Here is a 56,345-nt window from a genome sequence, read left to right as displayed (position 1 = left end):
CTCCGCCGAACTGCCCGGGATCGACGAGGCGGCCGTGGCCGAGGCCATGCTGGAAGCCCAGGTCACCCGGGAGCCCGTGACCCTGCCCGGCGACGACTGGCTGGCCTCGGCCACCGCGAGCACCGAGCGGCTGGGCGCCATGCTGTGGCACCCCACCGCGCCGCCCACGGAGGACCATCTGCGGCTCCTGCAGTTCGCGGCGGACACGACCGGCGTGTTCCTGATGATGCAGCGGAACACCGCGGTCGCCGAGAGCCAGGTGCGCGACGAGTTCTTCGACGCCCTGCTCAGCGGCCCGCACCGACCTCTTCCGCAACTGCGCGAGCGTGCCCGCAAGTTGGGCATCGACATGGAGCGCCCTCACGCGGTCGTGGTGATCCGCCCCGAGGGCGGCTCCCAGGGACGCGCGGTGATCTGGGCCTCCTCGTACGCCCTGCGCCTCAGCGGCCTGTCGATCGTGCGCGGTGACGGTATCGCGCTGCTGCTGCCCTCGGACGACCCCGGGGCCACCGCCCGCCAGGTCTCGCAGGAACTGTCCCGGCTGCTCGGCCACCCGGTGACGGTCGGCGTGGCCGGACCGACCACACGGATCGAGGACATCGAGCCCACCTACACCGAGGCCGAGCGGTGCCTCGGCGTCCTGACCGCGCTCGGCAGCAGCGGCACCACGGCCTCCGCGAAGGAACTCGGCTTCCTGGGCCTGCTGTTGGGCGAACACCGCAGCGTGATCCAGTACGTCACCGACACCATCGGCCCCGTCATCGACTACGACACCCAGCGGTTCACCAACCTCGTCCAGACCCTGGAGGCGTACTTCTCCTCCGGCAGCAGTCCCACGTACGCCGCGGAGTCCCTGCACGTCCATGCCAACACCGTCTCCCGCCGCCTGGAACGCATCACCTCCCTCCTCGGCGAAGACTGGCAGGAACCGGCCCGCGCTCTCGAGGTCCAACTCGCCCTGCGCCTCCACCGCACCCGCAACTCCCTGATCACCGAGGAGATCCAGGACCCGCCGACACCGGCATCGGCCCAGTGACCCACGCCGGGCCGTGATGCCGCGCCTGCTCGACCAGGCCGCCCCATCGCCCCGTGGGACCGTGTCCCCGTCCACCGCCCGCGAGCCTGTCAGCCCATCGGCTGCCTTCCGTCTTCTCACGTCAAGCAGTCCGCTGAGCCGGTACGAGGTATCGGCGCCCGTCGAGGCCGAGGGCAGTGGCGGTGGCGGTGGCGGTGGCGGTGGCGGTGAGGGCCATGGTGGCGTGGGCCGCGGACGCCAGGGTCACGTGACGGTGCCAGCCCTTGAAGGAGCGCCCCTCGAAGTCCCGCATGCCGACGCGGTCCGACATGCCCACGGCGTCGGTCTCGACCGAGTGCGACAGCCGAGCGAGCCGCATCAGCAGCGCGAGCGGAGCCGTCGTCAGGTCGGTCAGCCAGTACCGCTCGGGCCTGCGCCGCGGATCCGTCCACTGGCCGATCAGCAGCAGCGGCCGTCGCGCCACACCCGACCGCCAGGATCCGGGTGCCTCTGCGGCGAGCGCCGGCTCCACCTGGAGTGCGGCGACGAACCCCAGCTGCGTCGAGCCGTCCGCACGGTCCTCGTACCGCACCGGCCGGCACAGCGTCCGGGCCGCCTCCATGGCCCCGCGAGCGGTCATCCGCTCGGCGGCACAGCGAAACTGAGGGTCCGAGACCCGCAGCAGGGTGTCGGAAGGCACCTCCATCACGAAGGGCACGCCCGCAGCGGTGAGCGACTCCACGGCGAATTCCGTGCCGCCGTCAACCGCGTCCACCACCACCGGCAGCCGGCGCAGCGTCCGGGTCCGCGTGATGCCGAGCACCGCGCGGATCGCGCAGTCCGCGAAGGTGGTCTCGCCCGGCAGGTGCAGCGCCCAGTTCACCGGCACGCTCGCGTGCTCCGATACGGCCCACGCGGCGAACGCCTGCTGCGCGTTGACCATCTGCCCGAGCCGCGGGTCGAACCTGCGCTCCACCCCCACGGTGTGGACCCCGGACTTGGGGATCAGCATCGGCTTGACCACCCACGCCTGGAGGTTCAGCGCGTTGTCCAGGCAGAGGGCGAGCGCGTTCCGCACGGGCTGCCAGTCCCAGGTCGAGCAGCTGATGAAGTGGTGCAGACTCTGCTCGCCGGCCGGCACACCCGCCTGCACCGCGATGTTCCGCATGGTCTTGCGCCCACGGACCGTCAGCAGGCCGCGCACATACAGCTCCGCCTTGCGCCGCTGATCGGCCCGCGGCAGCGAGTCGAACAGCGGCCGGCACACCCGCTCGACCGGGTCCTGAACCGACCGGCCGCACGACGGACGCTCGAACTGCACGAGATTCGGGCTCATGAGACTTCGCTCTCCCCGCTTGGCCGGTGGCTTCGTGCAAGAGCCTCTCCCGCCCGCCCGCACCTGCACGAGGGTGGACCGGCACACTTCTCCCCACCCCGAATGGTGGTCCGGCCACCACCCCACCCCCACCTCTCACCTTTGATCCACCCCTCCGCCCGTTTCGAGTGGTGCTCCCACCACACCTCCTCAGCCGTCGGCGTCCGTCGCGCCCCGTGCGTGGACGGCCGTCGGTCCACAAACCCGTCGAGCGGGCTGAGCCGGAGATCGTTTCGCCAACCACTCCAGACCGGCGGCACATCCGCCCGCGGGAAAAGCAAAGGGCCCGACCCCGAAGAGTCGGACCCTCTCTGACCTGTGAGTTTTCGAGATCAGCGACGTGGTGCCAGGTCACCCGCTACACGTTGAAGCGGAACTCCACCGCAAGGCTCTGACCTGCGGAAATGCGGGCGCATCCCAGCACCATCCCAGCACGGGATCTGCGACAAAGTACAAGAAGATCCCACCTTACCCGGCAGTGCCCGCCCGTGCCTGAAGTCTGCGGAACTTCTACGCACCTCCGCTCAGTCGAACTTCCTGATGCACCCGTGCTTCTTGGCGAGGAGCCCGCCGATCCGCTTCCGTCGCATCGCCGCCCGCAACACCGAAGGCGTCGAGCAGAGTGGTGCGGTGATCGACGGAGGCGTGTGCTTCTCGCCGTTGATGTTCAGGGTGATGGCGCTGTACGTCGAGGGGGTAGCTGGGGGCATGACCAGCCTTCCTTCGCGGTTCCGGGGTATGTCAGCCGGCGTTCAGAAGCTCCCGACCCGAGTTGCGGACCCGGATCGGTGCGCTTCGGTGTGGTGGTGGATCGGTGTGTGCGAACCGCTCAGGGGCATGCCTGTTCCGCCGTGGCGGGTGGCGACGATCTCAGCGGCGATGGACAGGGCGGTCTCCTCGGGCGTGCGGGCGCCGAGATCGAGACCGATCGGTGAGTGCAGGCGGGTCAGTTCGGCTTCGGTGAGGCCGGTTTCGCGGAGCCTGCGGTCGCGGTCCTCGTGGGTGCGGCGTGAGCCCATCGCGCCGATGTAGGCGGCCGGCCGTCGCAGGGCCGTCTCCAGGAGGGGTACGTCAAACTTGGCGTCGTGGGTGAGGATGCACACCACCGTGCGTTCGTCGATCTGGGTTCGGTTCAGGTAGCGGTGCGGCCAGTCGACCACTATGTCGTCGGCCTCGGGAAAGCGTATCCGGGTGGCGAAGACGGGGCGGGCGTCGCACACCGTTACGTGGTAGCCGAGGAACTTGCCCACGCGCACGAGCGCCGCGGCGAAGTCGATCGCCCCGAAGACAAGCATGCGCGGCGGCGGCACGCTCGACTCGACGAACACGCTCAGGTCCGGCTCGCAGTGGGATCCTCCCCCAGACTCCGTCCGGGGGGACCCCCATCTCGCTCCGCTCGCCGCGATGTCGAAGGTGCCGGTGCGGCCGGCGCCCAGCAGGGATCGGGTTTCGTCGGCGACGGCGCGGGCCAGGTCCGGGTGTCCGCCGAGTTCGCCTTCGTACGATCCGTCCTGACGGACTGCCAGCGCCCGCCCCAGGAGCCCTGCCGGGCCACGGACCACGCGGGCGAGTGCCACCGGCTCGCCCCGGGCGGCGGCAGACAGCACCACCTGGAACGCCTTCCTGCCCGGTCCGTCGGCGGGCACCGGCGTGACCAGGATGTCAAGGACACCGCCGCAGGTCAGGCCCACGGCGAAGGCGTCCTCGTCGCTGTAGCCGAACCGCTCGCGCACCGCTTGGCCGTGCTTGAGGGCCTGGGCGCACAGGTCGTAGACCGCGCCTTCGACACAGCCGCCGGAGACCGATCCGATGGCCGTGCCGTCGGCGTCGACAGCGAGCGCGGCGCCCGGCCCGCGCGGCGCGCTGCCGCTGACGGCCACGACCGTGGCCACGGCGAAGTCGCGGCCCTCCTCGAGCCACCGGTTCAGCTCGCCGGCGATGTCCAGCACATGCATGCCTTTCTGGTGGTGGGACGGATTGAGCCGCTGTCGCCTCAGAGCAGCTTGTCCAGCGTGATCGGCAGGTCCCGCACCCGCTTGCCGGTCGCGTGATACACGGCGTTCGCCACGGCCGCGCCGACACCCGTGACACCGACCTCGCCCGCGCCGAGGATGCCGAGGGGCGTGTTCGGGTCCGGGTGGTCGAGGAAGGACACGTCGATCGGCGGGATGTCGGCGTGCACGGGGACGTGGTACTCGGCCAGGCTCGGGTTCATGATCCGTCCGTTGCGCGGGTCGACGAGGGTCTCCTCGGCCATCGCCAGACCCAGGCCCATCACGATGCCGCCGCGCACCTGGCTGGCCGCCGTCTTCGCGTTGATCACCCTGCCGACGTCGAACACGCCGACCCAACGCGACACCCGCGTCTCACCGGTCTCGGCATCCACGCGCACCTCGCAGAACTGCACACCGGACGCGGCCTTGATCAACCGCTGGCCATCGCGCATGAATTTCGGGAGGAACCGCGCCCGCCCGGCGATTCGGCCGAGCCGCGTCTCGGATCCGATGACGGCTTCGACGTGCGGCACGTTGGCGCGCCGGAGGATCTCCTCGTAGCTGTCGCCGCCGGTCTTGCGGGCCATGGACGTCAGCGTCTGCTTCAGCTCCTCGCACGCCTGCAGCACACTGGCGGCGGTGCTCGCGGTCTGGACAGAGGCAGCGGCAGCCGGCCCCATCGGCAGATCGGAATCGCCGTACTCCACGCGGACGGCGTCGAACGGCACACCCAGTGTGTCGGCCGTGATCTGGGCCTGGGCCGTGGCCGCGCCCATGCCCATCTCCTGGAAGGCGCAGCGCACCAGGACGCCGCCGTCGACCGACAGACGGACCGTGACGTTGACCGGCATCGACAGTGCCGGGTGGAACGCCGTGGCCATGCCCGTCCCGACCAGCCACCGGCCCTCGCGCGTCGAGCGCGGTTCGGGGTTGCGCTCATGCCAGCCGAACCGCTCCGCACCCAGCGCGTACAGCTCCGGCAGCTTGCGGTGGGAGAACTCCTTCTTGCCGTCGATCGGGTCGACGGCGGTCTCGTTGCGCAGGCGCAGCTCGATCGGGTCCATGCCCAGCTCATAGGCCAGTTCGTCGATCGCGGACTCCAGAGCGAAGGTGCCGATCGCCTCGCCCGGCGCGCGCATGAAGGCGCTGGGCAGCAGGTCGAGCTGGACCCGGTCGTGCCGCGCGAGGATGTTCTCGGCCGCGTACAGATGCTGGGACGCACCGGTGACCTGCTCGAAATTACCGCCGATCCCGCTGGCGCGGGTGATGCTGGTGTGCAGCAGCGAGGTCAGCCTGCCGTCGCGGTCCGCTCCCAGCGCGAACCGCTGGATGGACGGGGTGCGTCCGCCCACCGTGCGGTAGACCGCCTCCCGCGACAGCACCAGCCGCACCGGCCTGTTGGTCGCCCGCGCTGCCAGCACCGCGAGGATCGTGCCGGGCCACATCGCGAACTTGCCGCCGAAGGCGCCGCCGACGAAGGGCGCCAGCACCCGTACGTTCGTCCTGGGGACTCCGAACCGCAGCGCGAGGTGGGTGCGGAACCAGTCGATCGACTGCGTCGCGTCGTGGACGGTCAGCCGGTCGCCGTCCCAGACGGCGGTGGTGGCATGCAGCTCCAGCGCGTTGTGGCTGTGCGGCGGGGTGGTGTACCGCAGGTCCAGCGACACCTGCGCGGTGGCCAGCGCGGCCTCCGCGTCGCCCCTCTTCGCCCCCCGGGGGAAGAACGAGTTGTTCGTTTGCGGCTGTGCGTCCTGTTCGGACCCCTCGAAGTCCACCGAGGACTTGGCGACGGCGTACTCGGCGCGCACCAGCGCGGCGGCCTCCCTGGCGGCGGCGGAGGTCTCCGCGACGACCACCGCGATCGGCTGCCCCTCCCAGAGCACCTCGTCGCTCTGCAGGTAGTTCACCGACGTCCCGGAGAACAACATGGTGAAGTTGAACGTTCCGGCCTTCGGCGCCGGTTTCATGGGAGGCGCGTTGAGGTGGGTGATGACGGCGATCACGCCCGGCACCGCGCTCGCCTTGTCGGTGTGCAGGGCGGTGATGCGGCCGCGGCTGATGGTGGCGTGCACGAGTACGGCGTGCGTGAGGCCGGGATAGGAGTGCTCGGCGGCGAACTTCGCGGCGCCGGTCGTCTTGACTCCACCGTCGACGCGGTCGAGCGGTTGTCCGATCGTGGTCATGCCGCCCTGCCTTCTTCCTTACGGACCAGTCGTTCCTGACGCGGGAGTCTCCCGAGCCGGGCGGGGATGGTGTTCTTCACAAGGACTGCCCTTGAGTTCCGCATCAGGCGGCGCTCCCGTCGGTCAGGAGCCTTCGCAGGGTCGCCACGATCGTGCGCTGCGCGAGTTCGATCTTGAAGGCGTTCTGCGGCCCGCCTTCCGCGGCGGCGAGTTCAGCCTCCGCCGCCTGCCGGAAGGCTTCCTCGGTCGCCGGGCGTCCGAGGAGTGCGCGTTCGGCTTCGGTGGCGCGCCAGGGTTTGGTGCCGACTCCGCCCATCGCGAGCCGGGCCTCGGTGACCACGCCGTCCTCGACGGCGAGCGCGGCGGCGACGGAGACGAGGGCGAAGGCGTAGGACGCGCGGTCGCGGACCTTGCGGTAGCGCGAGTGCGCCGCGACCGGCACCGGGGGCAGCTCGACGGCCGTGATCAGCTCGTCGGCGGCGAGCACCGACTCGATGTGGGGTGTGTCGCCGGGCAGCCGGTGGAACTCGGCGACCGGGATGCGCCGGATGCCGCGCACGCTCTCCGCCTCGATGACCGCGTCGAGCATCACAAGCGCCACCGCCATGTCCGAGGGGTGCGTCGCATTGCAGTGCTCGGACGCCCCGAGGACCGCGCTGCCGCGGGAGAACCCGCCGATCGCGTCGCAACCACTGCCGGGTGCTCGTTTGTTGCAGGCGGAGGTCTCGTCGTAGAAGTACATGCAGCGGGTGCGCTGGAGGAGGTTGCCTCCGACGGTCGCCATGTTCCGCAACTGGGCGGAGGCCCCGAGCAGGATGGCCTGCGCCAGCACGGGATAGCGGGTGCGGATCAGTGGGTCCGCGGCGAGTTGGCTGTTGGTCACCAGCGCCCCGACGCGGATTCCTCCGTCGGGCAGCTCCTCGATCCCGGTCAGGGGCAGGCGGGTGATGTCCATGACCGTCGCCGGTTGTTCGATGCCCTCGCGCATGAGGTCGACGAGGTTCGTGCCGCCCGCGAGGAACTTCACGTCCTCGCCGCCGGCGATGGTGCGCAGCGCTGTGGCCGTGTCCGGGGCGCTGAGGTAGGAGAACGACTTCACTTCGCGACCTCCTTGATCGCCGAGACGATGCCGTTGTAGGCGCCGCAGCGGCACAGGTTGCCGCTCATCCGCTCCCGGATCTCCGCCTCGTCCAACTCCCCGCCACTGTCGGCGAGATGCTCGGTCGCCGCGCTGGGCGCGCCGTCCTTGTGCTCGGCGAGCATGCCGATCGCCGAGCAGATCTGGCCCGGCGTGCAGTAGCCGCACTGGAACCCGTCCGTGCGCACGAACGCCGCCTGCAACGGGTGGTCGACCCCTTCGATCGTCGTGATCTCACGGCCCTGGTACTGCACCGCCAACGCGAGGCACGCGTTGATCCGCCGCCCGTCGACCAGCACCGTGCACGCACCGCACGCACCCTGGTCGCAGCCCTTCTTCGTACCAGTCAGGCCCAGATACTCACGCAGCGCGTCGAGCAGGCTCACCTGCGGTGAGACGTCCATTCTTCGGGCGGATCCATTGATCCGCAGCTCTATCTCCACCGTGTCATTCCTCCGGTTCACCCGAGGGCTCGATCTCTTGAGGGGGGCGCCATCAGGCACAAAGGGCTGGATGAGAAGGACTCTGGCCCGCGGCCTGGAACACCACGTTCTGCCTGGCCACGCCCGCGAATGGTGATGGGTGAGGTGAGAGAGGCAGGCGGCAGCCCGGCGGGGCGCCGGTTCGCGACACCTCGGTCGCGATGTAACCTCACGGAGAGACTCTACATCCACTTGAGACTAAGTCTCTAGATGATTCGCTGTCCGATTGCGGCAGCATAGGCGAGGTGCAGTCTTGAATCGAGACTGAGTCTCAAATTGATTCGTGGCGGTAACATCCCTTGTGTGTCCGACTCCGCCAGCACCACCGACCACACCCCGCCGAAGCCGCCCGGACTGCGTGAACGCATGCGGGCAACGGTCCGGGCGGAAGTCACCGAAGTGGCACTCCGGCTCTTCACCGATCAGGGCTTCGAGCGGACGACCGCCGACCAGATCGCCACCGAAGCGGGAGTGTCACGCGCCAGCCTGTTCCGGTATTTCGGGACGAAGGAAGACATCGTGCTGGGCGGTCTGGAGGGCAATGGCCCGCAGGTCATGGAAGCGCTCGCTGCCCGCCCCGACGAGGAGCGGCCCTGGGTGGCGCTGCGCCGGGCCTTCGACATCCTGGTGCGGGTCAACGAGGAAGCCCCCGAACAGACGCTGATCTTTCTGCGCCTGCTGCACGACACGCCGTCACTGCGCGCCCGGCACTTCGAGAAGCAGTTGAAGTGGCAGGAGCGGATGGTGCCGGAGATCGCCAGGCGACTGGAAGCCGGTCCTGGCCGGCCGGAGGATCCCAGGCCGACCGCGCTGGTCGCAGCCGCCCTCGGCTGCCTGGACGCGGCCGCGAGAGGGTGGGTGGCCTGCGAGGGCACTGTTTCCCTCGCTGACCTGCTCGATCGGGCCATGGGCGCACTGACGGAGTAACCGCCCATCCGTGCTCGACGTCGGTCGGCAGCCGGGCCAGGGCGGCCGCAGGCCCCTCAGGGGCCCGGGGAACCGCGCGACCGGCTTTTCGCAGCGCGGCCGGGGAACCGTGGCGTTCCAGCAGCCAGGTCACGGCCTGGTGGTCCAGACGCGGCCCGAGCACGCGCTCCAGGCTGGGGTGGAACCGGGTGAGCAGGCCGCGTATCCGGTTGGAGGCGCGGGTGGCTTCGGCCGCGAGGTCCTGGTCGAAGCCGACCAGCACGGTCAGCTCAGCGGTGACCTCGTCGGTCGGCTGAAGGGCGCGCGGGGTGTGCGGCATGGTGCGGGCGGCGACCGCGATCACCGCGGCGTCCTTGGCGTCGGTCTTCGCTTCGCCCGGGTAGAGGTCGGCGATCCGGCGCATCGCGAGTCCGGGCAGGTAGGCGACCTGGCAGCCCGCGTCCCCGGCCACCGTCAGGGGCAGGGCTCCGATCGGGCTGGTCCACGATCACCAGCACGGTGCGGAATTTCGCGGCGGGCTTGTCGAAGACGGCCCGCAGCTCCTCATCAGTGGTCGAGTCGTCGTGCGGCCCCGGGCGGCCAGGTGTCACAGGAAGCATTGAAGGCAACCGCCCCCAAGCCATACCCGGGGCCACTGGATCCAACGGACCGTACGACAGCCCATGCGACCCAATCAACAACGTAGGACCACCCCCAGGTCATCTGTTCGACAGGGGGAACAGCCATGCCGGGCACGGGGGCCAGCGGCCCTCTTGCAGGACCGCGAAGAAGATAACGGGGGTGGGTTGGTGTGTTGGTTGGTTTTTTGGGGCTCAGGATCCAGTGCCGTAGCGGGCGAGCATGAGGGCGACGGCTTCGTCCACGATCGCGGCGTCGGTGGGGTCAGGCGGGACGAAGTCGGTCCGTACGAGTTGAGGCCACAGGAGCTGGCTGCAGATCATGCCGAGGAACTGTTCGGCCACTGCGGATGCCGAGTGTGGCTGTCCGTCGGCCGATCGGAAGTCGAGTGTGCCGGCCTGTGCTTCGGCGTCCAGGTAGTCGCGGAGCCGGTCGAAGAAGGGGCCGCGGTCGATGGCGAAGCCGGTGCCGACGATGTCGGCGAGTTCCGGCATCTGGGGAAGTTCGGTGATGATGAGCCGGCACAGCGCCGCCGTGCCGGACCGTGAGACCAGGCAGGCGTAGTCGCGGCCGATGTGGTCCAGACCGTACCGGGGGTCACCGGGCGGTGGCGGTGCGGCGTACTCCACATCCAGTTGCCACTGTTCGGAGGTGACGGCCGCGAACAGCGCGGCCTTGGACGGGTACCGCTTGAAAAGGGTGCCGGTGGAGACGCGGGCCTCTCTGGCGATCTGGGCGAGGGAGGTCTTGTCGTATCCCCGGGCGAGGAAGAGGTCGCGGGCGGCGCGGATAATGCGCGCTCGGTTCTCCGCCTTGATCTGCGCGTGATACCCGGCTTTGGTCTGCGCGTCATTCCCGGCCTGGCATGTATCGTCACCGGTTTCCGCCCGGTCCGCCACAGCCATAGCCACGCCCCTCGCCCGTCTCCCGGCCGCGTCCTCGCCGTCAGAGGACGGTCATACCTCCGTCCAGGATAAGGTCCTGGCCCACAGCGAACGCGGAGACGTCGGAGGCCAGGTACACCACGGCTTCCGCGACCTCCTCCGGCAGACCCATGCGACCCAGCGGGATGCCGGCGCTGATCCCCTCCAGGACCGCCGCCTGCACCTCGGGGTCCTCGATCCCGAGCTTGGAGTACAGCGGGGTGTCCACCGGGCCGGGGCTGACCGCGTTGAACCGGATGCCGTGCGACTTGAGCAGGTCCGCGTTCCACGACCGCATCAGGGAGCCGACAGCCGCCTTCGTCGCGGCGTAGGCGTTCGAATTCCCGTAGCCGCCGTGCGCGCTGTTGGACGCGTTCAGGATGACCGAGGACGGATTGGCCAGCACGGGCACCAGGGCCTGCGTGAGAAAGAAGACGCTCTTGACGTTGATGTCGAAGAGCCGGTCGAAACTGTCTTCCGTGTGGTCCTCGAACGGCCGCCAGTCCGAGACGCCGGCGTTCAGGAACGCCACGTCCAGCTCCCCGAAGTGCTCACGCACCCGCTTGGCCAGGCCGCGCTGCGCATCGAGATCGCGCGCGTCGGCCTGCACCACCGGCACCTTGTCCCCGAGGATCTGCCGCGCCCTGTCGATGCTGGCCGGGGTCACGCCCGTGACCAGCACGTCGGCCCCCTCCGCGACAAAACGCCGCGCGGTTTCCAGACCGATGCCGCTCGTGCCGCCGGTGATGAGGGCGCGCTTGCCCGCAAGACGAGTCATGTTCATGGTTCCTTGCCGAGACGTAAGGTAAGTCGATGGACTCACCTAACGAAGGTAACTCCCGCACCACGCTTAAGGCAAGTTAACCCACTTACCATCCTCGGCCTGGAGCGGTTCGGTCACGCCGCTGGGCGACCGTGCGGGCCCAGCAGCGGCGTCCACGGCCAGGAGATGGTCCTGTCCGACGACGTCTTCCAGCTTTGTGGGGCGCAGGCGGGCGGATGCGGACAGGGCGAGCCCTCGCATGGGACGCTGACGAGGCTCAGCCATTCACAGGGAAGCAGGCGGCGCTCATCGGGAGCCGGGGCGGTCGCGTCGCGGCGGCCGCCCGGCGACCAGGTCGTACGAATCCTCGACCGCGTCGGTGATCAGCCGCTCGGTGATGCCGGGTCCCGGCCCCAGCGAGATCCAGTGGCGTTTGTCGAGGTAGCGGCCCGGTGTGATGGAGGCGTAGCCGCGCTCCAGTGCCTGCGCGTGCTCGGGCTCGCACTTGACCGTGATGATCTGTTCGTCCGGGTCGTCGGTGACGATCAGGAACACCCTGCCCGCGACCTTGTACACGTCGAGTCCCGGAGTGAAGGGGTAGCCGTGGCTGACGTCGGGCAGGGCCAGGGCCGCCCGGCGGGCGGTGTCCTGAAGCCGGTCACCGGCCGCGCTCACCGGGCCGTCCGTGCGCCGATGCCGTAAGTGTGCGGGTCGACAGGCCGCTCAGCTTTGGGCAGATGGGCGACGACGAGCCGGTAGGAGTCGGTGACGAGCTCCCTGACGAGTTCCTTGTCGACGCCCTCTCCGCTCTCCAGGGTGATCCAGTGCTTCTTGTTCATGTGGTAGCCGGGCGTGATGTGGCTGTACTGCTCCCGCAGGGCACGGGCCTCACCGGGGTCCGCCTTGAGGATCACGACGGGCCGCCCCGGCACTTCGGTCAACAGCATGAACACCTTGCCGCGCACCTTGAAGACCTCCCAGTCGGGGCCGAACGGGTGCTCCAGCTGGGCCCCGGGGAGTTCCTCCGCGCAGTCGGCGGCGGTCTTGTGCAAGGTCGATGCGTTCATGGGTGGTGGGCCTTCTCAGGTGGTGGCGGACTGCGGTATCGAAGGAGACGGAGGGCGCACCGCGCGGGCGCGTTGGCACGTCCCATCCTTCCGCCGAAGCCGATAAAGAGGGCAGTAGACTGCGGACACGTGATGGTCGACAAGCGACACCCCGACCCGAGCGGAACCGCGACCGGTCCGAACGCGGTTCGGCTGTACGGATTCCAGCCCCCGGTCGGTACTCCCTACGGCCTTGAGGTGAGTACCGCCGAGGATTTCTTCGCCCAGCACGACGACTGGCCGTGGAATCCGCCCCGTCCGGGTCGTGCCACCTTCCACTACCTCATCGCGGTCACCGAGGGTGAGCTGCGGCACGACGTCGACCACGTCACGCGGACCGTCGCCCCCGGCCAGTGGCTGTGGGTGCGCCCCGGGCACGTGCAGTGCTGGCATCCGCCCGGCGCGGCGCGCGGCCCGTTCATCCTGTTCGAACCGGACGTGCTGCGGCCCGACCTAGCGCGCCTCCTGGCCCCGATCACCGCGCACGAGACCCCTGCCGTGCTCACCCCGCACCCCGACGACACCGCCTGGCTCCAGCAGACGGCACTCCAACTCCTGGACGAACACCGCGCACTGGGCCGCCGCCCCCTCGACATCCACCACGCCCTGCGGCGCAGCCTGCTCGAATCGCTGCTGCTGCGCCTGGCCAACTCCCCAGGTATCTCCCCCATCGGCACGGCCACGGCCGACACGGGCCGCGCCGACCGGTACAGACGCTTCCTGGACGCCTTGGAGCTGCACTTTCGCGAACTCCACCAGGCCGCGGACTACGCCGAGTTGCTCGGCTGCTCGGTCCGCACGCTCAGCCGTACCGCTCGGGACGCCACCGGCAAGGGAGTACGCGAACTCATCGACGAGCGGCGCCTCCTGGAAGCCCGGCGCCTGCTGGGAGCCGCCCGGTGGGACGCCCGGACTGTGGCCGTCCACCTCGGCTTCACCGACCCCGCGAACTTCGGCCGCTTCTTCCGCGACCGCGCCGGTCTCACCCCGGCCGCCTTCGCGGCCGGCGAGGCCCCGCCCCTCCCCTATCCTCTCCTTGGTTGACGATCTCGGTGGTTTCCGGCCGGGTCTCAGCCGAGGATGACGATGCCGGGGCCGGGTGACCAGTAGACGATGTTGCCGATCTCGTAACTGAACTGTGGCTTGCCTCCTGCGGTGGGAGACCGGGGCAGGTGACCGTACTTCTCGCGCTGGAGCAGGTCGTCCATCTGCAGCGTCAGCGGAAGTAGCGAGGCGAAGTCGCGTGCCGTCGCGTTGTCGTCGAGGGTTGCGTCGAGGACGGTCTCTCCGGCCCGTCGGTCGGATTCTCTGCACATCCGCATCGACATCAGCAAGACGCGGCGCGACCTCGGCCATGCCGCTCTTCGTCGTATGGAACAGCTTCAGGCCCGAACCTTCCCCTCCTCGGCCAGGAGAGCCGCCGGGCACCGCAACCCTCACTGCACCGCCCGAATTCGCAAAGTCTCCTGCGCCGACGGCAAAATGCGCCGTGCACCCCGTCCCCCAAGCCAGTTCACTCAGGACCCCATCAACGGCTCAGAACCCAAGCCGTTTCGCATCAACACCAGGAAGAACTGTTCTCGGCGCAAACGCACCCTCCGGTACCTCTCATTCGAACGAGGGATCCTTTCAGCAGCCCCGAATTCCCGCAGGGGCAACGGGCATTGTCTCCGGGGGCATCGCACCCAGGGAACGGCGGGAGGCTACATGGACCAGGCCCTCAACGAGCGGCAGCGGGCCGTGCTCGACTGGGTGGGCCAGGGATGTCCCGACAGAGTCTGGCCGGACAGCACGTACAAGACCAGCGGACAGGCCCTGCAGAACCGAGGGCTCATCAGAATCACCAAACGCCGCGGGCATTGGAGCGCCCACCTCACCGAGAAGGGGCGGCAGCATCTCACCGAACGCGGCATCCTCCCCGTGGAGCAGAGCACCCGACCACCGGAACGTCCCGCCCGAAAACCGGCACCGCCGCGCCCCAGAGCCGCACCGAAGGCCCTTAAGAACTATGCGGACCAACTACTCGAAGAACTGGCCGCGAACGATGGTTGTCTCATCAAGCCCATCGAATCCGGCCCGCACGCGGTGAATTGGACGTCACGGGTCAACGCCGCCCGCAAGTCCGGCAAGATCCCCCACACGCAGGAACTCTACGGATACCGCACCCACCGCGGCTACGAAATCAAGCTGGTCGACATCCCTGCCTGGCGCCTCGCGGAACTCACCCCGCTCCCCGTGCCGGCCAGACTCACCAAACCCCATGCCGTCGTGGCCGCCCTTCAAAAGCTGCCGCAGCCCATGGGCCTGACCAAACCCCTGCAGGGCCGAGCCCTGCGCATCGTCCAAGCCCTCATCACCGCCACCGAAGCACAAGGCCACAAGGCAGCGCTCGGAACCACACAAGGCGCTCCCCCACCCCATCGGCGCCGCAAGGCACCACCACACTTCACCATTACCGCCCAAGGCGAGAGTGTCGGATTCCTCGTCCTTCAAGAACAAGACCGCAGCGAACACGTCCCCACTGACAAGGAACTCGCCGACGCCAAGAAGCACTCATGGATGCGCATCCCCCGCTTCGACTACACCCCCTCTAGCCGCCTGCGTTTCATGCTCCGCGGCGGCAGCCCGCACCGCGCCAGCGAATGGACCGACCTCCCCGACCGGCCTCTGGAAGAACAACTCGCCGAGATCGTGCAAGAGGTCGGCCTCCGCGGCGAAGCCGCGGAACGTAAACGCCTTGCAGACCAGCAAGCCAGAGAGGCACAGCAGAGGCGCTGGGAAGCCGCCATACAGGAAGCCCGTGCCGCCTACGCCCACGCCTACCGCGTCAAACACCTCGGAGAACAGGCAGACGCCTGGTATCAGGCCAGCCGCCTGACCGAATACATCACAGCAGTACGCGACCACGCCACATCACTGCCGCCAGGGCAGGAGCGGACCGAGATCGAGGCGTGGCTCGCGTTCGCGGACACGCATCTCCAACACCTCACCGAATCGGTCTCAGCGCCGAAACTGCCCACGCCGCCGAAGCCCAGCGGCGACGACCTCAAGCCCTTTCTCGGCCACTGGAGCCCCTACGGGCCCCGCTCCTATTGAGCCTTGGCTCCGCCCGCGACCTACGGAACTTCACCAAGAAGCGGAAGAGCGGCAACATAGCGGCGGATCGCCGGTTACCGAAACCGGTGATCCGCCGAATACTGGTAGCCCCACCGCCACTCACTGACCAACCGCCGAAAGGCAGAAAACGGACCAGGGGAAATCACACCGCCACGAGCCGGACCCGATCGCCGCACAGCTTGGCCATGTCGTCAATATCGGAAGTCAGCATGACCACGGGGCGGTGCTGTCGCAGCGCGGCCTCGGCGACGGCCGCATCGATCGCGTACTTGTGTCCGTGCAACCCGGCATTCATCAGCAACTTCGAGGCCGCCCTCGCCTCCTCGTCACCGACCGGGACGATCCGCAGCCCGGAAAGCACCCAGTTCAGGCGGGACTTGTTCGTACGGACGTGGACGACTTCGATGATGGTGAGCGCACTGATCACGACCTCCATGCCGCGCGAGCGCGCCTCAGCGATCAGAGCCACCACCTGCTCGTCGTCGGCGAGCAGCTTCGAGAGTCCCTCACTGTCGAGGACCAGCGTCCCCTCGTGACTCAACCTGCGGCGGGCCACTCCGCCTCCTCGGCGAATACCTCGTCGAAGACCTGCCGCGCCCGCTGGCGAGCCGGCTCGGAAACCGGCCCCTTGCGGCTCTCGTAGTCCGCCAGGTACTCGTCCAGGACCTGACCACGCAGCTCACGCTCGACCGCTTCAGCGATGAACGCGGAGAACTCCCGCTTGCCCACCCGCGCCCGGATTGCCTCCGCGGTCCCCTCCGGCAGCGACAGACTCACCCGCGTCGCCGGGCCTTCCCCGATGCTGTACGTCGTCTCACCCATACGTCGAGTGTGTCAAACGAGTAGGAAAAGCGCCACGGGTCGAATCTGCACGGTCCCCGGAGTCGTAAAGAAGTCGTGCGGATGGAGCTCCACCCGCCCGCCTGTCGCATCGGGAGATCGCTGCCCGAAACCCAGCACGAGCTCCTCATCCCATCCCAGCACGATCCCAGCACGGGAAAAAACCAAGGGCCCGACCCCGAAGAGTCGGACCCTCTCTGACCTGTGAGTTTTCGAGATCAGCGACGTGGTGCCAGGTCACCCGCTACACGTTGAAGCGGAACTCCACGACATCCCCGTCCTGCATCACATACTCCTTACCCTCCATGCGCGCCTTGCCCTTCGCGCGGGCCTCCGCCACCGAGCCCGTCTCCATCAGGTCGTCGAAGGAGATGACCTCCGCCTTGATGAAGCCCTTCTGGAAGTCGGTGTGGATGACGCCGGCCGCCTCGGGGGCCGTGGCGCCCTTCTTGATGGTCCAGGCGCGAGATTCCTTGGGGCCGGCCGTGAGGTAGGTCTGGAGGCCGAGGGTGTTGAAGCCGACGTGGGCGAGGGTGGCGAGGCCGGGCTCGTCCTGGCCGACGGACTGGAGGAGTTCGAGGGCCTCGTCCTCCTCGAGCTCGGCGAGGTCCGCCTCCAGCTTGGCGTTGAGGAAGATCGCCTCGGCGGGGGCGACCAGGGCCCGCTGCTCGTTCTTGAAGTCCTCGTCGACCAGTTCGTCCTCGTCGACGTTGAAGACGTAGAGGAACGGCTTGGTGGTGAGCAGGTGCAGGTCGTGCAGCAGCTCGTTGCGCTCGCCGCCCTGGACGATCCCGTGGGCGAAGAGCGTGTCGCCCTTCTCCAGGATCTCCTTGGCCTCCTCGACGGCCTTGACCTTCGGGGCGATGTCCTTCTTGATGCGCGACTCCTTCTGGAGGCGCGGGAGGACCTTCTCGATGGTCTGGAGGTCCGCCAGGATCAGCTCGGTGTTGATCGTCTCGATGTCGTCCTTGGGCGAGACCTTGCCGTCCACGTGCACGACGTTCTCGTCCGCGAAGGCACGGATGACCTGGCAGATCGCGTCCGACTCACGGATGTTCGCCAGGAACTTGTTGCCCAGGCCCTCACCCTCGGACGCGCCCCGCACGATGCCCGCGATGTCGACGAAGTCGACCGTGGCCGGGAGGACCTTCTCCGACTTGAAGATCTCGGCCAGCTTGCCGAGCCGCGGGTCGGGGACGCCGACGACGCCCACATTCGGCTCGATGGTGGCGAACGGGTAGTTGGCCGCCAGCACGTCGTTCTTGGTCAGGGCGTTGAACAGGGTCGACTTGCCGACATTCGGCAGACCGACGATTCCGATCGTGAGCGACACGTTGCGACTTCCCGTGAGTGGAGAGGGCCAGGAGGCCAGGGGACCGGCCGATCCACCAGTCTACGGCGTACCCGCAACCGGCCCGGCGCCCTGTCGAACGCTTGGCCAAGCACCGGCCCACGGCGTGTCTGAGGGGCCATTCGGCATATTGAACGACCTACGTTGGTGCAGTGGAGCAATACAGGACGCGACCTGCCCGGTACGGACCGCGACGCGACCGGCCGGGATCGTCCCTGCCGCCCCAGGCGAAACGAGGAGCGGGGGGAGCCGGGGGTGAGGCGGCGGTACGGCGGCCCGCGTCCGCGTCGGCGGCACCCACCGCGGGACGGCTGCCGAATCCCCGGCTGACCGGGCTGGGCAGCGGATTGTTCTGCGGACTGGTGATGTTCCTGCTCGGCGTGCTGTGCTCGGTGCTGTTCGGGGCGTCGCTGACGGCGTACGGCGTGCTGTTCGTGCCGGTGTGCGTGCTGACCGCCGTCTGGGTCAGGCGGGGGGATCTGATGATCGCGCCCGTCGTGGTGCCGATCGCGTTCGCCGTGGGGCTGCTGCCGATGGCCGACGGCGACGGAGGGACCGGCGGCAGGCTGATGGGACTGGTGACAGCGCTCGCCACGCAGGCCGGGTGGCTGTACGGGGGGACACTCGTCGCCGGGCTCATCGTCATCGTCAGGCGGATCCGGCTGGTGCACCGGCGGCGGACGACGGCAGCCGGGCCCCGGCCGCCGGTATGACACCTGCCGGTGTGGTGCCCTCCGCTGTGACACCTACCGGCGTGCTGCCCGCCCGCGTGACACCTACCAGTGTGACGCCCGCCCCCGTGACGCCCACCGGGCCCTAGTGCCCGGCCGCCCGCATCGCCGCCCCCACGATCCCCGCGTTGTTCTGCAGCTGCGCCGGGACGATCTCCGCCTTGATGCCCTCGATGTGGGGCAGGAACTTGTGGGACTTGCGGCTGACGCCGCCGCCGATGATGAACAGCTCCGGCGAGAACAGCATCTCGACGTGGGCGAGGTACTTGCGCACGCGGTGCGACGCCCAGTGCTCCCACGTCATGTCGTGGTCCTCCCGGGCCTTGCTGGAGGCCCGCTTCTCCGCGTCGTGCCCGTCCAGCTCCAGATGGCCGAGCTCGGTGTTGGGGACGAGGACGCCGTCGACGAAGACCGCGCTGCCGATGCCCGTGCCGAGAGTGAGCACGATCACCGTGCCGTGGCGGCCGCGGCCGGCGCCGAAGTGCATCTCGGCGACGCCCGCCGCGTCCGCGTCGTTCACCACCGTCACCGGCAGGCCGCCCAGCCGCTCGCCGAGCAGTGCGCGGGCGTCGGTGTCGATCCAGCTGTCGTCGACGTTGGCCGCCGTACGGATCACGGCTCCGTCGGTGACCACGCCGGGGAAGGTGACCCCGATGGGCCCCGTCCAGCCGAAGTGGTCGACGACCTGCTTGACGCCGTCGGCCACTCCGTCGGGCGTGGCCGGGTGCGGGGTGAGGACCTTGTGGCGCTCCTGCGCCAGGTCACCCTTGTCCAGGTCCACCGGGGCGCCCTTGATCCCGGAACCGCCGATGTCCACACCGAAGATCTGCATGGCCTTACGTTACGACGAACGACTGACAGTCACAGGCCGGACGGCGGTCGCTGCCCGGCCCGTTCGCGATCACTCCCCGGAATTTTCACCGGCCCCGGCCCCGGCCCCGGTCCCGTTCTCGGTTCCGGCCCCGGTCCCGGTCTCGGTTCCGGTACCCGCCCCGCCGCGCTCGGCGACCAGCGTCGCCGCCTCCTCGCGCAGGTCGCGGCGCAGCTCCTTCGGCAGGGAGAACGTGATGGACTCCTCGGCCGCCTTGACGAGCTCCACGTCCTCGAACCCGCGCCGGGAGAGGAACTCCAGGACCTGCTCGACCAGGACCTCCGGGACGGAGGCACCCGAGGTGACGCCGACCGTGGAGACGCCGTCCAGCCAGGACTCGTCGATCTCGTCGGCGAAGTCCACGAGGTACGCCTCACGCGCACCCGCGAGCTTGGCGACCTCCACGAGCCGCACGGAGTTGGAGGAGTTGCGGGAGCCGACCACGATCACCAGCTCCGACTCGGCGCCCATCTGCTTCACGGCCAGCTGGCGGTTCTGCGTGGCGTAGCAGATGTCGTCGCTGGGCGGGGAGATGAGCTGCGGGAACTTCTCCTGCAGCGCGTCGACGGTCTCCATGGTCTCGTCGACGGACAGCGTGGTCTGGGAGAGCCAGACGACCTTGGACGGGTCGCGGACCTCGACCTTCGCGACATCGCTCGGCCCGTCGACGAGCTGGATGTGGTCGGGGGCCTCGCCGGAGGTGCCGATGACCTCCTCGTGGCCCTCGTGGCCGATCAGCAGGATGTCGTAGTCGTCGTTGGCGAAGCGGACGGCTTCCTTGTGGACCTTGGTGACCAGGGGGCAGGTGGCGTCGATGGTGGCGAGGCGGCCGCGCTCGGCCTCCTCGTGGACGACAGGGGCAACGCCGTGTGCGGAGAACATGACGATGTTCCCCGGGGGCACTTCCTCCGTCTGCTCGACGAAGATCGCGCCCTTCTTCTCCAGGGTCTGCACGACGTACTTGTTGTGGACGATCTCATGCCGGACGTAGACCGGAGCCCCGTACTGCTCCAGCGCTTTCTCGACGGCGATGACGGCGCGGTCCACACCCGCGCAGTAGCCACGGGGGGCGGCGAGCAGGACACGGCGGCCAGGCGAAGCAGACATGCCTCCCATCGTAAGGCCGCGTTCGGCGGGTCAAAGATCGCGTCCGTGCTCAGTCCCCGGGAAGACTGACAAGGCGCGAGGCGAGTGACGCGGGCGGAGGGGCCGACAGAGGGGACACGATGCCGGAGACCGGGACGGCGGCGGCCTCCGCTGCCGGCGGGGAGCACACGCTGCGGCGCAGTCTCGGCTTCCGGGACCTGGTCGTCTACGGGCTGCTGTTCATCGCGCCGATGGCCCCGGTCGGTGTCTTCGGCACGCTGGACGCCAAGTCGCACGGCGCGGTCGCGCTGGTCTATGTCGTCGCCACGGTCGCGATGGCGTTCACGGCCTTCAGCTACGCCCAGATGGTGCGGGTCGTCCCCCAGGCGGGCTCGGTGTTCGCCTACGCGCGCGTGGGGCTCGGGAACGGTGCCGGGTTCGTGGCCGGCTGGATGGCGATGCTGGACTACGCCCTGATCCCCGCGGTGGCGTACCTGTTCTCCGGGATCGCGATGAACGCGCTGGTCCCGGAGGTGTCGCGGTGGGTGTGGACGGCGCTCGCGGTCGTCGTGACGACGCTGCTCAACCTGTGGGGCGTACGGGCCGCCGCCCGGGTCGGTTTCCTGGTGCTGGCGATGGAGATCGTGGTCCTGGCCGTCTTCGTGGTGTCGGCGGTCGTGGTCCTGGCGCGGGACGGCGGCGAGCGGGGCTGGCTGTCGCCGCTGTCGGGGGACGGCACGCAGGGGGCGTTCGCGGTGTCGGCGGTGCTCGGGGCGGTGTCGGTCGCGGTGCTGTCGTACCTGGGGTTCGACGCGATCGCGAGCTTCGCGGAGGAGGTCACCTGCGGCTCGGCGAAGGTCGCGCGGGCGCTGCTGTTCTGCCTGGCGCTGGCGGGTGTGCTGTTCATGGCGCAGACGTACCTGGTGGCGCTGCTGGAGCCGGTGTCGTCGGCGCGGCTGGCCGCGGAGCCGGGGCGGCAGGGATCGGCGTTCTACGACGCCGTGGACGCCGCGGTCGGCACCTGGCTGCACGACCTGGTCGCGGTGAGCAAGGCGATCGGTGCCGCTTTCGCCGCGCTGGCCGGGCAGGCCGCGGCGGGCCGGCTGCTGTTCGCGATGGGGCGCGACCGGCGGCTGCCGCGGGTCCTGTCGCGGACCGACGCCGGGGTGCCCCGGGTGGCCCTGCTGTGCGCGGCCGTCGTCACGCTGGTGGCGGCGGTGTGGGCGGCACGGCGGGACGACGGCATGGACCACCTGGTGTCGGTGGTCGACGTCGGCGCGCTGACCGCGTTCACGCTGCTGCACGCGAGCGTGGTGGGCTGGTTCGCGGTGCGGCGCCGGGGAGGGCCCGTGAGCTGGTGGCGGCACGTCCTGGTGCCGGTGGCGGGAGCGGCGATCACCGTCGCCGTGATCGTGGAGGCGTCGGAGACCGCGCAGGCCGTAGGGGCGGTGTGGCTGGCGCTCGGGCTGGTGGTGCTGACGGTGCAGGGCGGCCGGCGGGACGCGCCTCCCTCGCCGGGAGCGTGAAGAACCCCTCACCGAGCGGTTGAGCGGCGTTGTCAGCGGCGCCCACTACTCTCGCGGGCATGGCTGTGAACACGTCCGCGGAATCCCCGCTGCCCGTCGGTGAGGTGTCGCGGCTCATCGGGGGATGGATCGACCGGCTCGGGGCGGTGTGGGTCGAGGGGCAGATCACTCAGTTGTCGCGGCGGCCGGGCGCCGGTGTGGTGTTCCTGACGCTGCGCGACCCGTCGTACGACATCTCCGTCGGCGTCACCTGCTACCGGCAGGTGTTCGACGCCGTCGCGGACGTGGTGAGCGAGGGCGCCCGGGTCGTCGTCCTCGCCAAGCCGGAGTGGTACGCCCCGCGGGGGCAGCTGTCGCTGCGGGCCGCCGAGATAAGGCCCGTCGGCGTCGGTGAGCTGCTGGCGCGGCTGGAGCAGCTGAAGAAGGCCCTCGGGCGCGAGGGGCTGTTCGCGCCGGAGCGGAAGAAGCCGCTGCCGTTCCTGCCGCAGCTCGTGGGGCTGGTCTGCGGACGGGCCTCGGCCGCCGAGCGCGACGTCCTGGAGAACGCCCGGCACCGCTGGCCCGCCGTCCGCTTCGAGGTGCGCAACGTCGCCGTGCAGGGCGTGCACGCCGTGCCGCAGGTCGTGCAGGCCGTGAAGGAGCTCGACGCGATCGAGGACGTGGACGTGATCATCGTCGCGCGGGGCGGCGGCAGTGTGGAGGACCTGCTGCCGTTCTCCGACGAACAGCTGATCCGGACGGTCTCCCAGTGCCGTACGCCCGTGGTGTCCGCGATCGGGCACGAGCCCGACAACCCGCTCCTCGACCACGTCGCCGACCTGCGCGCCTCCACCCCGACCGACGCCGCCAAGAAGGTCGTACCGGACGTCGGCGAGGAGTACGAGCGGGTGCGGCTGCTGCGGGACCGGGCGCGGCGGTGTGTGGCGGCGCTGGTCGAGCGGGAGGAGCGCGGGCTGGCCCATGCCCTCGCGCGGCCGTCGATAGAGGACCCGCACCGGATGATCGACGAGCGCGCCGACCATGTGGCGGACCTGCTCGACCGGGGCCGGCGCTGTCTGCGGCACCAGCTCGACCGGGCCGACTCGGAGCTGACGCACACGCACGCGCGCGTGGTGGCCCTCTCCCCCGCCGCGACCCTGAAGCGCGGGTACGCCGTGCTGCAGAGGGCGGACGGGCACGCCGTCCGTGATCCCGGCGAGGTGGAGGCCGGCGAGGCGCTGCGCGCCCGGGTCTCCGAGGGTGAGTTCTCCGTACGAGTGGACACATAGGGTGGGTGGATGACCAGCGAGGTTGATGAGACGCCGGGCACGTCCGAGGCGCTCGGGTACGAGCAGGCGCGGGACGAGCTGATCGAGGTCGTCCGGCGCCTGGAGGCGGGCGGTACGACGCTGGAGGAGTCCCTCGCGCTCTGGGAGCGCGGCGAGGAGCTGGCCAAGGTCTGCCGGCGCTGGCTGGACGGGGCGCGGGCGCGGCTGGACGCGGCGCTGGCCGAGGAGGCCGCGGAGGACGAGGACACCGAGTAGACCGGGCCGGTGGGTGTCGGGTGACACACGACACCCTCGGGTTAGTTGAACGTTGAACTTCACTCGCGTACGGTCGGAGACGTAAGCCGATCTTCCGGACCGACCGTCGCGAGAAAGTGCATCCATGTCCCTCGTTCTTGACCCCGCCGCCCAGGACCTGCTGTTCCGTGAGGCCCGCACCGCCAACGCCTTCACCGACGAGCCGGTGACCGACGAGCAGGTGCAGGCGATCTACGACCTGGTCAAGTACGGTCCGACGGCCTTCAACCAGACCCCGCTGCGCATCACGCTGGTCCGCTCCCCCGAGGCCCGCGAGCGCCTGGTGCCGCACCTGGCCGAGGGCAACCGCGCCAAGACGGCGAGCGCCCCGCTGGTCGCGATCCTCTCCGCGGACAACGAGTTCCACGAGGAGCTGCCGCACCTGTTCCCGGCCGCGCCGCAGATCAAGGACGTCTTCTTCACCGAGCGCCCGGTCCGCGAGAACGCCGCCGGGCTGAACGCCGCTCTCCAGGCCGCGTACTTCATCGTCGGCGTGCGCGCCGCCGGTCTCGCCGCCGGCCCGATGACCGGCTTCGACTTCGAGGGCGTGCGCAAGGAGTTCCTGGACGACGACCACACCCCGCTGATGGTCGTCAACATCGGCCGCCCGGGCCCGGACGCCTGGTACCCGCGCTCCCCGCGCCTGGAGTTCGACCAGGTCGTCACCACGGTCTGAGCCCCTCCCGGACACAGGAAGGCCCCCGGCATCACGCCGGGGGCCTTCTCCGTGCCTACGCGGGCACGCGGCTCACTCCGTCTTCAGCGCCTCCGCCATCTTCGTCAGCTGCGCGAACGACGCGGTACCCGTCACGATCGTCGTGGAGCCCTTGGCGCCTTCGAGGACCAGCGCGTCGTACCGGCCGCCCTCGTAGCGGGTCCACGTCCGGCCGGCGATCTTCTCGGTCTGCTCGGTCTCCCGCGCGCCCTGGGTCGCCTCGTCGAGGAAGACGGGGCGCCGCTGAGTGGACTGCTCGACCGCCACGTACTCCCCCTCGGGATCGTGGAAGCCGAGGTGCCAGGTGTCGAAGTCCTCGCCCCGGTAGCGGACGGAGGTGGCCTTCCACGCATCGGTCAGGCCCTCGGGCGCGGCCACGGGGTACGGGGCGGCGCGGCGTGCCGTCAGCAGTTCGACGCGGTAGTCGACCACCTTGGTGTCGGGCGGGGTGTCGTCGTGCGGGATGAAGAGGTACACGAAGCCCGCCACGAGGACTATGACGCCCATCGAGAGGATCATGTCCCGCGCCGTCTTCTGCTTGCCGTTCGTGCCTGCCACGCCCCCTATCGTCGCAGGTCTCCGGAGCGCTCATCCGTGGGGGCCCCTGCTCATTTTGCGAACTCGGAGATAGAGTCGGGCGACAAAGCCCTCATCCGGCCGTCGTCGTACAGAAAGGTGCGCTCCGATGACCGAGCATCATCACTTGCCGTCCGAACTTGATGTGCCCTCCGAGGCCCCCGACCGCAACCTCGCCCTGGAACTGGTCCGGGTGACCGAGGCTGCGGCGATGGCCGCGGGCCGTTGGGTGGGACGCGGAGACAAGAACGGCGCCGACGGCGCCGCGGTGCGCGCCATGCGGACCCTCGTCTCCACCGTCTCGATGAACGGCGTCGTCGTCATCGGCGAGGGCGAGAAGGACGAAGCCCCCATGCTGTTCAACGGGGAGCGCGTCGGGGACGGGACCGGGCCCGAGTGCGACATCGCCGTGGACCCGATCGACGGCACCACGCTGACCGCGAAGGGCATGACGAACGCGATCGCGGTGCTGGCCGCGGCCGAGCGCGGTTCCATGTTCGACCCGTCGGCGGTCTTCTACATGGACAAGCTCGTCACCGGCCCCGAGGCGGCCGACTTCGTCGACATCAACGCGCCGGTGTCGGTGAACATCCGCCGGGTCGCCAAGGCCAAGCGGTCCGCGCCCGAGGACGTGACGGTGGTGATCCTGGACCGGCCGCGGCACGAGGGCATCATCAAGGAGATCCGTGAGGCCGGTGCGCGGATCAGGCTGATCTCCGACGGCGACGTGGCCGGCTCGATCCTGGCCCTGCGCGAGGGGACCGGCGTCGACCTGCTGCTCGGCATCGGCGGTACGCCGGAGGGCATCATCTCGGCCTGCGCGGTGAAGTGCCTGGGCGGCACGATCCAGGGCAAGCTGTGGCCCAAGGACGACGAGGAGCGGCAGCGGGCGCTCGACGCCGGGCACGATCTGGACCGGGTGCTGACCACGGAGGATCTGGTCACCGGCGAGAACGTGTTCTTCGTCGCGACCGGGATCACGGACGGGGAGCTGCTGCGGGGCGTTCGCTACCGGGCGGAGACCGCCACGACCGACTCGATCGTGATGCGGTCGCGGTCCGGCACGGTCCGCAGAATCGATTCGGAGCACCGCCTGAGCAAGCTGCGGGCGTACAGCGCGATCGACTTCGACAAGGGGAAGTAGCGCCGCCTGAGGGGTGGGGACTGCGGGTCGCCGGCGCGCCGGTTGTGGTCGATCGCGCAGTTCCCCTCGCCCTTGGGGTACGCCCCCGGAAGGCCTGACAAAAGGGCGCCCCCGGTGCGGTGGGGGCGCCCTTTCCGCTGTCGCTCAGCCTGCCGCGGCTATGCGGTCCGACGAGCGGGCCGCCTTCTTCAGCTCCAGGTCGCGACGGCGCCGTCGGGCCAGGACCACGCGGCGTTCCGCGGCGGTGAGACCGCCCCAGACGCCGTACGGTTCGGGCTGGAGCAGGGCGTGTTCGCGGCATTCGACCATCACCGGACAGCGGGCGCAGACCCGCTTCGCCGCCTCCTCGCGGGAGAGCCGGGCCGCGGTGGGCTCCTTGGAGGGAGCGAAGAACAGGCCTGCTTCATCCCGCCGGCACACCGCCTCGGTGTGCCACGGGGCGTCTTGATCCCTGTCTCGCGCTGGCACCCGCGGGGCCGGAACGGCAGCTACCTGCAGGGACGAATGCGGCGGTTGCAGCACGGTCTACTCCTGACGACGGCTTCGCGAGCGAGAGACGATGCAGCAAGGCCTACCCGCTGTACGCGCGCCTATGCACTGAGTTCCGAACCGCTGGATTCGCCCCGTTCGCAAGGTCCGTGGGGCCGCGTCACCGGTGCACCGATTTGCTCCGAACCCGGGGCGGATTCGCGACTGTCAATGATCCAGGTGCTTGCGCAAACCCTTGTCGACCTTGCGCTGCACCCGGTCCAGGATGTCCGCGACGAACCTGCCGCGCTTGGGCCGGGCCTCGACGCTGCCCAGGACGGCCCAGCCGTCCACGTAGACGACCGGGGCCTCCGGTTCGCTCGAGTCGAGGGTGTCGACCTCGAAGCTGCCGAGCACGCCACCGCCCATGCCGCGCAGCGACACGTTCTCCGGCACACGGATGTCGACGCTGCCGAAGACCGCGAACGACTTGATCACGACCTGCTGGTGGTCGAAGAGGGCCTCGCTGAGGTCTATCTCGACACTGCCGAAGATCGCGTACGCGTGGATGCGGCGGCCCGCGCGCCGGCGGCCCTTGCGGACGGCGCCGCTGAAGACCGCGACCACGTTGTCGTCGGGGTCCATCGGAATGGCGCCCGCGGTGGGGCGGTAGGGGGCCGGGGCAGGCATCGCGGCCGGGCCCCGGCGGTGGGCGGCGGGCAGGTCCCGTATGAAGACCTCCAGCTCGCCGACCGTCTTGGCGCGCAGTACTCCGTCGACACGCTCGGCGTGCTCGTCCGCGGTGAGACGGCCCTCGGCGAGGGCGTCGTGCAGGATGTCGGCGATGCGGTCGCGCTCGGCGTCGGAGGCTCGGAACTCGGAACCGGCGGGCGCCCCTGGCGTCTGAAGGTCCTGCTTCTGAAGGTCCACGACAGCAGCGTACCGAAACACGATAGATCGCGACACCCCCCGCTCGCGTCCTTTGCGACCCTGACCCCGACCCCCGACCCCCGACCCCCGACTGCGACCCCGACCTCTCCCCCGACCGTGACGAACTGAGCCTTACCTCACAAGCTCGCCGTCAGAGGCAGGTTCTACGCTGGTGGGCGCTCGCCAAAGGAGGCGGGTCGCGTCTGTCGAGTGAGGAATGGGCGAGATGCCTGAGTTCGCGTACACCGATCTGCTCCCCCAAGGGGAGGACACCACGCCGTACCGGCTGGTGACCTCCGAGGGTGTCTCCACGGTCGAGGGGCCGGACGGGCGGACCTTCCTCAAGGTGGAGCCGGAGGCGCTGCGCAAGCTCGCCGAGGAGGCGATCCACGACATCCAGCACTACCTGCGCCCGGCCCACCTCACCCAGCTGCGCCGCATCATCGACGACCCCGAGGCGTCCGGCAACGACAAGTTCGTGGCGCTGGACCTGCTGAAGAACGCGAACATCGCGGCCGCGGGCGTCCTCCCCATGTGCCAGGACACCGGCACGGCGATCGTCATGGGCAAGCGTGGGCAGAACGTGCTCACGGAGGGCGGCGACGAGGCGGCCCTCTCGCGCGGCATCTACGACGCGTACCAGAACCTGAACCTGCGGTACTCGCAGATGGCCCCGCTGACCATGTGGGACGAGAAGAACACGGGCTCCAACCTCCCGGCGCAGATCGAGCTGTACGCGACCGACGGCGGCGCCTACAAGTTCCTCTTCATGGCCAAGGGCGGCGGTTCGGCCAACAAGTCGTTCCTGTACCAGGAGACGAAGGCCGTCCTGAACGAGGCCTCCATGATGAAGTTCCTGGAGGAGAAGATCCGCTCGCTCGGTACGGCCGCCTGCCCGCCGTACCACCTGGCGATCGTGGTCGGCGGTACGTCCGCCGAGTACGCGCTGAAGACGGCGAAGTACGCCTCCGCGCACTACCTGGACGAGATCCCGTCGGAGGGCTCGGAGCTCGGGCACGGCTTCCGGGACGAGGACCTGGAGCAGAAGGTCTTCGAGCTGACGCAGAAGATCGGGATCGGCGCGCAGTTCGGCGGCAAGTACTTCTGCCACGACGTGCGCGTGGTGCGGCTGCCCCGGCACGGGGCGTCCTGCCCGGTCGCCATCGCGGTGTCCTGCTCCGCCGACCGCCAGGCCGTCGCGAAGATCACGGCCGAGGGCGTCTTCCTGGAGCAGTTGGAGAAGGACCCGGCGCGGTTCCTGCCGGAGACGACGGACGAGCAGCTCGACGAGTCCTCCGACGTCGTCAAGATCGACCTGAACCAGCCGATGGACGAGATCCTGGCCGAGCTCACGAAGTACCCGGTCAAGACCCGGCTCTCGCTCACCGGGCCGCTGGTCGTGGCGCGTGACATCGCGCACGCCAAGATCAAGGAGCGACTCGACGCGGGCGAGGAGATGCCGCAGTACCTGAAGGACCACCCGGTGTACTACGCGGGTCCCGCGAAGACGCCTGAGGGGTACGCGTCCGGCTCCTTCGGCCCGACGACGGCTGGCCGTATGGACTCCTACGTGGAGCAGTTCCAGGCGGCGGGCGGCTCCAAGGTGATGCTGGCGAAGGGCAACCGCAGCAAGCAGGTGACGGACGCCTGCGGCAGCCACGGCGGTTTCTACCTCGGCTCCATCGGCGGCCCGGCCGCCCGTCTCGCCCAGGACTGCATCAAGAAGGTCGAGGTCGTCGAGTACGAGGAGCTCGGCATGGAGGCGGTCTGGAAGATCGAGGTCGAGGACTTCCCGGCGTTCATCGTCGTGGACGACAAGGGCAACGACTTCTTCCAGGACCCGGCGCCCGCGCCGACGTTCACGTCGATTCCGGTGCGGGGCCCCGGGCTGGCGTAGCGCCTCGGGTGCGGCGGGGGATGGATCTCGCCCCCGCCGCCCCTACCCGTCCCGTCCTCCAGGGGCTCCGCCCCTTCGACCCCGCCCCTTCGACCCGGACCCCGTTCGGTCCGAAGGGCCTCGTCCTCAAACGCCGGACGGGCTGCCGTCAGAGGGGTGACTATTCGCCTCTATGGGGAACAGTGGTCGCGTCGCGGACGCTGTGCCACGTGGAGGTGATCGTCGATGACCGACGAGCAGGACAGGACCGAGTACCGCATCGAGCACGACTCCATGGGCGAGGTGCGGGTGCCCGCCCACGCCAAGTGGCGTGCCCAGACCCAGCGGGCCGTGGAGAACTTCCCGGTCTCCGGGCAGCGCATCGAGCGGGCGCACATCGAGGCGCTGGCCCGGATCAAGGGCGCGGCGGCCAAGGTCAACGCCGAGCTGGGGGTCCTGGACAAGGAGATCTCCGACGCGATCCAGTCGGCCGCGGCGGAGGTCGCCGAGGGGAAGTGGGACGAGCACTTCCCGGTCGACGTGTTCCAGACCGGGTCCGGGACCTCGTCCAACATGAACACCAACGAGGTCATCGCCACCCTGGCCACCGAGCGGCTGGGCCGGAGTGTGCACCCCAATGACCATGTGAACGCCTCTCAGTCGTCCAACGACGTCTTCCCCTCGTCCATCCATATCGCCGCCACCGCCGCGGTCATCCGCGATCTGGTGCCCGCCCTTGAGCACCTTTCGGCCGCCCTCGGACGCAAGGCCGAGGAGTTCGCCGATGTCGTGAAGTCGGGGCGGACCCATCTGATGGACGCCACCCCCGTGACGCTGGGCCAGGAGTTCGGCGGGTACGCCGCCCAGGTGCGGTACGGCGTCGAGCGGCTCGAGGCCTCCCTCCCCCGGCTCGCCGAACTGCCCCTCGGCGGCACGGCCGTCGGCACCGGCATCAACACCCCGCCCGGTTTCTCCGCCGCCGTGATCGAGGAGGTCGCCCGGACGACCGGGCTGCCCCTGACCGAGGCCCGTGACCACTTCGAGGCGCAGGGCGCCCGGGACGGCGTCGTCGAGACCAGCGGGCAGCTGCGGACCATCGCGGTCGGGCTGACGAAGATCGCCAACGACCTGCGGTGGATGTCCTCGGGACCGCGCACCGGCCTCGCCGAGATCGCCCTGCCCGACCTCCAGCCCGGCTCCTCGATCATGCCGGGCAAGGTGAATCCGGTCATTCCGGAGGCCGTGCTGATGGTGGCAGCCCAGGTCGTCGGGAACGACGCGACCGTGGCCACCGCGGGTGCCGCCGGCAACTTCGAGCTCAACGTCATGCTGCCGGTCATCGCGAAGAACGTGCTGGAGTCGATCCGGCTGCTCACCAACGTCTCGCGGCTGCTCGCCGACCGGACCGTCGACGGCGTCACCGCCGACCGCGAGCGGGCGCGGGAGTACGCCGAGTCCTCCCCCTCCGTCGTCACACCGCTCAACAAGTACATCGGGTACGAGGAGGCCGCGAAGGTCGCCAAGAAGGCCCTGGCCGAGCGGAAGACCATCCGTCAGGTCGTCCTGGACGGCGGGTACGTGGAGCGCGGCGACCTGACCATGGAGCAGCTCGACGAGGCACTGGATGTCCTGCGGATGACGCACCCGTGACGATGCGTGGAGCGAACACGCCCGGCGCGTGAACCGTGACACGCGCCGCAGCGTCGTATGCCTATGGCACCTAATATCTGTGCATGGCAGAGGGCGGAGCGGTGAGACGCGTGGAAACGGGTGGTGCGGCAGGCTTCTGGGCGCCCGGGAGCCGGATCCTGTGGCGGTACCGGGAGAACGGCGGCCCGCATCTGCACATCGTGCGCCCCGTCACCGTCGTACGGGACGACGCGGAGCTGCTCGCCGTGTGGCTGGCGCCCGGCACCGAGTGCGTGAAACCCGTGCTCGCCGACGGTACCCCCGTGCATCTGGAGCCGCTGGAGTCCCGCTACACCAAGCCGCGCACCGTGCAGCGCGGCCGGTGGTTCGGCACGGGTGTCCTGAAGCTGGCCCGGCCCGGCGAGCCCTGGTCGGTGTGGCTGTTCTGGGATCCGGGCTGGCAGTTCAAGAACTGGTACGTGAACCTGGAGGAGCCGCTGACCCGTTGGGAGGGCGGTGTGGACTCCGTGGACCACTTCCTGGACATTTCCGTCCATCCCGACCGCAGTTGGCACTGGCGGGACGAGGACGAGTTCGCCCAGGCCCGGCGGGACGGGCTGATGGACGGCCAACAGGCGGAAAAGGTACGAACGGCGGGGCAGGCCGCGGTGGAGGTGATCCGCGCGTGGGGGCCTCCGTACTCGGAAGGCTGGCAGCAGTGGCGCCCGGATCCGTCCTGGGCGGTACCGTCACTGCCGGAGGACTGGGATCGTACGCCCGCGCATGTGTCCTCATGAGACCCTTGATGCGCCCCCGGGCAAGAAACGTAGGATCGTCCTCCGCAAGGGCGCGCGGCGGGTCGCACACCGCAACTACCGGAGCACGCGCTGGGCTTGACCGATCGTCACCGAGGGGCGGCAGGACGTGAGCGAGGGGTACGAGGGCAACACCGGCAGGGCCTGCGCCACGGGCCCCAGGGGCCGTCAGAAGGCCCCTGGGGGTCACAGACGCTCCGCCGGTGGCACAGAAACAACCTCTGACCACGCGGGAATTCCGTTCCTGGGGCACGTAATCCGGGTATCGGAGTTTCGGCGGGACCACCTGCACCTCTGGCGTGCAGCCCCGGACGGATGGATTCGACACGCGTGACGGAGCAGCCGACCTCCTTCGAACGCCCGCAGACGGGCATCGACCCCGCGGATCCCCGCGGGGCGCTCGTGCATACCTCGACACCGGCGCGCACGCCCGGCTCGGGCGCCTTACCGGTACAGGGCCGCTCAGGCGGCGACGTCACCGTTCCGGTCACGACGGCGCACACCACGCCGGGCACCTCGGAGCCGGGCACCTCCACGCCGTTCGGCAAGGGCAAGGACACCGTGAGCGACCCCGCCTCCGAGCACTCCCAGCCGGGTGCCGAGCAGACCGCCGAGCGCGAGACCCCGCGGCCGCGCCCCGCCCCCGACGGCATTCCGGTCCAGCCGGCCGACGAGCAGGACCGGCCGGCGCCGAATGCCGAGGGACAGGAGCGCCGCAGCGGCCAGAGCCTGCCGCCCGGCCGGCCCACGCCGATGCGGCGGGACGGCGACCGGCTCCGGTTCGTCGGCGCCGCCACCCGGCGGATCGCCCGTGGCATCGATCTCGACGAGATCGTGATGGGGCTGTGCCGGGCCACCGTGCCCACCTTCTCCGACGCGATCCTGGTCTATCTGCGCGATCCGCTGCCCGTCGGTGACGAGCGGCCCACCGGCCCGCTGGTGCTGCGGCTGCGCCGCACCGACCGGATACCGGCGGAGCGCGACACCGAGAACGGCTTCCAGCCGGCCACCCAGCCCGAACCGGACGAGCTGGACGCGGTCGGCGCCGAGCTGTGCGAGGTGCGGCCCGGCAGCGCGCTCGCCGAGGTCCTGCGGGGCGTGCGCCCGGTTTTCACCGACGCTCCCGCGGCCCGCGCGGCGCTGCCCGAACTGCTCGGTGAAGGCGGCGAATTCGCCGTGCCGGACGGACAGCGGGCGATTCTCGCCCCGTTGCGCGGCCGGCGCCGGGTCATCGGCGCCGCCCTGTTCCTGCGCCGCCCCGAACGCATCGCCTTCGAACCGGACGACCTGCTGGTGGCCGCCCAACTGGCCACGCACAGCGCCCTGGGCATCGACAAGGCCGTGCTGTACGGCCGCGAGGCGTACATCGCGGACGAACTGCAACGCACCATGCTGCCCGAGACGCTGCCCCGCCCGACGGGTGTGCGGCTCGCCTCCCGCTATCTGCCGGCGGCGGAGACGGCCCGGGTCGGCGGCGACTGGTACGACGCGATCCCGCTGCCCGGCAGCCGGGTCGCCCTGGTCGTGGGTGACGTCATGGGCCACTCCATGACCTCGGCCGCCATCATGGGCCAGCTGCGCACCACCGCCCAGACCCTCGCGGGCCTCGACCTGCCGCCCCAGGAGGTCCTGCACCACCTCGACGAACAGGCCCAGCGCCTCGGCGTGGACCGCATGGCGACCTGCCTGTACGCCGTCTACGACCCGGTATCGCACCGCATCACCATCGCCAACGCCGGCCACCCGCCGCCCGTCCTGCTCCACCTGGGCGGGCGCGCCGAGGTGCTGCGCGTGCCGGCCGGTGCCCCCATCGGGGTCGGCGGCGTCGACTTCGAGGCGGTGGAACTGGACGCGCCCGCCGGCGCGACCCTGGTGCTGTACACCGACGGCCTGGTGGAGTCACGCCTCAGGGACGTGTGGACCGGCATCGAGCAGCTGCGCGAGAAGCTCGCCGCGACCGCGCAGCTCACCGGCCCCGACCATCCGCCGCCCCTGGAGGCGCTCTGCGACGAGGTGCTCGACATGCTCGGCCCGGGCGACCGGGACGACGACATCGCGCTGCTCGCCGCCCGCTTCGACGGGATCGCGCCCAGCGACGTGGCGTACTGGTTCCTGGAGCCGGAGGACGCGGCCCCCGGCCGGGCCCGCCGCCTCGCCCGGCGCGCGCTGCAGCGCTGGGGCCTCGAGGAACTCAGCGACTCCGTCGAGCTGCTGGTCAGCGAGGTCGTCACCAACGCCGTGCGGTACGCGTCCCGGCCGGTCACCGTGCGTCTGCTGCGGACGGATGTCCTGCGCTGCGAGGTGGGCGACGACGTCCCGCAGCTGCCGCGCCTGCGGCAGGCCCGCGCCACCGACGAGGGCGGACGCGGGCTGTATCTGGTGAACCGGCTGGCCCGGCGCTGGGGCGCGACGCGGCTGAGCACGGGCAAGGTGGTCTGGTTCGAGCTGAACCGGGGCTGAGCACGCACACGGCACGGGCCGGTCCCCGCAATGCGGGGACCGGCCCGTCGTCGAAGCCCGTCACACCGTGCGGGCCACCGTTCGGTTCAGGACTGCTGGATCACCGACGTCCGCCGCGGGAAGAAGCCGCCCCGCACCCCTGAGCGTTCTTGTGGTGGGCGATGGCGAGTCCGGTGAGGACGAGGGAGCAGATCCCGAGTACGGCGACTGCCGGGTTGATGTACGAGGGGATGACGGCCTCGACGACGCGTCCGTCACCGGTTCGGCAACCGAAGTGCAACGGGAGAAAGCTCGGTTCGTAGCCACTGAGCTTGTCTCCGACCGAGTCGCGGCAGGCCTGGGACCGGGCGTAGTCGTCGAGGAGGAACAGATGGAGGAGTCCCCACGTGTACGCGGCGATCGTCGCGTCCCAGGCCAGCACGGCCGCGGAGCGGGCTGTGAACATCTCCCTCCTCCGCCCGGCGCGTATCAGGCGTCTGATCCCGTGGACGGTGAGGGACAGCACCGCGATGACGCAGGCCAGGAGCAGCACCAGCAACAGCGCGCCGTCGTGGGCGGCATAGGGCTCGTCTCCTGACATGTGCGCTCCCCTGCCAGTAGTTGCGGGAGACGGAGTTGTACTCGGCAATCGGCATCATCGAGAGAAGCGCCGACCAGGAGGGGCGCCCGGCGTGATGCCGGGCGCCCATGCGCGTCTCCTACTCCTCGTCGCCCGGCTTGACCGGGTCGAACGGGTCGCCGTCGGTCGGCGGTGTCGTCCCCGGGGCCGTCGGCGGCGTGAAGGTCGGCGGTGACGTCGACGGAGTCGGCGGCGGCGAGCTGCTCGGCTCCTCCGTCGTCGGCGGCGGGGACGACGACGGCTCCTCGGTGGTCGGCTCCGGCGTGGGCTCCTCGGTCTCCGACCGCGTGGGCGTCGGCGTCCACGTCGGCTGAACGGCCGCGCCCTGCTGGGTGTCCAGGTCGAACTTGCTGACGTCGCCCATGACGCCGAAGGTGTAGGCCGCCCAGATCCGCGCCGGGAAGCCACCGCCGTCGATGCGGGGCTCGCCGAGCGCCTTGTACATCGGGACGTGCTTGTACGGGGGCTTGTCGTCCTCTCCGAACAGCCCGACAGAGGTGACCACGTTGGGCGTGTAACCGGTGAACCAGGCCGACTTGTTGTTGTCGGACGTACCCGTCTTGCCCGCGACCTGCTGGCCGTCGCGCCCCGGGTTGTTGCGCACGGAGGTCTGCGCGGTGCCGTCGTCGACCACGCCGGTCAGCACCGAGGTCACCGAGTCGGCGGCCTCCCTGCTGATGACCTGGTCGCCGACCGGGTCGGGCATGGCGACCGTCTGGTTGCGGTGCTCCACCGACTTCACGACGGCCGGGGTGACCTTCTTGCCGTGGTTGTCGAGCGTGGCGTAGACCCCGGCCATCTGCAGGGGGCTCGCGCCCATGCTGCCCAGGGTCTGGGCGGGCACGGCCTCCATGTTCTCGGTGTCCATGCCGAGTTTGCCGGCGACCTTCACCACCTCGGACATCCCGACGTCGACGCCCATCTGCGCGAAGACGGAGTTGACGGACTTGTTCATCGCCGTCTGGACGGAGATCGGCCCATAGTCCCTGTCGTCCTCATTCTCGGGGGCGAAGCCGACCTTGCTGCCGTCCTCCATGACCGGGCGCTTGCTCGTGCCGTCGTAGACCGTGCGCGCGTTGATCGGCTCGCCGTCCTGCGTCTTCGCCTGCTCCTCCAGGGCGGCGGCCAGGATGACCGGCTTGAAGGTGGACGCGGGCTGGTAGTCGGTGCGGGTGGCGTTGTTGGTCCAGTGCTTGAAGTAGTCCTGGCCGCCGTACATCGCGACCACGGCGCCCGTCTTCGGGTTCACGGACGCGGCACCGGCCTGGACGTCCGCGTCGACCTCGCGCTTCTTCGAGTCGAGCTTGCTGGTCAACTGCTGCTGGACGGACTTCTCCAGCGCCGCCTGCTTCTTCTTGTCGATGTTGAGCGTGATGGTCCAGCCGCCGGCATTGATCATCCCCTCGGCTTCCTTGCGGCTGCTCGCGGTGCCGTCGGCGACGAGCTGCTTCTTCAGGGTCGCGTTGGCCGCGTTGACCAGGTAGCCCTTCTGCCCCTCCATGCCGGGGGCGGGCTTGGGCTCCTTCGGCACCGGGAACTTCATGGCGTCACGCTCGGACCGGCTCAGCCAGCCCTCCTCGACCATGTTCTTCAGGACGTAGTCCCAGCGCGCCTTGACCAGCTTCTTACCGCCTTCGGAGGCGACCGCCCAGTCGTACTCGCTCGGGGCCTGGAGCAGCGCGGCGAGGTAGGCGCCCTGCGCGACGGTGAGGTCCTCGGCGTCGGTGCCGTAGTAGGCCTGGGCGGCGGCCTGGATGCCGTAGGCGTTACGGCCGTAGTAACTGGTGTTGATGTAGCCGGCGAGGATGTAGTCCTTGGACTTCTCCCGGTCCAGCTTCAGCGAGATGACCAGTTCCTTCAGCTTGCGCGTGACGGTCTGTTCCTGCGTCAGGTAGTAGTTCTTGACGTACTGCTGGGTGATCGTCGAACCGCCCTGCGCGCCACGGCCGGAGAGCGTGTTGAACACACCGCGGGCGGTGCCCTTGAGGTCGACGCCGGCGTCCTTGTAGAAGGTCTTGTTCTCGGCCGCGACAAAGGTCTGCCGGACCTGCTTGGGGACCCTGGACAGGTCGACGACCTCGCGGTTGACCTTGCCGTCGCGGGCCATGATCGAGCCGTCGCTGTACTTGTAGATGTTGCTCTGGCGCTTGGCGTCGGCGTTCCCCTCGGGGATGTCGATCACCATGTACAGCACGATGAAGGCACCCATGCCGAGCAGGCACAGGCCGAGGAAGGTGCCGAGGATCTTCTTCCAGGTGAAGAGCCTGCGTATGCCGCTCTTCCCGGAGGCGGCCGACGAACGGTGGCTCTTGGGTGCCGCCCGGCGCCCACCGCGCTGTCGGGCGCGTCTCTCTTCCGCTCGTCCCATGGGTCCGATCCGCTCCGCTTCGTTCATGTGTGCACTCGCGTCACACAGGTTCGCCGCTCAGGTCAGCTCAGAAAGCTAACACCGGGAGATAAGAGATAGGGCTGCCGATCCGGCCCTTTGCGGACGTGACAATCAGCACCCATCCCAACGGAACCGACGTTCGAGACACCCGAAGGGTTGCCAGGACCGGGAAAAGTGATATCACTTAGATAGACGGAAGCTATGCAGGATGGCTCCGCGCGAAGAACGGGGGATTCACCCATGTCCACACACGACACGCAGGTCACCGCGGACGTGCCCGAGATGCCGGCCCCACGCGTAAGGGAGTTCACCGCGCACAGCATCGGCGGCGGGCTCGCCCTGTTCCTCGGCCTGCTCGGGCTGCTGGCCGGTGCCGGGCTGATCGCGGCCGCCACGGCGGTGGACGGGAGCGGCGCGAAGGCCGGCCTGATCATCGGCGGCATCCTGGTCGCGATCGCGGCGTTCCTGGCCATGTGCGGGCTGAACATGGTGGCGCCCGGCGAGGCCCGTGTCGTCCAGCTGTTCGGCCGCTACCGGGGGACGATCCGGCAGGACGGCCTGCGCTGGGTGAACCCGCTCACCTCGCGCACGAAGATCTCGACGCGGGTCCGCAACCACGAGACCGCCGTCCTGAAGGTCAACGACGCCTACGGCAACCCGATCGAGCTCGCCGCGGTCGTGGTGTGGCGGGTCGAGGACACCGCCCAGGCCACCTTCGAGGTGGACGACTACGTCGAGTTCGTCTCCACCCAGACCGAGGCGGCCGTGCGGCACATCGCCATCGAGTACCCCTACGACGCGCACGAGGAGGACGGCCTCTCGCTGCGCGGCAACGCCGAGGAGATCACCGAGAAGCTCGCCGTCGAACTGCACGCGCGCGTGGAGGCGGCCGGGGTGCAGATCATCGAGTCCCGCTTCACACACCTCGCGTACGCCCCCGAGATCGCCTCGGCGATGCTCCAGCGGCAGCAGGCCGGCGCGGTCGTCGCGGCCCGGCGGCAGATCGTGGACGGAGCGGTCGGCATGGTCGAGGCCGCGATCGCCCGGATCACCGAGCGGGACATCGTGGAGCTGGACTCCGAGCGGAAGGCGGCCATGGTCTCCAATCTCATGGTGGTGCTGTGCGGGGACCGCGCCGCGCAGCCGGTCCTCAACACCGGGTCCCTCTACCAGTGACCGTCCCCTCCGAGGGTCCGGGCCCTCAGCGCCGGCCGCAGCAGCAGCGCAAGCAGGTGCTGCTGCGGCTGGACCCGGCGGTGTACGAGGCGCTCGCGCGGTGGGCCGGGGACGAACTGCGGTCGGCCAACGCGCAGATCGAGTTCCTGCTGCGGAAGGCGCTGGCCGATGCGGGGCGCTTGCCGCGCGAGACCGGTCCCATCCCCCGGCGCGGGCGGCCGCCAGGGCCTTCCGAGGGCTCCGCCCCCGGACCCCCGTCGGCCTGAACGGCCTCGCCCTCAAGCGCCGGACGGGCTGGGAGTTGCAGGACTGTGACAACCAGGTCCGACCTGCACTCCCGCACCCCCGGCCACGGCCTACACACACCGCGTATACATCCGGCGTATACACCCCATGTACAGTCCTGCCCATGTCCATCGGTCACACTCTCCTGGGACTCCTGGAGTCCGGCCCGCGGCACGGTTACGACCTGAAGCGGGCCTTCGACGAGAAGTTCGGTCACGACCGGCCGCTCCACTACGGCCAGGTCTACTCGACGATGTCCCGCCTGCTGAAGAACGGGCTCGTCGAGGTCGACGGCATCGAGGCGGGCGACGGGCCCGAGCGCAAGCGGTACGCGATCACCGAGGCCGGCATCACCGACGTCGAGCGCTGGCTCGCGACCCCGGAGAAGCCGGAGCCGTACCTCCAGTCGGCCCTCTACACCAAGGTCGTCCTCGCGCTGCTCACCCACCGCGACGCCGCCGACATCCTCGACACCCAGCGCTCCGAGCATCTGCGCAGCATGCGGATCCTCACCGACCGCAAACGCAAGGGCGACCTGGCCGACCAGCTCGTCTGCGACCACGCCCTGTTCCACCTGGAGGCCGACCTGCGCTGGCTGGAACTGACCGCCGCCCGACTCGACAAGCTCGGTGAGGCGGTGACCCGATGACCATTCCCGCTGGTTCGCTGCTCGCCGCCCGGGACCTGCGCAAGGCGTACGGCCCGACCACCGCGCTCGACGGCGCCGAGTTCTCCATCCACCCGGGCGAGGTCGTCGCCATCATGGGCCCCTCCGGGTCCGGCAAGTCCACGCTGCTGCACTGCCTCGCGGGGATCGTGCCGCCCGACTCGGGCTCGATCACGTACCACGAGCGGGAGCTGACCGGGATGAGCGACGCCGAGCGCAGTGCGCTGCGCCGCTCCGAGTTCGGCTTCGTGTTCCAGTTCGGCCAGCTCGTGCCGGAACTCACCTGTGTGGAGAACGTCGCCCTGCCGCTGCGGCTGAACGGCTCCTCCCGCAAGGACGCCGAGCGGACCGCACTGGCGTGGATGGAGCGCCTGGAGGTCGACGAGCTGCGCAAGAAGCGGCCCGGCGAAGTGTCCGGCGGTCAGGGGCAGCGCGTCGCCGTCGCCCGCTCACTGGTGACGAACCCGCGGGTGATCTTCGCCGACGAGCCGACCGGCGCGCTCGACTCGCTCAACGGCGAGCGCGTGATGGAGCTGCTCACCGAGGCCGCCCGGTCGACCAACGCGGCCGTGGTGCTGGTGACGCACGAGGCGCGGGTGGCGGCCTACTCCGACCGCGAGATCGTCGTCCGGGACGGGAAGTCCAGGGACATGGAGCGCGTCGTATGAGCGCACGGCAGTGGGGCCGGGACCTGGCGATGGGAACCCGGTACGCCTTCGCCGGCGGGCGCGAGGGGTGGACCCGGGCGCTGCTCACGGCCGTCGGCGTCGGACTCGGCGTGGCGCTGCTGCTGCTCACCACCGCCATCCCGAACGCACTGGCGGAGCGGGACCGGCGCGAGGAGGCCCGCAGCGACCACACCTACAGCCAGGAGAAGATACCGAAGGCCGACAACTCCCTGGTCGTCCTGGACGCGGACACCACCTTCCGGGACCTGGACGTCCGCGGGCGTCTGCTGGAGCCGGAGGGTCCGAAGGCCCCGCTGCCGCCGGGCGTCACGGAGTTTCCCGCGGCGGGCGAGATGGTCGTCTCCCCCGCGCTGAAGGAACTGCTCGCCTCCGGCGAGGGGAAGCTGCTGCGCGAGCGGCTGGACTACCGGGTCGCCGGCACCATCGGCGAGCAGGGTCTCGTCGGCTCCCAGGAACTCGCCTTCTTCGCGGGCGGCAAGGGGCTCGCGGACCGCCTCGACACCGTCTCCGGGGCCCGGATCGACCACTTCGGCAACCCGGACCTGGCGTCGTCCGACCCCTGGGACCCGGTGCTCCTCCTGCTGGTCCTGGTCGTCTTCGTGGTGCTGCTCATGCCGGTCGCCGTCTTCATCGCCGCGGCGGTGCGGTTCGGCGGCGAGCGGCGCGACCGCAGGCTCGCGGCACTGCGGCTGGTCGGCTCCGACAGCCGGATGACACGGCGGATCGCGGCCGGCGAGGCGCTGGCCGGATCGGTGCTGGGACTCGTCCTCGGCACCGGGTTCTTCCTGCTCGGACGCGAACTGGCGGCCACCCTCGAGGTGTTCCACGTCAGCGTGTTCCCGAGCTATCTGAACCCCTCCCCCCTGCTGGCCGGACTGGTCGCGGTCGCGGTGCCGACGGCCGCGGTGCTGGTGACCCTCTTCGCCCTGCGCGGGGTGGTCATCGAGCCGCTGGGCGTGGTGCGCACGGCCAAGCCGGCGCGCCGCCGGCTGTGGTGGCGGCTGCTGCTGCCGGTGGGCGGGCTCGCGATGCTCTTCCCCATGGTCGGGCAGGGCCGCGACGGCGGGTCCTTCAACGAGTACCTCGTCGTCGGCGGCGTCATCCTGCTGCTCGTCGGCGTCACGGCTTTGCTGCCCTGGATCGTGGAGACGGTCGTCGCCCGGCTCGGCTCCGGCGGGGTCGCCTGGCAACTGGCGGTACGCAGGCTCCAGTTGAGCAGCGGTACGGCGGCCCGCATGGTCAACGGCATCGCGGTGGCGGTCGCCGGGGCGATCGCACTGCAGATGCTGTTCGCCGGAGTGGAGGGCAGCTACACCCAGCGGTCGCGGTACGACGTCTCCCGGGCCCAGATGCAGGTGCAGGCGCCGCAGGATGCCGAGCTCGCCTCGCTGGCCGGGACGTTCCGCGACACCCAGGGGGTACGGAAGGTCACCGCGCTGAACGAGGGCTATCTCAGCGCCGAGCGTGGCGACGACGGGGACTCCTACGTCTCGATCACCGTCGCCGACTGCGCCTCGCTGCGCGAGGTGGCCACACTGCCGGCCTGCCGCGACGGTGAGGTCTTCGCCCTCAGGGGCGGGGAGTTCGACTCGGACACCGCCCGGCTGGCCAAGCCCGGCAGGACCCTGTGGGCCGACCCCGGGGACAGCACCCGGTCCGGCGACCGCTGGACCTCCTGGACCGTGCCGAAGGACATCCGTCAGGTCCAGTCCCGTGAGGACCCCACCGGATACCGGCGCAGCGGCATCCTCATCACGCCCGGCGCGCTGCCCGAGAACCTCGGGTCGTTCGCCTCGGGGCAGCTCTACCTGAGTCTCGACGGCTCCGTGCCGGACGCGCAGGAGTACGTGCGCAACACGGCCGCGCGTCTCGACCCGGTCGTCCAGCCCATGACCTGGCAGAGCGTCGAGAGCAACGAGCGCTACGCCACCATCCGCACCGGCCTGTCCGTCGGCGCCGCGTGTGTGCTGGCGCTGATCGGGGCGAGCCTGCTGGTCTCGCAGCTGGAGCAGTTGCGCGAACGCCGCAAGCTGCTGTCGTCGCTGGTCGCCGTCGGCACCCGGCGCCGTACGCTCAGCCTGTCGGTGCTGTGGCAGACGGCGATCCCGATCGGTCTCGGCCTGCTGCTCGCCGCGACGGTGGGCATGGCCCTGGGCGCGGTCCTGCTGCGGATGACGGACACCTCCGTCCGGGTGGACTGGCCGAGCGTGCTGTCCATGACCGGCATCGGCGCGGGTGTCGTGCTGGTGGTGACCCTGCTGAGCCTGCCACCGCTGTGGAAGCTGATGCGTCCGGACGGCCTGCGGACCGAGTAGCTCTCCGCCCGGGCCGCTGTCCGTACGGGTCGTCAGGTGTCCTGGCCGACGACCCGTACGGACAGCGGCCGCAGTGCTTGCCGCAGAGCCGCCGCCAGTTCCTCGTACTCGCCGCCGCGCGCCGCCCCCGTCCGCATCGCCAGAGCGATCCGGCGGGTGGGGGCCGGGTCGGCGAAGTACCCGGTGAGGAGCTGGTTGCTGCGCGAGGTCTCGACCGTGAGGGCGGTGCGCGGCAGCAGCGTGACACCGAGCCCGCCGGCGACGAGCTGCACCAGCGTGGACAGCCCGGCGGCGGTCGTCGTGACCGGCACGTCGTCGCGGCCGGCCTCCCGGCAGATGTCGAGGGCCTGGTCGCGCAGGCAGTGTCCCTCGTCCAGCAGCAGCAGGTTCAGCTCGCGCAGCGCCTGGCGCGGAATGCCCTCGCGCCCGCCGAGCCGGTGGTCGAGCGGGGTGACGAGCACGAAGTCCTCGTCGAAGAGCGGCAGTTCGGTCACGCCCGGGACGCCGAGGGGCACCGCGAGCAGCAGCAGATCGAGCCGCCCGCTGGTGAGACCGTCGAGCAGGCTGGCGGTCTGCTCCTCGTGCACCTGGAGGTCGAGGTGCGGATACCGTTCGTGGACGAGGCGCAGGACCGTGGGCAGCAGATAGGGCGCCACCGTCGGAATCACCCCGAGCCGCAGCACCCCGGTGAACGGGGCCCGCACTGCCTCGGCCTCCTCCATGAGCGCGCCCACCTCACCCAGCACCGCCTTGGCCCGTACGGCGATCCGCTCGCCCTCGGGTGAGAGCAGCACCTTGCGCGTCGTACGCTCCACGAGCGTCACTCCGAGTGTCTCCTCCAGCGCCGAGACGGCACCCGAGAGGGCGGGCTGGCTCATGCCGATCGCCCCGGCGGCGTCCCGGAAGTGCAGATGCTCGGCCACGGCCGCGAAGGCACGAAGCTGCGCGAGGCTGGGCTGCCTGCGCTTATTACCCACAGTCACTAATAACTACCTCCGATCAACCCGACCGAGTGTAGCTATTTCTGTAATCAATCGACGCTGTGCCAACATCAACACAGTCCAACCCATGGGAAACGCCCGCAATCCGGGTGTTTCTTCGCTGCAAGGAGAGCATGTGCTCACTGTCGGTGACAAGTTCCCCGAGTTCGACCTGACCGCCTGCGTCTCGCTGGAGAAGGGCGAGGAGTTCCAGCAGATCAACCACAAGACCTACGAGGGTCAGTGGAAGGTCATCTTCGCCTGGCCCAAGGACTTCACCTTCGTGTGCCCCACCGAGATCGCCGCCTTCGGCAAGCTGAACGAGGAGTTCGCCGACCGCGACGCGCAGGTCCTCGGCTTCTCCGGTGACTCCGAGTTCGTCCACCACGCCTGGCGCAAGGACCACGACGACCTGCGTGACCTGCCCTTCCCGATGATGGCGGACTCCAAGCACGAGCTCATGCGCGACCTCGGCATCGAGGGCGAGGACGGCTTCGCCAAGCGCGCGGTGTTCATCGTGGACCAGAACAACGAGATCCAGTTCTCCATGGTGACCGCGGGTTCGGTCGGCCGTAACCCGAAGGAGGTCCTGCGGGTCCTCGACGCCCTGCAGACCGACGAGCTCTGCCCCTGCAACTGGAGCAAGGGCGACGAGACGCTCGACCCCGTCGCGCTGCTCTCCGGGGAGTGATCTGAGATGTCCCTCGACAACCTGAAGTCCGCGATACCGGACTACGCCAAGGACCTGAAGCTCAACCTGGGCTCGGTCATCGGCAACTCCGACCTGCCGGCCCAGCAGCTCTGGGGCACGGTGCTGGCCACCGCCATCGCCTCGCGCTCCCCGATCGTGCTGCGCGAGCTGGAGCCGGAGGCGAAGGCGAACCTGTCGCCGGAGGCCTACACGGCGGCGAAGGCCGCGGCCGCGGTGATGGCGATGAACAACGTCTTCTACCGCACCCGTCACCTGCTCTCGGACCACGAGTATGGCACCCTGCGCGCGGGCCTGCGGATGAACGTCATCGGCAACCCGGGCGTCGACAAGGCCGACTTCGAGCTCTGGTCCTTCGCGGTCTCGGCCATCAACGGCTGCGGCATGTGCCTGGACTCCCACGAGCAGGTCCTGCGCAAGGCCGGTGTCGACCGCGACGTCATCCAGGAGTCCTTCAAGATCGCGTCCGTGATCCAGGCGGTCGGCGTGACGCTGGACGCCGAGGCAGTCCTCGCGGAGTAACTCCCCGCCGCGGGCGATGAACTACAGGGCCCCGTCACCTGGGCATGGTGGACGGGGCCCTGTTTCATGTCCTCGTCGGTGTCCTGGCCGGATCAGCCGGGCTGCTCCGACGGCGGGTCCGGGGCAGCCGGCTCGGCGCTCATCGCCGTGGCGCCCCGCGGCCGTACGGAATGCCGCAGCGCCGACTCCCGTGAATACGACCGCAGATATCCGGCCACCGTGTTCGTCACCGCGACCAGCGGCACGGCGACCACGGCACCGCCGATCCCGGCCACCATCCCCCCGCACGCGACGGACAGCACCACCGCGAGCGGATGCACCCGCACCGCCCGCCCGAGGATGAACGGCTGCAGGATGTGGCCCTCGATCTGCTGCACCGCGAGCACCACCACCAGCGTCATGACCGCCGTGAACACCCCCTGGGTGACCAGCGCGACGACCACGGCCAGCGCCCCGGACACCACCGCGCCCACCAGCGGGATGAACGCGAACAGGAAGATGAACACCGCCAGCGGCACGGCCATCGGCACATCGAGGAAGTAGATACCGAGACCGATGAAGATCGCGTCGATCAGCGCGACGATCACCGTGCCCCGCACATACGCCGTCAGCGTCCGCCACGCCGCAGGACCGGCCCCGGCGACTCCCGGCCGCGCCGCCGCCGGAACCAGCTTCAGCGTCCACTCCCAGATCCGCTTGCCGTCGTAGAGCAGGAACAGGGTGGAGAAGACCGCCAGCAGGATCCCGGTCAGGGCCTCGACGACGACCGTCACGCCCTCCAGGCCCGCCGATGTGATCGCGTCGGTGTTCGCGCCGACCGCCTCACGCAGGTTCTTGGCGATCTCGTTGATCTGCTTGTCCGTGACGTGGAAGGGGCTGTTCAGCAGCCAGTTCCGCAACTCGTCGATGCCGTCCTGGATCTGGCCCGAGAGATCGTCGATGTTCTCCATGACCTGCCAGGTCACGAACCAGCCGATCAGCCCCATGATGACGAAGCCGAGGATCGCGGTCAGCGCGGTGGCCGGCCCGCGCGGCACTCCGAGCCGCCGCAGCCTCCCCACGGTCGGGTGGAGCAGCGCGGTGATCAGCAGCGCGCTCACGAACGCCAGCACCACCAACTGGACGGCGCTGATGATCCGCATCAGCACCCACAGGGTGCCCGCGAGGATGAGCAGCCGCCAGGCGGCCTCCGCCGCGACCCGCACTCCCCACGGCACGGCCAGCGCTGGATCGGGCCGGGCGGGAACGTCGGGCGCGTAGTCCGGGGGCGGCGGCACGTGCTCCTCGGACCCGGTCCGGGACTCGGCTTCGCCGCGCTCCCGTTCGGCCTCGGCGCGGCGCTCGTTCCACTGCTCGCTCATCTCGGTCAGTCCGGCGCCGAGCCGGCCGAGCCACCCTGGCACTCGCGACATGATCCGACCGTACATGGCGCGAGCCCCGCACCGTACGACGGTGCGGGGCTCGTGCGAAGAGATGAGTGGCCGAAGGCCGGGTGGCTCAGTACCAGTTGTTGGCCTGCCAGAACGACCAGGCGTCACACGGGCTGCCGTAGCGGTCGTTCATGTAGCCGAGGCCCCACTTGATCTGGGTGGCCGGGTTGGTCCGCCAGTCGGCGCCTGCGGAGGACATCTTGGTGCCGGGCAGCGCCTGGAACATGCCGTAGGCCCCGGAGGAGGGGTTCACGGCCTTGTAGTTCCAGTCGGACTCGTGGTCCACGATGTTGCTGAAGCACTGGAACTGACCGGAGGGCACGATCTGCCGTGCCATCGCCTGGATCTGCGCGATCGTGTAGGAGCTCGAGACAGGGATGTCCGAGATGTCCTTGGAACGGCTGGCGGCCTTCTTGGCCTCCTCGCGCTCCTTGGCCTCCTTCGCCGCCTTCTCGGCGGCCTCCTTCTTCGCGATCGCCGTCTCGGCGGCGGCCTTGCGGGCGGCCTCCTCGGCGTCCTTCTTCGCGCTCACATCGGCGGCGATGGCCTGTACGTCGGCCTGCTGCGTCAGCGACGCGGTCTGCACCTGGGCCTGCTGACCCGAGGGGATGTCCGCGAGCAACGTGGTGCCGTTTGCCGTCGCTTCGGCGTCGTTGTTCTGCGCGGTGCTGCCCGAGGCAACGCCGACGACGCTTCCGACAGCGGTGACCGCCGTGGCCGAAGCCACTGCGAATCCCCGGACCGAGATCCGGCTCACACGGTTTCCTTCCAGCATCGCCCGCTTCGGTGACCCTCGCGGACGCAATCGTGCCCCTGACACTGGCCTCCCCAACTACGGGTCACGGGAGGCACGGGCCCGGTGGGCAACTCCCTCGGGAGGGAGTGCCGCGTGGTGCGCGGGCGGCATACGACATCGCTATGCAGTTGATGCTGATGCTTTTGTGGTGCCGTACCTCCCCCACAGCCCTAAAGGCGTGGGCGGTACCCCCAGGGGTACAGGTGTGTCGTATGCGGGGCCTGACAGGAGTGAGACTCTGCCGTAACACGACGGGGCAAGGCAATTCTGTGCTGGGTGTGAAAGCTCACATCCCGTTTGGCCCAGGAGATTCACGGAAACTGTCACGCGCGAAGGCGCCGCCCGGCTAGGCTCTTCGCCTTTCCGGACGGCGCCAACTACTGCGTAACCACCACCGCTTGGGGCAGGGCGGTCAGATCTGCCCGTCTTCGAGCATTTCGGTCACAAGGGCAGCGATCTGGGACCTCTCGGACCGGTTCAGGGTCACGTGCGCGAAGAGCGGATGCCCCTTCAGCTTCTCGACGACGGCGACGACACCGTCGTACCGGCCGACCCTGAGATTGTCCCGCTGGGCCACGTCATGGGTGAGAACCACCCGCGAATTGGCCCCGATCCGGGACAGAACGGTAAGAAGCACATTCCTTTCCAGTGACTGTGCCTCGTCCACGATCACGAACGCGTCGTGCAGCGAACGCCCCCGGATGTGCGTGAGCGGAAGCACCTCCAGCATCCCGCGCGCGGTGACCTCCTCGATGACCTCCCGGCTGGTGACCGCCGACAGCGTGTCGAACACGGCCTGCGCCCAGGGGCTCATCTTCTCCGCCTCGGAGCCGGGCAGATAGCCGAGCTCCTGCCCGCCGACCGCGTACAGCGGACGGAAGACCATCACCTTCTGGTGCTGACGGCGCTCCAGCACCGCCTCCAGGCCCGCGCACAGCGCCAGCGCCGACTTTCCGGTGCCGGCCCGGCCGCCCATGGAGACGATCCCGACGTCCGGGTCGAGCAGCAGATCGAGCGCGATGCGCTGCTCGGCGCTGCGGCCCTTGATGCCGAACGCCTCACGATCCCCGCGTACGACACGGATGTTGCCCTCGGGCGTGACCCTGCCGAGCGCCTTGCCGCGCTCGGACTGGATGGTCAGACCCGTGTGCACCGGGAGATCGGCGGCCTCGGGGACGTAGACGTGCCCCTCCTCGAAGAGGATGTCCACCTGCTCGCCCGGCAGGGTCAGTTCGGACATTCCGGTCCAGCCGGAGGAGTCCGTGATGGCGAGTTCCGCGCGGTACTCCTCGGCGAGGAGCCCCACGGACGACGCCTTGATCCTGAGCGGGAGGTCCTTCGACACGACGGTGACGTCGAACCCCTCGGCCTGCAGATTGCGGGCGACCGCGAGGATGCGGGAGTCGTTGTCCCCCAGGCGGTAGCCGCTGGGCAGCACGCTGGGGTCCGAGTGGTTGAGCTCGACACGGACGGTCCCGCCTAGGTCCCCGGTCGGAATCGGGGAATCCAGACGGCCATGACGAATCCGGTAGTCGTCGAGCAGACGCAGGGCCTGCCGGGCGAAGTAGCCGAGTTCGGGATGGTGCCTCTTGGCCTCCAGTTCCGTCACCACGACGATGGGGAGCACGACCTCGTGCTCGTCGAAGCGGCTCAGGGCGTTGGGGTCGGCCAGCAGAACGCTGGTGTCGAGGACATAGGTGCGCCGGTCTGGCTTGTGGCGCTTTGTGCTGGTCACCACGGAAGGACGTACCCCCTCGGATGAGGTCGGGGAGCGACGGAGTGGAAGCTGGACCGGGAGGGGTGGGAAAAATCCCGACCGGTCGTCGGCCGCCCTGCGCGGGCCGAGAACCGGCCCTCCCGCCTCTTCATCCGTGCTGTGACCGCACGATCGGGCTGGTGCAAAGGGCCTCCCGGGCGGACGGCCCCGTGCCGTCCGCTGAGATACGACACCCGTGGTTCGGGCGTCGACCTGACTGACTTATGCCCTCGAACGAGCGTCGCCATGCCACGGCATATGACGGCGAGCCGGTGAACTCCGTGTTACGTGTGTCTTCGGAGGGGTACCGGGAAGCGTTGCGACGTGCGGTGACCACGGTGCCCAGCCGGCTGCCGGGCGCCGCACGGCTCCCTCGGAAATGTTCAGCGTTGTACGGCTCAGCCGCCGAAGCGCCGGTGGCGGGCGGCGTAGTCGCGCATGGCGCGCAGGAAGTCGACCTTGCGGAAGGCCGGCCAGAACACGTCGCAGAAGTAGTACTCGGAGTGCGCGGTCTGCCAGAGCATGAATCCGGACAGCCGCTGCTCGCCGCTGGTGCGGATCACCAGGTCGGGGTCGGGCTGGTCGCTCGTGTAGAGATGACGCCCGATCATGTCGGTGTCGACGGCCTCGGCGAGCTCCTCCATCGAGGTGCCCTTCTCCTGGGCGTCGAGCAGCATCGAGCGCACGGCGTAGGCGATCTCCTGGCGGCCGCCGTAGCCGATGGCGACGTTGACCAGTATCCCGTCGACGTGCGCGGTGGTCTCCTCGGCCTCCTTCAGGACCGTCTGCATCCCGGAGGGCAGCAGGTCGGGAGTGCCCACGTGGTGCACACGCCAGCGGCCGTCGGCGGCCAGGGTGCGCACGACGTCCTCGATGATGCCGAGCAGCGGGCCGAGCTCTTCCTTCGGACGGTCGAAGTTGTCCGTGGACAACAGCCAGAGGGTCACGACCTCGACGTCGGTCTCACTGCACCAGCCGAGGAACTCCTCGATCTTCCCGGCCCCGGCCCGGTGGCCGTCGACGGTGCTGGAACCGGCGGCCTTCGCCCAGCGTCGGTTGCCGTCCATGATGACGCCGATGTGCTTGGGCACCTGAGCGTGGTCCAGGTGGCCTTCCACCCGGCGTGCGTACAGCCTGACCAGCAGGCCACGCAGCTTGTCGCGCAGGTTCACGTGATTGTCAGCCCCTCCGTAAGGATCGGACAGGCCGCGATGTGCGGCCCGGTCGTGGCCGCGGGCGGTCCCTGCCCGTGTGGCAGTCCCCGGAGGCGAAGCCTACCCCCGGTGCGCCACCGGGCCGCCAACGGGTGCGGAGCGAAGGATTCCGGCCGGTGTCCCGGCCTGTCCCCGCACAGAAAAAAATCGGGCCGGTCCGTGGGGGGGAGACGGACCGGCCCGAGGGGGGGTTTCCACCATAACCCTTCGTAAGTGATGCTGCGTGCATCGGCGTGCCGCAACTACTCTCCGGAGCCGCCCGACGACGGGGCGATGCCCGCGGAGGACCTCACTCATGGCTTGTTCTTGACCAAAACCCGGCCGATACGCTGCGAAATCGGGCACCCTCGGACGGGATCCGGGGGATTTGACGCACCTTGAGGCCTGCTCGGCGAGTTGTCCTCGGCATCCCTCCGACGGGTGACCCGGCTGCGAACGCCGGCTTGACCCCGGAGCGGCCTCGTCGATACCTCAACAGGGAGGCCCTGGCACCGCGCAGCCCCCTCCACTGCGCGGTACCGCCCGCGCAGCTTTGCTGACGCGAATTACCTTGGTCTGAACTTACGTGAGCGGCGGCACCGAAGGCGAGCCGCGGGCGATAACGATGTGAAAAACATCGACGGAAGTTGCGCAAGTGGAGTGAGTGAAAGGAGTGACTCACCTGCGAGGGGCTAAGAGGACAGTTTCTGTCCTCATTGGCGCCTAACGTCGCTCCATGACGACGACCGTGAGGATCACATGGGACGCCGCGAGCGCACGGCGGGCGGAGCGGCAGTTCCTGGCCAGGCCGGCCGGGAGCGGCACGCCGGTCGCCGAGGTGGTCGGCGCGATGGCCGGCGCGCACGCGCAGGTGCTGTCAGCGGCCGAGGTCTCGGTGGGAGTGCGGACGACCGGGCTGACGCGGGCGGATGTACGGACCGCGCTCTGGGACGACCGGTCCCTGATCAAGACGTACGGTCCGCGCGGCACCGTACATCTGCTCCCGGCGCGTGAACTCCCCCTCTGGTCGGCCGCCCTGACGGCGGTTCCGACCGGGCCGAGCCCGTTCCCGCCCGGTGTGCGGCTCACCGAGGAGCAGGCCGGCCAGGTCGTGACGGCGATCGGCGACGCGCTCGACGGCAGGTATCTGACCCTCGACGAGCTGACCGAGGAGATCGTCGCCCGTACGGGCCCGTGGGCCGGTGACCGGGTGATGCCGGCGTTCCAGGACCTGTGGCCGCGCTGGCGGCAGGTGATGCACCGGGCGGGCTGGGCGGGCACGCTGTGCTTCGGCCCGAACCGCGGTCGCAAGGCGACGTACACGCGCCCGCCGCGTGCGGAGTCGGTGGGCGGTGCGGAGTCCGTGGGGGGTACCAGGTCCGCGAGGGGTACGGAATCCGTGGCTGATGCTCTGGGCACCTTCGTGCGCCGCTATCTGCACGCCTACGGACCGGCCACTCCGCAGCACTTCGCGAAGTGGCTCGCGGCACCGCCCGGCTGGGCCACGACCCTGTTCGGAGAGCTGGCCGCCGGGGGCCGTATCGAGGAGGTCGACTTCGAGGGGACACCGGCGTGGGTGGCGGCGGGCGACACCGACTTCCCGGAGGGGCCCGCCCGGGGTGTGCGGCTCCTCCCCTACTTCGACGCGTACGTCATCGCCGGGCAGCCCCGTGAGCGGCTGTTCCCCGGGGAGGCGTACCGGCGCGCCCTCGCGGGCGGCCAGGCGGGCAACTATCCGGTGCTGCTCGTCGACGGTGTAGCGGCGGGGGTGTGGCACCAGCGGCGCCGGGGCCGTCGTACGACCGTCACGGTCGAGCCGCTCGGCCGGCTGACGGCACGGCAGGAACGGGAACTGGGCGAGCAGGCGGAGCGGGTGGGCGAGGTGCTGGAGGCGACGGCGGAGTTGGTGGTGGGAGAGGTGACGGTGGGGCCGCATGCGTGATCAGGGGTGGTGGCGGGGCGAGGGTGGGTCCGGCTTGCGGGCGTCGAAGAGGTGGCGGGTGCTGTGGGCGACGAAGGGCCCCTCGGTGCGGATCCGCTCGTGCAGCGCGCGGAGCTGTGGCTCGTACGCCTCGACGGTGAAGCCGGGAACCATCCAGACCACCTTGCGCAGGAAGTGCACGACCGCGGCGATGTCGTGGAACTCCATCCGCAGCCGCTCCGCCCGCAGCTCGACGATGTCGAGCCCGGCGGCCTCGGCGTCGGCACGCTCACGGTCGGGGTGGCGCCCGGCCCGCACGTCGTCCGGCTGCGGCCCCAGAAAGAACTCGACGAGTTCGAAGACGCTGGCCGGCCCGACGTGCTGGGCGAAATAGGTCCCGCCGGGCTGGAGGACCCGGGCGATCTCGTCCCAGTGCGGGCGGACGGGATGCCGGCTCACGACCAGGTCGAAGGCGCCGTCGGCCAGGACGGCCGCGCCTCGGTGGCCCGCCCCTCGAACCAGGAGAAGTCCCAGCCTTCCGTGGGGACGGAGGCCCCTTCGGCGACAAGGTCCTCGAAGGTGCGGTGCGGTCTCACGAGAGGACCAGCACGACATGCTCGTCGTCTCCGTGCCGGACGACGCCGTCGCGGCGGAAGCCCTGCTTCTCCAGGAGACGTACCGAGCCGGCGTTCCCGCTGACGGGGTCGGCGTACAGCGGCCGGTTCCGCTCCCGCTCCAGGAAGAGGGCCAGGGCCCGGCTGCCGATGCCACGTCCCCAGTACGGGCGTCCGAGCCAGTACCCGAGGAAGCGGCGGTCCCCGTCCCACCAGGCGATGACGCTGCCGGCGACGTCTCCGTCCACGGTCACGGTCCGCACGAAGACGGTGTCGTCCCCGAGGACCTTGGCCTTCCAGTGCCGCATGAACGCGTCGCGCGGCCGAGGCGTGAACCTCGACCGCCGGACGGCTTCCGGATCGTGCTCGTACTCCAGGAAGAACTCCAGATCGGCTTCCGCCACAGCCCGCAGCCGCACGTCCACGTCGTCATCGCTCATGCCCGGAGTGTGGCAGCCGCCACTGACAACGGCCCTCAACGGAACCGTTCGGCCTTCAGGGAACGAGCGGACGCACTTCCTCGGCGACGAACCGCACGAACCCCTCCGGGTCGGGCTCGTCCCCGGTCGGTTGCAGCACCACGGTGTCGGCCCCGGCCGCGGCCAGCCGCTCGACGGCCTTGGCGACGGCACCGGCGTCCCCGGCGACCCCGAGGTCCGGAACGGACTCGTCCCCCTCGTCGGCCAGCTCGGCACGGAGCCGGTCGGCGGCGCCGGGCCCGGTGGCAGTGAGCAGATAGACGACAACGGGGTGCGGCCCGTCCCCACGCCCGGCTGCCTCCCGCCCCTCGTCGATGAGCTGCCGCGCCTTCCGCACGCCCTCGGCGTTGGTGGAGGCGGTGAGGATCGTCCCGTCGGCGGCCTCCCCGGTGAGCCGCAGCGACCGCGGCCCGGTGGCCCCGGCCAGCACACCGCTGCCCGTGTCTTCCGGCGGCCAGTCGAGTCCGACATCGTAGAGCGTGACGTACCGCCCCTCGGTGGTCACCCGCTCCCCGCCCAACAAGGCCCGAAGCGCGACGAGATGCTCCCGCAACAAGGTCACCGGCGACTCGACCCGCGCCCCCACCTGCCCCATCCAGCTCTGCACACCATGCCCCACACCGACGATCGCCCGCCCCGGGAACATCCGATGCAACGAGGCGACCTCCATGGCCGTGATGGCGACGTTCCGCAACGGCACAGGCAACAGCCCGACCCCGACCCGCACCCGCTCGGTCCATGCGAGGGCCGCGGCGGCGGTGGAGATACCGCCCTCACGGAAGCAGTCTTCCCAGAGCCAGAGCTGTTCGAGGCCTGACTCGTCGGCCAACTGGGCTACGGGTCGGAGTCGTTCTGGGGCAAGTTGAGGGCGAAAGACAGCGCCAAGTCCAGTCATGCTGCTGTTCCTATCCGGCCCGGCAGGAGACGGACAAGGCATTGGAGTCGGAGGAAGGCCGGATTCGGGGGCCGGCGTGCGCAGGCGATGTCTCGCCAGGACACGGTGAAGAGGGAGTGGAGGATTCCTCCGCTACCTCCCTCCACGTCGTCACGGTGCATCCCAAGGGAGCAATGGACCGTGCCCACCTCACACAGTGCATGGAGCTTAGAAGCTTCATGAAGTGCGCGGCGATCAGTCTGAAGAGAGCGATCACCCGACCGCGATATCTCAAGATGATCAGCGGTTGACGGCCTGGATTTCCTGTACGACGACGTCCTGCGTGGCTCCGAACGTGCCGTCGGGGAGGTTGCCGCCCGCACCGCCGCTACCGGTCCAGTCGATCTTCCAGGTGACGGTGGCCTGGAGTGGGTACGTGCCGTTGCCCGAGGAGCGCAGGTACCTCACTCCGCAGGGCGGCGTCTGGTCTGCCTTGCCCTTGGCGTAGGGCTCGCCGATGCGGCCGTTGTTGATGTCGCAGACGCCGGAAGCCGGGTAGGTCACGGCGTCCTTGGTGCCCGGTTCGATCCTGAGCGACTGCGGTACGGCGGTCGCGGTCGCCGTGATGCCGATGACCGGTACGGACGCGGTGACGGAGACCGGCTTGAAGTCGGCTGCGTCGAGCCAGGACCAGGTCGGCAGGTTGACCTTGGTCGCGGCGGCGGGTGCCAGGGTGACCTTGGTGCCGGGGACGCGGATCTCCGCGTAGGCGAGGTCGGCGAGGATCTTGGGAGTGACGGCGTTCTCGATGTTGGCGGGCGGAGGGTCGCCCTGGTCGACCCAGAAGGCGGGCTTCGTGCAGGCATCCCATCCCGGGGGGAAACTCTCGTCGACGTACGAGTCCCAGAAGTAGCCCTTGCCGGTCTTGTCCTTGTTGAAGTCCTTGTACGGGTGCCCGTTGACGTAGCGGTCGCGCTGCTCGGCGTCCCACTCGTACCCCGTAGAACCCGCTTCCCAGGTCGGCTCCAGGGTCTTCTGTAGTTGCTCCGGCGTGTACTTGGGGGCGTACCAGCAGGGCGGTGGCGTCCAGGAAGTGGTCGACGTCAGGGCGCCGGCGGAGTCGCCGGTGCCGTTCTTGGAGCGGTCGAAGACGACGCCGCCTACGGTTACGGAGACGGTGCCGTCATCGCTGGCGTCGGCCTGCTGCGTTTCACCATCCGTGTCGCCGAACCCCTTTTCCGCATAGGCAGGGCCGGCAGCAGCCAGGGCCAAAGCGGCCAGGGCCGACGCGAAGAGTAGGAATCTGGCAGGGCTCAAGGCTGGCACTTCGCGCTCCCCCGCTGCGAAATCAGTCGCTCGGTGATCCAAACGCCCTTGTCGCTCTTGCGCAGGGTGCCGGCGTAGACGACGTAACTGTCCTTCGTCACTGTCGTGACATCGGTCTTGCCGCTCTTCAGAAACTTGTTGAATGCCTTGCTCTGGTCTTCGCAGTACACGAGTGCGGCGGTGCCGTCGCCCTTGATGGTCACGCTCTCGTTGTAGTAGCGGGTCAGACCAGTAGTGCGCGCCTTGTGGTCGACGAACTCCTGGATGTACTTCTGACTTCCGGCGGCGGCTGTGCCTTCCGAGTAGAAGCGGTAGGCCCTGTCGAGCGGAGCCTGCTTGGCGATCGCCATGTCTACGGCTTTGATGCGCTGCTCGGCATCGTTGAGCACGGCGTCCTTCTGCGCGTCGCCGGTCTTCTTCCAGTCGAACTTGTAGGTCACGTCCGCCGGCAGCTCGATCTTCGGCCGGTCGGCCGAGTCCGCAGCGCTCGGCGAGGGGGAGGCGGACGCCTCGTCCCCCGTGTCGGCTCCCGCGATCTTGTCGTTGTCCTTGCTCTTGGAGCTGTCATCGCTCCCGCACGCGGACAGCGTCAGGGCCGCAGCGGCGGTCAGCGTGAGCGCTGCGAGGAAGGTGGGGCGGCGGTTCACGGTCGGCTCCCGTTAAGAGGCGAGGCTTCTCTTGAGCGAACCAAAGCTATACAGCGGGGTGGGGCTGCACCAGGGTGAAGGTTGTCAACTGGCGGGGTGTATGGGGAGAAAACGGTGATTCGCCGACCGGTATGAGCCGTAACGGTTGCATAACACGAGGAATTGCCGGGCCCATTGGGGTGCTGGGCGGGGCGTTTCAGTCATGAACCAGCAAAGGGCCCGGCAATGGGGTTGGGCCCGTGGGCCCATGTGGGGCCTACTCCCCTGCGGATACGTTCGGGCGGACAGCCGGTGGCAGGTTGACGAGTGACAGGTGACACGGTCGGAGGGGGCCTGTATGAGGCGGGGCTGGCGGGACGGGCGTGGGGAGTTGGTCGTGCGCGGGGATGGTGGGGGGCCGTCCGTCCGCGTTCCGTTGGAGATCGCCACCTCGTACCGGGCCCGCACGAAAGGGCTGTTGGGGCGGGATTCGATCGAGGGGGCGATTCTGCTCTCCCCCGCCAATAGCGTGCACACCTTTCGTATGCGTATGCCGATCGATGTCGCCTATCTCGATCGGCACCTTCGCGTCATCGCCGTGCGCACCATGCGGCCGGGGCGGCTGGGAATGCCTCGGCTTCGGGCGCGGCATGTGGTGGAGGCGGGGGCTGGGGTGATGGGTGAGTGGGGGGTGCGGGAGGGGACCCACGTGGAGGTCGTCGTATGTGGGAGCTAGTCGCCGGCCGGCGTCTCGCTTC

52 protein-coding genes and 3 pseudogenes (1 of these 55 only partly in view) are annotated in these 56,345 nt (G+C 69.6%); 23 read left to right on the top strand and 32 right to left on the bottom strand.

Annotated elements, in window-relative coordinates; all coding sequences use genetic code 11:
- Positions 1–1,036: the 3' portion of a helix-turn-helix domain-containing protein gene (locus tag ACIBK5_RS36370; RefSeq protein ID WP_399026539.1), read on the top strand. The gene continues 872 nt to the left of window position 1, outside the view; only the last 1,036 of its 1,908 coding nucleotides appear in the window; the start codon falls outside the window, past its left edge; it ends in the stop codon at positions 1,034–1,036.
- A gap of 121 nt (positions 1,037–1,157) precedes the next feature.
- Here ACIBK5_RS36370 and ACIBK5_RS36365 read toward each other — a convergent pair whose 3' ends face one another.
- From ACIBK5_RS36365 to ACIBK5_RS36340, 6 genes and pseudogenes are all read right to left on the bottom strand, one after another.
- Positions 1,158–2,351 carry an IS701 family transposase gene (locus ACIBK5_RS36365; protein WP_399026537.1) on the bottom strand — a complete coding sequence of 398 codons (1,194 nt, stop codon included), beginning with the start codon at positions 2,349–2,351 and terminating at the stop codon, positions 1,158–1,160.
- 648 nt (positions 2,352–2,999) lie between these two features.
- A pseudogene (locus ACIBK5_RS36360) lies at positions 3,000–3,100 on the bottom strand ((2Fe-2S)-binding protein); the annotation flags it as partial.
- Between the two features lie 42 nt (positions 3,101–3,142).
- The gene (locus tag ACIBK5_RS36355) at positions 3,143–4,339 is read right to left on the bottom strand and encodes an XdhC family protein (RefSeq protein WP_399026577.1); all 1,197 of its coding nucleotides are present in this window, start codon (positions 4,337–4,339) and stop codon (positions 3,143–3,145) included.
- 44 nt (positions 4,340–4,383) lie between these two features.
- Positions 4,384–6,567, bottom strand: coding sequence for a xanthine dehydrogenase family protein molybdopterin-binding subunit (locus tag ACIBK5_RS36350; RefSeq protein ID WP_399026535.1), 2,184 nt, complete (start codon positions 6,565–6,567; stop codon positions 4,384–4,386).
- A 103-nt stretch (positions 6,568–6,670) separates the two neighbouring features.
- On the bottom strand, positions 6,671–7,666 hold the full coding sequence (locus ACIBK5_RS36345) for an FAD binding domain-containing protein (RefSeq protein ID WP_399026533.1): 996 nt from the start codon (positions 7,664–7,666) through the stop codon (positions 6,671–6,673).
- Positions 7,663–8,148 (bottom strand): (2Fe-2S)-binding protein, encoded by a 486-nt coding sequence (locus tag ACIBK5_RS36340; RefSeq protein ID WP_399026531.1) that lies wholly within the window; start codon positions 8,146–8,148, stop codon positions 7,663–7,665. The genes ACIBK5_RS36345 and ACIBK5_RS36340 overlap by 4 nt, the downstream gene beginning before the upstream one ends.
- Positions 8,149–8,490: 342 nt before the next feature.
- Between ACIBK5_RS36340 and ACIBK5_RS36335 the strand changes: the two genes are divergently transcribed.
- Entirely contained in the window at positions 8,491–9,114 is a 624-nt protein-coding gene (locus ACIBK5_RS36335; protein WP_399026529.1) for a TetR/AcrR family transcriptional regulator, read from the top strand.
- A 76-nt stretch (positions 9,115–9,190) separates the two neighbouring features.
- Here ACIBK5_RS36335 and ACIBK5_RS36330 read toward each other — a convergent pair.
- From ACIBK5_RS36330 to ACIBK5_RS36310, 5 genes and pseudogenes are all read right to left on the bottom strand, one after another.
- Positions 9,191–9,665 (bottom strand): annotated as a pseudogene (locus ACIBK5_RS36330) (IS110 family transposase); the annotation flags it as partial.
- A gap of 261 nt (positions 9,666–9,926) precedes the next feature.
- Positions 9,927–10,637: a TetR/AcrR family transcriptional regulator gene (locus tag ACIBK5_RS36325; RefSeq protein ID WP_399026527.1), complete on the bottom strand. Its 711-nt coding sequence runs from the start codon at positions 10,635–10,637 to the stop codon at positions 9,927–9,929.
- 40 nt (positions 10,638–10,677) lie between these two features.
- A complete protein-coding gene (locus ACIBK5_RS36320) occupies positions 10,678–11,433 on the bottom strand; it encodes an SDR family oxidoreductase (protein WP_399026525.1) in 756 nt (251 codons plus the stop codon).
- Between the two features lie 291 nt (positions 11,434–11,724).
- Positions 11,725–12,093, bottom strand: a complete 369-nt coding sequence (locus tag ACIBK5_RS36315; protein ID WP_399026523.1) for an MmcQ/YjbR family DNA-binding protein — start codon at positions 12,091–12,093, stop codon at positions 11,725–11,727.
- Positions 12,090–12,485: an MmcQ/YjbR family DNA-binding protein gene (locus ACIBK5_RS36310; protein WP_399026521.1), complete on the bottom strand. Its 396-nt coding sequence runs from the start codon at positions 12,483–12,485 to the stop codon at positions 12,090–12,092. Before ACIBK5_RS36310 ends, ACIBK5_RS36315 begins: the two co-directional genes overlap by 4 nt.
- Before the next feature lie 237 nt (positions 12,486–12,722).
- Here ACIBK5_RS36310 and ACIBK5_RS36305 point away from each other — a divergent pair, with 237 nt between their 5' ends.
- Positions 12,723–13,568 (top strand): helix-turn-helix domain-containing protein, encoded by an 846-nt coding sequence (locus ACIBK5_RS36305; RefSeq protein ID WP_399026519.1) that lies wholly within the window; start codon positions 12,723–12,725, stop codon positions 13,566–13,568.
- 26 nt (positions 13,569–13,594) lie between these two features.
- Here the strand turns inward: ACIBK5_RS36305 and ACIBK5_RS36300 are convergent, their stop codons facing one another.
- Entirely contained in the window at positions 13,595–13,840 is a 246-nt protein-coding gene (locus tag ACIBK5_RS36300) for a cyclophilin-like fold protein (RefSeq protein ID WP_399026517.1), read from the bottom strand.
- A 391-nt stretch (positions 13,841–14,231) separates the two neighbouring features.
- On the opposite strand from ACIBK5_RS36300, the gene ACIBK5_RS36295 reads away from it, so the two are divergent.
- Positions 14,232–15,620 (top strand): hypothetical protein, encoded by a 1,389-nt coding sequence (locus ACIBK5_RS36295; RefSeq protein WP_399026516.1) that lies wholly within the window; start codon positions 14,232–14,234, stop codon positions 15,618–15,620.
- A gap of 163 nt (positions 15,621–15,783) precedes the next feature.
- On the opposite strand, the gene ACIBK5_RS36290 is transcribed toward ACIBK5_RS36295, so the two are convergent.
- From ACIBK5_RS36290 to ychF, 3 genes are all read right to left on the bottom strand, one after another.
- Positions 15,784–16,197, bottom strand: coding sequence for a PIN domain-containing protein (locus ACIBK5_RS36290; RefSeq protein WP_399026514.1), 414 nt, complete (start codon positions 16,195–16,197; stop codon positions 15,784–15,786).
- Complete coding sequence (locus ACIBK5_RS36285; protein WP_093721254.1) at positions 16,179–16,463, bottom strand: hypothetical protein; 285 nt, start codon at positions 16,461–16,463, stop codon at positions 16,179–16,181. The genes ACIBK5_RS36290 and ACIBK5_RS36285 overlap by 19 nt, the downstream gene beginning before the upstream one ends.
- Before the next feature lie 262 nt (positions 16,464–16,725).
- Positions 16,726–17,814, bottom strand: a complete 1,089-nt coding sequence (gene ychF / locus ACIBK5_RS36280; RefSeq protein WP_399026511.1) for a redox-regulated ATPase YchF — start codon at positions 17,812–17,814, stop codon at positions 16,726–16,728.
- Positions 17,815–17,984: 170 nt separating this feature from the next.
- Here ychF and ACIBK5_RS36275 point away from each other — a divergent pair, with 170 nt between their 5' ends.
- Positions 17,985–18,545, top strand: coding sequence for a DUF6542 domain-containing protein (locus ACIBK5_RS36275; RefSeq protein WP_399026509.1), 561 nt, complete (start codon positions 17,985–17,987; stop codon positions 18,543–18,545).
- Positions 18,546–18,648: 103 nt separating this feature from the next.
- Here the strand turns inward: ACIBK5_RS36275 and ppgK are convergent, their stop codons facing one another.
- On the bottom strand, positions 18,649–19,395 hold the full coding sequence (gene ppgK / locus ACIBK5_RS36270; protein WP_399026507.1) for a polyphosphate--glucose phosphotransferase: 747 nt from the start codon (positions 19,393–19,395) through the stop codon (positions 18,649–18,651).
- Between the two features lie 69 nt (positions 19,396–19,464).
- Entirely contained in the window at positions 19,465–20,550 is a 1,086-nt protein-coding gene (locus ACIBK5_RS36265; RefSeq protein WP_399026505.1) for a 4-hydroxy-3-methylbut-2-enyl diphosphate reductase, read from the bottom strand.
- Positions 20,551–20,660: 110 nt separating this feature from the next.
- Between ACIBK5_RS36265 and ACIBK5_RS36260 the strand changes: the two genes are divergently transcribed.
- The 4 genes from ACIBK5_RS36260 (at position 20,661) to ACIBK5_RS36245 (ending at position 24,284) form a co-directional block, all read left to right on the top strand.
- The gene (locus ACIBK5_RS36260) at positions 20,661–22,046 is read left to right on the top strand and encodes an APC family permease (protein ID WP_399026503.1); all 1,386 of its coding nucleotides are present in this window, start codon (positions 20,661–20,663) and stop codon (positions 22,044–22,046) included.
- Between the two features lie 59 nt (positions 22,047–22,105).
- The gene (gene xseA / locus ACIBK5_RS36255) at positions 22,106–23,314 is read left to right on the top strand and encodes an exodeoxyribonuclease VII large subunit (protein ID WP_399026502.1); all 1,209 of its coding nucleotides are present in this window, start codon (positions 22,106–22,108) and stop codon (positions 23,312–23,314) included.
- 9 nt (positions 23,315–23,323) lie between these two features.
- Positions 23,324–23,569: an exodeoxyribonuclease VII small subunit gene (locus tag ACIBK5_RS36250; protein ID WP_311127552.1), complete on the top strand. Its 246-nt coding sequence runs from the start codon at positions 23,324–23,326 to the stop codon at positions 23,567–23,569.
- A 124-nt stretch (positions 23,570–23,693) separates the two neighbouring features.
- Positions 23,694–24,284, top strand: a complete 591-nt coding sequence (locus ACIBK5_RS36245) for a malonic semialdehyde reductase (protein ID WP_399026499.1) — start codon at positions 23,694–23,696, stop codon at positions 24,282–24,284.
- A gap of 72 nt (positions 24,285–24,356) precedes the next feature.
- On the opposite strand, the gene ACIBK5_RS36240 is transcribed toward ACIBK5_RS36245, so the two are convergent.
- Positions 24,357–24,881, bottom strand: coding sequence for a DUF4245 domain-containing protein (locus ACIBK5_RS36240; RefSeq protein ID WP_399026497.1), 525 nt, complete (start codon positions 24,879–24,881; stop codon positions 24,357–24,359).
- A gap of 127 nt (positions 24,882–25,008) precedes the next feature.
- Between ACIBK5_RS36240 and glpX the strand changes: the two genes are divergently transcribed.
- A complete protein-coding gene (gene glpX, locus ACIBK5_RS36235) occupies positions 25,009–26,043 on the top strand; it encodes a class II fructose-bisphosphatase (protein WP_382490272.1) in 1,035 nt (344 codons plus the stop codon).
- A gap of 144 nt (positions 26,044–26,187) precedes the next feature.
- Here the strand turns inward: glpX and ACIBK5_RS36230 are convergent, their stop codons facing one another.
- Positions 26,188–26,565 (bottom strand): WhiB family transcriptional regulator, encoded by a 378-nt coding sequence (locus ACIBK5_RS36230; RefSeq protein ID WP_184590908.1) that lies wholly within the window; start codon positions 26,563–26,565, stop codon positions 26,188–26,190.
- Positions 26,566–26,739: 174 nt separating this feature from the next.
- Positions 26,740–27,441 (bottom strand): DUF1707 domain-containing protein, encoded by a 702-nt coding sequence (locus tag ACIBK5_RS36225; protein WP_399026495.1) that lies wholly within the window; start codon positions 27,439–27,441, stop codon positions 26,740–26,742.
- A gap of 226 nt (positions 27,442–27,667) precedes the next feature.
- Between ACIBK5_RS36225 and ACIBK5_RS36220 the strand changes: the two genes are divergently transcribed.
- The 4 genes from ACIBK5_RS36220 (at position 27,668) to ACIBK5_RS36205 (ending at position 34,221) form a co-directional block, all read left to right on the top strand.
- Positions 27,668–29,338: a fumarate hydratase gene (locus ACIBK5_RS36220; RefSeq protein WP_399026494.1), complete on the top strand. Its 1,671-nt coding sequence runs from the start codon at positions 27,668–27,670 to the stop codon at positions 29,336–29,338.
- A 225-nt stretch (positions 29,339–29,563) separates the two neighbouring features.
- Positions 29,564–30,967: a class II fumarate hydratase gene (locus ACIBK5_RS36215; RefSeq protein WP_399026492.1), complete on the top strand. Its 1,404-nt coding sequence runs from the start codon at positions 29,564–29,566 to the stop codon at positions 30,965–30,967.
- 83 nt (positions 30,968–31,050) lie between these two features.
- The gene (locus ACIBK5_RS36210; RefSeq protein WP_399026490.1) at positions 31,051–31,743 is read left to right on the top strand and encodes a DUF402 domain-containing protein; all 693 of its coding nucleotides are present in this window, start codon (positions 31,051–31,053) and stop codon (positions 31,741–31,743) included.
- A gap of 333 nt (positions 31,744–32,076) precedes the next feature.
- Entirely contained in the window at positions 32,077–34,221 is a 2,145-nt protein-coding gene (locus ACIBK5_RS36205; protein ID WP_399026488.1) for a SpoIIE family protein phosphatase, read from the top strand.
- 100 nt (positions 34,222–34,321) lie between these two features.
- Here the strand turns inward: ACIBK5_RS36205 and ACIBK5_RS36200 are convergent, their stop codons facing one another.
- Together ACIBK5_RS36200 and ACIBK5_RS36195 are read right to left on the bottom strand one after the other, a co-directional pair.
- Complete coding sequence (locus ACIBK5_RS36200; protein WP_399026486.1) at positions 34,322–34,801, bottom strand: hypothetical protein; 480 nt, start codon at positions 34,799–34,801, stop codon at positions 34,322–34,324.
- Between the two features lie 118 nt (positions 34,802–34,919).
- The gene (locus ACIBK5_RS36195; protein WP_399026484.1) at positions 34,920–37,208 is read right to left on the bottom strand and encodes a transglycosylase domain-containing protein; all 2,289 of its coding nucleotides are present in this window, start codon (positions 37,206–37,208) and stop codon (positions 34,920–34,922) included.
- Between the two features lie 261 nt (positions 37,209–37,469).
- Between ACIBK5_RS36195 and ACIBK5_RS36190 the strand changes: the two genes are divergently transcribed.
- The 5 genes from ACIBK5_RS36190 (at position 37,470) to ACIBK5_RS36170 (ending at position 42,361) form a co-directional block, all read left to right on the top strand.
- On the top strand, positions 37,470–38,405 hold the full coding sequence (locus ACIBK5_RS36190; protein WP_399026482.1) for an SPFH domain-containing protein: 936 nt from the start codon (positions 37,470–37,472) through the stop codon (positions 38,403–38,405).
- Entirely contained in the window at positions 38,402–38,671 is a 270-nt protein-coding gene (locus ACIBK5_RS36185) for a hypothetical protein (RefSeq protein ID WP_399026480.1), read from the top strand. The genes ACIBK5_RS36190 and ACIBK5_RS36185 overlap by 4 nt, the downstream gene beginning before the upstream one ends.
- A gap of 143 nt (positions 38,672–38,814) precedes the next feature.
- The gene (locus tag ACIBK5_RS36180; RefSeq protein ID WP_399026478.1) at positions 38,815–39,339 is read left to right on the top strand and encodes a PadR family transcriptional regulator; all 525 of its coding nucleotides are present in this window, start codon (positions 38,815–38,817) and stop codon (positions 39,337–39,339) included.
- Positions 39,336–40,025 (top strand): ABC transporter ATP-binding protein, encoded by a 690-nt coding sequence (locus ACIBK5_RS36175; protein ID WP_399026476.1) that lies wholly within the window; start codon positions 39,336–39,338, stop codon positions 40,023–40,025. Before ACIBK5_RS36180 ends, ACIBK5_RS36175 begins: the two co-directional genes overlap by 4 nt.
- The gene (locus ACIBK5_RS36170; protein WP_399026474.1) at positions 40,022–42,361 is read left to right on the top strand and encodes an ABC transporter permease; all 2,340 of its coding nucleotides are present in this window, start codon (positions 40,022–40,024) and stop codon (positions 42,359–42,361) included. The genes ACIBK5_RS36175 and ACIBK5_RS36170 overlap by 4 nt, the downstream gene beginning before the upstream one ends.
- A 32-nt stretch (positions 42,362–42,393) precedes the next feature.
- On the opposite strand, the gene ACIBK5_RS36165 is transcribed toward ACIBK5_RS36170, so the two are convergent.
- Positions 42,394–43,344: a LysR substrate-binding domain-containing protein gene (locus ACIBK5_RS36165; RefSeq protein ID WP_399026472.1), complete on the bottom strand. Its 951-nt coding sequence runs from the start codon at positions 43,342–43,344 to the stop codon at positions 42,394–42,396.
- A gap of 133 nt (positions 43,345–43,477) precedes the next feature.
- On the opposite strand from ACIBK5_RS36165, the gene ACIBK5_RS36160 reads away from it, so the two are divergent.
- A complete protein-coding gene (locus ACIBK5_RS36160) occupies positions 43,478–44,032 on the top strand; it encodes a redoxin domain-containing protein (RefSeq protein WP_390993657.1) in 555 nt (184 codons plus the stop codon).
- Positions 44,033–44,038: 6 nt separating this feature from the next.
- Entirely contained in the window at positions 44,039–44,572 is a 534-nt protein-coding gene (locus ACIBK5_RS36155) for an alkyl hydroperoxide reductase (RefSeq protein ID WP_193481179.1), read from the top strand.
- A 92-nt stretch (positions 44,573–44,664) separates the two neighbouring features.
- Here ACIBK5_RS36155 and ACIBK5_RS36150 read toward each other — a convergent pair whose 3' ends face one another.
- The 4 genes from ACIBK5_RS36150 to ACIBK5_RS36135 all read right to left on the bottom strand — a co-directional run bounded on the left by ACIBK5_RS36150 (position 44,665) and on the right by ACIBK5_RS36135 (position 49,726).
- Positions 44,665–45,984, bottom strand: a complete 1,320-nt coding sequence (locus tag ACIBK5_RS36150) for an AI-2E family transporter (RefSeq protein WP_399026469.1) — start codon at positions 45,982–45,984, stop codon at positions 44,665–44,667.
- A gap of 85 nt (positions 45,985–46,069) precedes the next feature.
- Entirely contained in the window at positions 46,070–46,777 is a 708-nt protein-coding gene (locus ACIBK5_RS36145) for a transglycosylase SLT domain-containing protein (RefSeq protein WP_399026467.1), read from the bottom strand.
- 433 nt (positions 46,778–47,210) lie between these two features.
- Complete coding sequence (locus ACIBK5_RS36140; RefSeq protein WP_399026465.1) at positions 47,211–48,536, bottom strand: PhoH family protein; 1,326 nt, start codon at positions 48,534–48,536, stop codon at positions 47,211–47,213.
- Between the two features lie 416 nt (positions 48,537–48,952).
- On the bottom strand, positions 48,953–49,726 hold the full coding sequence (locus ACIBK5_RS36135) for an isoprenyl transferase (RefSeq protein ID WP_399026463.1): 774 nt from the start codon (positions 49,724–49,726) through the stop codon (positions 48,953–48,955).
- Between the two features lie 757 nt (positions 49,727–50,483).
- Here ACIBK5_RS36135 and ACIBK5_RS36130 point away from each other — a divergent pair.
- Positions 50,484–51,689 (top strand): winged helix DNA-binding domain-containing protein, encoded by a 1,206-nt coding sequence (locus tag ACIBK5_RS36130; RefSeq protein WP_399026461.1) that lies wholly within the window; start codon positions 50,484–50,486, stop codon positions 51,687–51,689.
- Here the strand turns inward: ACIBK5_RS36130 and ACIBK5_RS36125 are convergent.
- From ACIBK5_RS36125 to ACIBK5_RS36105, 5 genes and pseudogenes are all read right to left on the bottom strand, one after another.
- Positions 51,690–52,264: pseudogene (locus ACIBK5_RS36125) on the bottom strand (hypothetical protein).
- Positions 52,261–52,722 (bottom strand): GNAT family N-acetyltransferase, encoded by a 462-nt coding sequence (locus tag ACIBK5_RS36120; RefSeq protein WP_399026459.1) that lies wholly within the window; start codon positions 52,720–52,722, stop codon positions 52,261–52,263. Before ACIBK5_RS36120 ends, ACIBK5_RS36125 begins: the two are co-directional and overlap by 4 nt.
- A gap of 55 nt (positions 52,723–52,777) precedes the next feature.
- A complete protein-coding gene (locus tag ACIBK5_RS36115; protein ID WP_399026457.1) occupies positions 52,778–53,656 on the bottom strand; it encodes an LLM class flavin-dependent oxidoreductase in 879 nt (292 codons plus the stop codon).
- Between the two features lie 279 nt (positions 53,657–53,935).
- Positions 53,936–54,901, bottom strand: a complete 966-nt coding sequence (locus ACIBK5_RS36110) for a hypothetical protein (RefSeq protein WP_399026575.1) — start codon at positions 54,899–54,901, stop codon at positions 53,936–53,938.
- A gap of 47 nt (positions 54,902–54,948) precedes the next feature.
- Entirely contained in the window at positions 54,949–55,608 is a 660-nt protein-coding gene (locus ACIBK5_RS36105) for a hypothetical protein (protein ID WP_399026456.1), read from the bottom strand.
- A 337-nt stretch (positions 55,609–55,945) separates the two neighbouring features.
- Between ACIBK5_RS36105 and ACIBK5_RS36100 the strand changes: the two genes are divergently transcribed.
- Positions 55,946–56,323: a DUF192 domain-containing protein gene (locus tag ACIBK5_RS36100; RefSeq protein WP_399026454.1), complete on the top strand. Its 378-nt coding sequence runs from the start codon at positions 55,946–55,948 to the stop codon at positions 56,321–56,323.
- Positions 56,324–56,345 lie beyond the last annotated feature (22 nt).

It is taken from the genome of Streptomyces sp. NPDC050546 (assembly GCF_044457425.1).
GTDB lineage: Bacteria > Actinomycetota > Actinomycetes > Streptomycetales > Streptomycetaceae > Streptomyces.
The sequence above is the reverse complement of the archived record's forward strand: the minus strand, read 5'-3'. Positions and strand labels throughout refer to the sequence as shown.

Excerpts from the sequence above, each read along its gene's own strand:
- ACIBK5_RS36365 (WP_399026537.1), bottom strand. The coding sequence starts at position 2,351 with ATGAGCCCGAATCTCGTGCAGTTCGAGCGTCCGTCGTGCGGCCGGTCG.
- ACIBK5_RS36350 (WP_399026535.1), bottom strand. The coding sequence starts at position 6,567 with ATGACCACGATCGGACAACCGCTCGACCGCGTCGACGGTGGAGTCAAG.
- ACIBK5_RS36325 (WP_399026527.1), bottom strand. The coding sequence starts at position 10,637 with ATGGCTGTGGCGGACCGGGCGGAAACCGGTGACGATACATGCCAGGCC.
- ACIBK5_RS36320 (WP_399026525.1), bottom strand. The coding sequence starts at position 11,433 with ATGACTCGTCTTGCGGGCAAGCGCGCCCTCATCACCGGCGGCACGAGC.
- ACIBK5_RS36310 (WP_399026521.1), bottom strand. The coding sequence starts at position 12,485 with ATGAACGCATCGACCTTGCACAAGACCGCCGCCGACTGCGCGGAGGAA.
- ACIBK5_RS36300 (WP_399026517.1), bottom strand. The coding sequence starts at position 13,840 with ATGTGCAGAGAATCCGACCGACGGGCCGGAGAGACCGTCCTCGACGCA.
- ACIBK5_RS36295 (WP_399026516.1), top strand. The coding sequence starts at position 14,232 with ATGGACCAGGCCCTCAACGAGCGGCAGCGGGCCGTGCTCGACTGGGTG.
- ACIBK5_RS36285 (WP_093721254.1), bottom strand. The coding sequence starts at position 16,463 with ATGGGTGAGACGACGTACAGCATCGGGGAAGGCCCGGCGACGCGGGTG.
- ppgK (WP_399026507.1), bottom strand. The coding sequence starts at position 19,395 with ATGCAGATCTTCGGTGTGGACATCGGCGGTTCCGGGATCAAGGGCGCC.
- ACIBK5_RS36265 (WP_399026505.1), bottom strand. The coding sequence starts at position 20,550 with ATGGGAGGCATGTCTGCTTCGCCTGGCCGCCGTGTCCTGCTCGCCGCC.
- ACIBK5_RS36260 (WP_399026503.1), top strand. The coding sequence starts at position 20,661 with ATGCCGGAGACCGGGACGGCGGCGGCCTCCGCTGCCGGCGGGGAGCAC.
- xseA (WP_399026502.1), top strand. The coding sequence starts at position 22,106 with ATGGCTGTGAACACGTCCGCGGAATCCCCGCTGCCCGTCGGTGAGGTG.
- ACIBK5_RS36250 (WP_311127552.1), top strand. The coding sequence starts at position 23,324 with ATGACCAGCGAGGTTGATGAGACGCCGGGCACGTCCGAGGCGCTCGGG.
- ACIBK5_RS36245 (WP_399026499.1), top strand. The coding sequence starts at position 23,694 with ATGTCCCTCGTTCTTGACCCCGCCGCCCAGGACCTGCTGTTCCGTGAG.
- glpX (WP_382490272.1), top strand. The coding sequence starts at position 25,009 with ATGACCGAGCATCATCACTTGCCGTCCGAACTTGATGTGCCCTCCGAG.
- ACIBK5_RS36220 (WP_399026494.1), top strand. The coding sequence starts at position 27,668 with ATGCCTGAGTTCGCGTACACCGATCTGCTCCCCCAAGGGGAGGACACC.
- ACIBK5_RS36215 (WP_399026492.1), top strand. The coding sequence starts at position 29,564 with ATGACCGACGAGCAGGACAGGACCGAGTACCGCATCGAGCACGACTCC.
- ACIBK5_RS36210 (WP_399026490.1), top strand. The coding sequence starts at position 31,051 with ATGGCAGAGGGCGGAGCGGTGAGACGCGTGGAAACGGGTGGTGCGGCA.
- ACIBK5_RS36205 (WP_399026488.1), top strand. The coding sequence starts at position 32,077 with ATGGATTCGACACGCGTGACGGAGCAGCCGACCTCCTTCGAACGCCCG.
- ACIBK5_RS36200 (WP_399026486.1), bottom strand. The coding sequence starts at position 34,801 with ATGTCAGGAGACGAGCCCTATGCCGCCCACGACGGCGCGCTGTTGCTG.
- ACIBK5_RS36195 (WP_399026484.1), bottom strand. The coding sequence starts at position 37,208 with ATGGGACGAGCGGAAGAGAGACGCGCCCGACAGCGCGGTGGGCGCCGG.
- ACIBK5_RS36190 (WP_399026482.1), top strand. The coding sequence starts at position 37,470 with ATGTCCACACACGACACGCAGGTCACCGCGGACGTGCCCGAGATGCCG.
- ACIBK5_RS36180 (WP_399026478.1), top strand. The coding sequence starts at position 38,815 with ATGTCCATCGGTCACACTCTCCTGGGACTCCTGGAGTCCGGCCCGCGG.
- ACIBK5_RS36175 (WP_399026476.1), top strand. The coding sequence starts at position 39,336 with ATGACCATTCCCGCTGGTTCGCTGCTCGCCGCCCGGGACCTGCGCAAG.
- ACIBK5_RS36170 (WP_399026474.1), top strand. The coding sequence starts at position 40,022 with ATGAGCGCACGGCAGTGGGGCCGGGACCTGGCGATGGGAACCCGGTAC.
- ACIBK5_RS36155 (WP_193481179.1), top strand. The coding sequence starts at position 44,039 with ATGTCCCTCGACAACCTGAAGTCCGCGATACCGGACTACGCCAAGGAC.
- ACIBK5_RS36150 (WP_399026469.1), bottom strand. The coding sequence starts at position 45,984 with ATGTCGCGAGTGCCAGGGTGGCTCGGCCGGCTCGGCGCCGGACTGACC.
- ACIBK5_RS36145 (WP_399026467.1), bottom strand. The coding sequence starts at position 46,777 with ATGCTGGAAGGAAACCGTGTGAGCCGGATCTCGGTCCGGGGATTCGCA.
- ACIBK5_RS36130 (WP_399026461.1), top strand. The coding sequence starts at position 50,484 with ATGACGACGACCGTGAGGATCACATGGGACGCCGCGAGCGCACGGCGG.
- ACIBK5_RS36120 (WP_399026459.1), bottom strand. The coding sequence starts at position 52,722 with ATGAGCGATGACGACGTGGACGTGCGGCTGCGGGCTGTGGCGGAAGCC.
- ACIBK5_RS36115 (WP_399026457.1), bottom strand. The coding sequence starts at position 53,656 with ATGACTGGACTTGGCGCTGTCTTTCGCCCTCAACTTGCCCCAGAACGA.
- ACIBK5_RS36100 (WP_399026454.1), top strand. The coding sequence starts at position 55,946 with ATGAGGCGGGGCTGGCGGGACGGGCGTGGGGAGTTGGTCGTGCGCGGG.